Here is a 57,671-nt window from a genome sequence, read left to right on the forward strand (position 1 = left end):
GGATTATTATCCAAAAGGGATGCGTGTGCAGATTGACATTTCGCAATGGCTTTTGGAAGGTTTTTTATTGAAAGAAAAAGACTTCAGGGAACACCTTAAAAATCACGACTGGTCACAATATCAGGATCAGTATGTTGCCGTACATTGCAGTACTGATGCTATTATTCCGGCTTGGGCATTAATATTAGTTTCAGTCCATTTGGCTCCATTTGCCAAAAAAACAGTCAATGGAACGATCGAAGATCTGGATGCCAGTTTGTATGAAGAAATTTTAAGCAAAATCGATTATTCTGTTTACAAAAGTAAACCCGTAATCGTAAAAGGCTGTTCCAGAAAACCGGTACCCATGCGTGCTTATATTTTGGCAACAACCTATTTACAGCCATTTGCCAGAAGCATAATGTACGGAGAGGCCTGTTCTGCGGTACCTTTATACAAAGAATCTAAGAAATAACTTCCTTTATTGCCCAATAAACTCTCGGGCTTTAGCGTTTTTAGTGTTATATTTGTTAATATACTAAACTAAACAACCATGAGAAAGATAGCTTTATTACTCTTTGTTTTAGCGAACTTTACATTTGTTCAGGCTCAAAATACCGAAAAAGAATTAATTCAGAATACCGAAAAAGCGGTAACAAAAATAAACGATACTATTGAAGGCGAAGGCTGGAAAACCAAAGGAAATCTTTCTTTATTATTAAATCAGTCGAGTTTTAATAACTGGATTGCAGGAGGCGAAGACAGTTTCTCAGGGACGTTAGGAATCAACTATGATTTCAATTATAAAAAAGATGACCTTACCTGGGACAACAAACTACTGGCTTCTTATGGTTTATTGCAGACCAAAAATGCAGACTTTGAAAAAAAGACAGACGACCGCTTCGAGTTTAATTCTATAGTAGGTAAAAGGGCTTTCGGGCAATGGTACTACTCTTACTTCGTAAATTTCAGAACACAGTTTACAACCGGCTATATCTACGGTCAGGATGCAAACGGAAAAGAAATCAGGACAGAAAATACTAAATTTATGTCTCCGGGATATTTTACAACCGGTCCCGGTATCTATTGGACAAAAGATGCCAATCTAAAAATCAATTTCGCACCATTAACCTCAAAATTCACTTTTGTAGATAGTGCTTACACTTCAGGAATTGGGTATGTTGACGGTGATTATTTTGGTGTCGATCAGGGCAAAAGCATGCGATACGAATTGGGTTTTTATGCTTCAGTATATTACAAACTGGCGATCATGACCAATGTAACAGCAGAAAATACATTGAATCTTTACTCCAATTATTTAGAAGATCCTCAAAATGTTGATATGGATTACTCGCTAAATATCATTATGAAAGTAAACAAATATCTGTCGGCAAACTTTTCATTCCAGGCTATTTATGATGATAACGCTTTCCGCGGATTCCAAACCAGACAAGTTTTTGGTCTTGGAATTAATTTCGGATTCTAATCAAAATGAGGAGCAGTACAATTGGTTTTATAAGAGCATGATCTCCCGCCATTCGCTATATCTTTACTTGCCATAAAGGAGGCAAGCAAAGGATGCCGCTGCTGTCGGGGCTAATTAAGAAAAATCGGCTTCTTATAAAAAAATTAAAACTGTTTTTGCAATAAAAAGAAAGATTCCCAACCACTCCTAGCCTGAAAACCAAGATTGTTGAGAATCATTTTCTACTTCCAAAAATAAAAACGTCAGCTAAAAAAGATAATCTGATATTAGTCTATAAAACCAAATTTATCTTCAAAAATTTTTCCAATCACCGGAATTGGTTTCTTCTGTTCGTTGGCAGCGTTGATGATGCCGAAAATCCACAAGATAAAAATGGCATAACCAATATAACTTAGGAAATACAATGAAGTCACTGTTGTAATAACCACAGAAAGAATAATGTTTACAGCAAGAGAAACTAAAAAGATTCCGAAGCCTTGTTTCAGATGGTAGGTTACCAAATCGCTTTTTGGTGTTAAATCTTTACTTTTTACAAAAGCTACGATCCAGCCAATAATAGTGACGTAGCTTAAGATAGATAGGGTTTTTCTGTTCATCGTTATAGTTATTTACTGCATCAAAAATAGCTGTAACTACTGTAGGTCAAAACCCCGGCTTTGTTTTCTGCTGTTTCCGGTTGGTATTTAGTTTCTTTAAGCCGGTATTGTGTATTTAGCACTAAATTTCATCTTTCATCAGTTTAAAAAATTGTTCTTTTTTTCCTCTTGAAATAGGTACAAAAGATTTATCATTCATCTGTACCATGCCTTCACGCGAATAACTCACAATACAATTTATGTTTATCAAATGCGACTGATGAATCCTGAAAAAAGCCGGTGGTTCCAGTAGATCTTCATAATTTTTTAAGGGTTTTGAAACCATAATTTTTCTGCCATCCGAAAGGAAAAAAGTCGTGTAAGATCCAGAAGTTTCACATCTTATAATTTGCTCCAGCTTTACTACATACATCGCTTCCTGTGTTGGTAGAATGATTCGGTCAGGGGTTTTAGAAAGATTGATCTGTAATTCGCTCAGCTGTTGTTTTTCCAGAACCCTTTCCTGTAAAATTGCAATACGGTCTATAGCCGTTTTCAGTTCTTCAGGATCTATGGGTTTCAAAAGATAATCAATGGCGCTGTATTTAAAAGCATTGATGGCATGCTGTTCATATGCAGTTGTAAAAATCAGGTGAAACGAATTAAAGGTAATCTGCTGCAGCACATCAAAACCGGTTCCGTCTTTCAGCATGATGTCCATAAAAACCAGATCCGGTTTAAGGCGGTCGATTAGTTTCACAGCTTCGGATACACTTTCGGCGTAAGCGACAACCTGAATTTCATCAGGGGCTGTCATTTCGAGCATTATAGATAAAGCCTCCCTGAGTCGCTGTTCATCTTCAATAATAATAGTTTTATACATTTTATTATAGTATTGGAATATTTAAAATAACGATGCAGCCTGGTCCTTCCTCTTGATCGCGCTCACGGACTTCAAAACCGGCATACGGATTTTCCTTCTGCATTTTGCTTAACCTTTCATCTGTAATTTTGGTCGACAAAGATTCGTGATTGTCTTTTAGTTTTAATGTTCGGGAAGCTGCCAGACCGATTCCGTTATCTTTAATTGTGCAGATCAGGTTTTTTTCATCTGTGTGCTGTGTAAAATTAATGGTGATCAATCCTTTAATTTCTTTTACCTGAGGTTTCAGTCCATGTTCAACTGCATTTTCTATAAAAGGCTGAATCAATAATGGCGGAATAAGAATATCGGTTTCTACTGTTTCATCACATTCAATGAGATATTCAAAACCATTATTGAGGCGCAGTTGCTGGAGCTCGATATAATTTTTCAAAGTACTGATTTCTTCCTCAAGGGAAATGGTTTCTTTGCGCGATTGTTCTAAAACCTGACGCGTGAGTTTGGCAAATTTATTCAGATAGGAAACCGCAGGAAGTGTATCTTTTTGAAGAATCATACTTTGAATATTTCCTAAAGCATTAAAAATAAAATGCGGATCCATCTGAGAACGCAGCAACCTTCTTTCCATTGCAAGTCGGGCCGAGAGGTTCTCTATCGTTTCTTTTTCCATCAGCTGTACTTTAAGTTCGGTATTGGCCTGTTCCTGTTTCAGGAAATCTTCTCGGTTTTGGTAATAACGTTGACGATAATAATACGAACGAAACATAAACACCAGCCCAATCAGTAAAACACCGGCAATTCCGTAGCCTAGAAGTTTATTTTTTTGTACCAGCTCGTTTTCAAGTTCCAGTTGTTTGATGCGTTCCAGCTTTTTAGTAGATTCATATCGTACATCGGCATTTTGCAATACTTTTTGAGCCGATTCATCATATTTTAATTCATTGTATTTGACGTATTCTGCATCATAATTAAAATAAGCTTCAAAATCTTTTCGTTTCGCCGCAACATCTTTGAGGGAATTATAAAAAGTAGCCAAAAGGTAATTATCCGTATATGGAAGGCTTTTTTGGTATTTTATTCCCTCAATAAACAGCAGTTCAGCTTTGGCATAATCGCCTTTTTCGGTAAAATAAAATCCCTGCAGGCCAATGGCACTTCGGTAAATGATTCTGATATTGTATTGTTTGGCTATAGCGGTTGCTTTTTCCAGATTTTTCAAAAACGATTTTTCATCAATAGGTTTCTGTCCTTTCGAATAAAGATCGGCGAGATTGATATACGCAATCCCAATGTTGCTTTTACTTACTATGGAACCCGAATGTTTTTCAGCAAGATTAACCGTTTCCTTAAAAAAACTTACGGCCTTTTGCCATTCAGCGGTGTTTTCAGTTTTCAGATTATCGGTTAGATAACTTCCAAAGGCAAGGCGGGCATGCAGGATACTTTCGGCATCACCGGCTTTGGCGGCATGGTATAAAGCTTCCTGGGCATATTTTTTGACTTTAGTGGGTGATGTCGGAGAAAACAGGTACGAGATATCCGAAGCAATTTTAGAACACTGATCATGTGCTGCTGCTTGTGCAAAAAGCTTATAAGAAGCCAGAAGGTATTGTATGGCCTGTGGTTTTTCGTCAATATAGGATTTCAGCGTTCCCATGGCGAGAAATGCGTAAGCCTTCGGTCGTATCTTATTGGTTTTGTCTGATAAATAATAAGCGCTGTCGGCATAATGCGAAAAATCTTTTAAATGCAGTAGTCTTCTTTGGGTTAAAGCCAGATACGAATAGCAAATAATTTTGTCATCTATACTGTTTTTCTTTTTTGCCTGTTCTAGTGCCAGCTGTTGCATTTTTTTGCAGGAAGCAGTATCAGAGAAACGTTTAGAATATCCATAAGCTGCCAGATTCTCTGTAGCAGAAGCTTTTTGCGCATGGACTGAAATTCCTAAGAACAGAAAAAGCAAAAGGAAAAAAGTGCGTTTTAAATGGACGTTTTTTAAAGGCAAAAATATAAGACTGTAGTGCATAGAAACGATATTATTGAGGGAAAGTACAAATTGTATGATTACTGACCAAACATTTTCAGGCTTAAAAAACGATGTGTAAATCGCGTCCTGAATTGCTGTGAAACCTTTGTTTTACTGATATCTCCATATCCTAACCAAATAAAAATCTAAAGATACCATTTACCAATTCCGAATTGTCATAAGCTTTTCTATATAGTAATCTTGTTATAAATAATTATTTTAAAGAACCTAAATTATGAATAAGAAAAAGTTTACATTAATACTAATTGTTTTTTGTTTTTTGACGGGATTAAGTTATGGACAACAGACAGAAGATAAACGTGTCAAAATCGAAATCACAGTAAAAGATGGCAATAAAACAATTGTTGCTCCGGTTCGGTCTGCTACATTTTCTTTTACAACTTCAACAAATAATGTTACAACTACTGATGGAACTGAAAAAAAAGAGCAGACCAGGAATTATTATTTTTCTATAGATTTTGAGAGGCAGAATGTAGCTTTGTTAAAAGCTTTTATGAGCAATAAAAATGGTCTCGACGGACATATTACAATGATAGATTCTTATGGAAAAATGCCTTCCAGAAAATTAGAATTTACAAAAGCAAACATAGATTCCTTAAGCGATCAATTGACTGCGGATTATACCAGCTCGTATATGTCAATAGTTTGTGCTACATTGATTATTGATGGAGTAAAAGTTGAATAACTATGGAAGCATTACAAAAATTCACAAAAAATGGGAACCAGTATGTCATGAAAAGACAATACGGTTTTGGTCTTATTGTAGTTTTCGGAATGGCAGCATTTGCTTTTGCCGGTGTATTGATCAAAAACACAGCGATGATCTGGATTTTTGGAATTTTGACCGTTTTATGCCTGATTTCGGTTTTTATAAATCACGTGGTAATTGACATGGGTCAAAGAGAAATCCTAATCAAAAACGCATTGATTATTCCGCCGGTCCGGATTCCGCTGAGTGATTTTGTCAATTTTGAAGTAGTAAGAACTACTCAGTATTTCGTTACCATAAATGTTTCGCTGAATCTGTATTATATGAAGAACGGAAAAGAGCAGTGCAGTGGCATAGCGCAGGGATTTACAGCCAGATCGATGCAAAATTTACTTAATGAAATTCAGGAAATCACTAATGCCGATGAACATTCAGGAAAAATATAATATCGAAGAAACATTGAATATCTTTTCTTTATGTCCCAAAAAACCATCGCTTGCTATGTCTAAATGGTTTTTGGCGGGTATCGTTGCAGGTATTTTGATTTTAGTATTTTTTGATCATCGTCTCGATGAAGCAATGCGATGGGCAATTTATATCGTAATGGGTTATTTTGTCCTGCATAGTGTATATGACATACAAATAGGAAGTAAAATACGTTATACTTTTGATGCCAAAGAAAATGCAGTTTTCAGGAGCAGTCCATTGCGGGCTAAAAGAAAAATATTGAAACTCGAACAAATTGTAATTTTTGTACACTCTGAAATGGGAAGCTGGTATTATGCAGTGGGAGCAAAAAAGAGTCAGTTTATAAAAAGTTACATTATCAGTGAAAGCTTTAGTTCCGGCAAAAAAAGCGAATCAAATCAGGAAGCTTATGAACATTTTGTTTTGGCAAAAATTGACAAATTATTGAATTCAGTTACAAATCCTAATCTGTAATACTATGAAACTTAAAATTATTTCACTTTTATTTTTGTTGACAATTTTCTCTTCGTGTAATCTGCTCAATGACAGTCCGGATCAGGTCTTTCAGGTGATTGGTCTGAATGCGAATAAAATTCCCAGAAGTTTTGAACAGGTATTCAAAGAACTGCGTCAACATAAGGCAAACGGAAACTTGCAGGTTCCAACAGCGGATAATAAATCGATGCGTCCGAGCACGTGCGTGGAGTCTGTAAAATACTGGTACGGAAATACATTCAAGGAAGATATAAAAAAAATCAAAAAATTAAAGGTTGAGGAAGAAGCCAAACCTATCGTCACTGCCGCCTTAGATTTATTTCAATATGCTGATGATATTCAAAAAACAGATTTTACAATAATCGCTAAAATGATTGATGAAGGAAAGAGCGACGAAGAAATAGATACTGCAAGCAGAAAACTCGACGATACCAAAGGTGTTTTGCTGGATAAAAAATATGAAAGCGTTATGAAGCTTTTATTGCCTTACGCAGATAAAAATGGTGTTGAATATAAGACGTTTTAATTTTTGATAGCCACAAAAAAATCCCTTTTGATTATTTTAAAAAGGGATTAGTTTTATATACAAATTTCAGAAGATTTTTATTCCTCTTCTTTCTCAATAGCATCTTTATAATCCGGATACAGAAATTTATTATAAGGAAATCTGGTAATATGAATCTGGCGGACTGCTTCGTACACTATTTCTCTAAACTCCTCAAAATTCTCCTTTTGAGTTGCCGAAATAAATAACGCTTTATCCTCACCAACATTACTCATCCAGGTTTGTTTCCATTCCTCAAGCGTGTAATGTTTTCTGGTTTTTTCTGTAATCAAATCATCTTCATCTATCGTCAGATGTTTGTAAGCATCAATTTTATTAAAAACCATAATCGTTGGTTTGTCATTACTTTTGATTTCCAGCAAGGTCTGATTTACAGATTCAATATGATCTTCAAAATCCGGATGCGAAATATCTACAACATGCAACAATAAATCGGCTTCGCGAACTTCATCAAGTGTGCTTTTAAAAGAATCTACCAGTTGTGTTGGCAGTTTCCGAATAAAACCTACGGTATCTGAAAGCAGGAAAGGCAGATTTTTAATCACCACTTTTCTAACTGTTGTATCTAAAGTTGCAAATAATTTATTTTCAACAAAAACATCACTTTTTCCAATCGCATTCATCAAAGTCGATTTTCCCACATTCGTATAACCAACTAAGGCAACACGTACCATTGCACCGCGATTGCTGCGCTGGATGCTCATTTGTTTATCAATTGTTTTGATTTTGTCTTTTAGTAACGAAATACGGTCGCGAACGATACGTCTGTCCGTTTCAATCTCTGTCTCTCCCGGACCACGCATCCCGATACCTCCTTTTTGACGCTCAAGGTGTGTCCATAAACCTGAAAGTCTTGGCAGTAAATATTGGCATTGTGCCAGCTCTACCTGAGTTCTTGCATAGGAAGTTTCGGCTCTTTGCGCAAAAATATCCAGAATCAAATTGGTTCTGTCAAGGATTTTGCAGTCAATAATTCGTGAAATATTTTTTTGCTGTGAAGGCGTTAATTCATCATCAAAAATGACAGTCGATATGGCGTTTTCTTTTACAAAAAGATTGATTTCATCAATTTTTCCGGTACCCACAAAAGTTTTCGGGTTTGGACGTTCCATTTTTTGCGAAAAACGTTTAATTACTTCTCCGCCGGCGGTAAAAGTTAAAAACTCTAATTCGTCCAGATATTCCTGTAGTTTCTCTTCGCTTTGATTTTGAGTCACAATACCAACAATGGCTGTTCTTTCAAAATTTATTACTTCTTTTTCTAACATAGCTTTGAATAAGCTGCAAATTTAATGATTTGTAAATAGAATACTTATAGAATTTAGTTTTTAAGTTCTATTTAAGAAATTGTTATAGTGTGTAAAAAATAAAAACCATTTAGAAATTTACTTTTTCTAAATGGTTTTAAAGTATATCAGAAAATAGGGTTTTTATTCGTAAATAAAAGTTTTCTCCGTTTTTACAATTCCGTTTTCCTCAATTTGAGAACAGGATATCGGGAAATTCAGTTTGTTGTATTTGTACTTCCTGCTTACAGCAACTAAAGCTGTTGAAGTAGGGCTAAAGTTAACTTCGTTATTATAAGATATGGCTTCGAAGCTGAACTCATTTTCATGGTACGAAATCATGGGTACAATGACTTTGTAATTATCACCAAATAAGTTCTGAACGATTAACTGATCTACAGATTTTTTATCATCAAAAGTATATGTTTTAGATATTTTATCTCCCACCAGACCTTTGTGTTTGGATACGTTATCATTCACATACACATATTCAATTTTACCAATAATAGCTTTGTTTCTGTCGCGTGAAGTGCGTCTGACAATAATACCGTTTTCAACAATATATTCGATGTCTTCAAGAACATTCTGATGGTTGGTACTTTTCTTTGTGATAGCTTTTATTCTCGCTCCGTCATAATTAAAAGTTACCGTTTTGGTGATGTAATCATTACCTTCATGATACTTATTTACAAATTTGATAATATTATTATCTGCGTTGTAATAGTAATTGACAACTTCTTTCCAGTCGCTTCCAATTTTATCTTTCACGGTCATATCCAGTAATCCATTTTTGTTATAAAAGAATTTCTGAATCACATCTGAGGTAGTGATGGTCTCTATTTTTCCATCTTTAAAAACAACTGTTTTGTTTACAATTTCACCGTCTTTAGAATTTTGATAATTTGTTTTTACGATGTTAATTTGTTTAAGTTTCACAGGAGCGTCCTGACTGTGCAGCAAACCGGTAGAAACCATTGCAAGAATGGTAAGCAAGTAGATTTTTTTCATAAGAAGTTTTAATTTGGGATGACCAAAATACAAAATTCTATTAAATTTTAACAATCAAAAAACTTAAAAACATACTAATTAGATTTTTATTACAATTAATTACTGTAAATCATAGGTTTATATTGTTTTTTGTAAACTTATTTTTCTCCAAACAATTTCACATCATCAACCATAAATGCACCATTAAGCGTTTTGTCTTTTCCTGATCCGATGTATTTAAATGCAATATTGATATTTCCGGAATAAGCTGATAAATCAATCCCTCCCGAACTAATAAACTGACGAATAGGTGTAGAAAGTGATGCTACTTTTGCATTTAATTTTATCCAGTTGGCTTTGGTTACGTTTGATCCGTCAAAATTAGTTGAGATATAAACTTCTAAAGTGTTCAAAGGCGAATCAACTTTTAAATCGTGTTGTGCACTCCTGAAAGACAATACTGTGTTTTTATAGTCAGTTAAATTAATTTTTGGAGTAACCAGCCAGGCAATATTTTGCGCGGCTGTGGTGCTTGTAGTGTTAAACTCTGCATAACCGTTTCCGGCAGAAACCATAGTCCGCCATAATTTTGACGCTTTTTCTACGATATTGCTCCAACCTGGTAATGCAAAATTGATATTGTTTGTGACCGTTTGAAAATCTTCTGTAAAAAAAGGGACATTACTTTTTCTATCCATTACAACATCTTTTTCTGAACGAACCATTAACTGATAATCGGAGCCATATTTGGTTAAAATTCCACGTACTTTTCCGCTTCCCCCCGGAACTAAATGGGTAGAAAAATCGGCAAAACTACTGGTACGGAAAATAATCTGATTTCCGGATTTGTCTCTTAAACCCCAATTGGTAGAGCCTCCAACGTTATTAGCTTCTTCAAAATAATGACGGCCAATAGCGGCTTCCAAAAACTGCACATCTGATAATTCTATAAGTGTGTTTAGTTTACTGTCGACCAAAGCCTCTTCAATACTAATGGAATTTACTAATTTATCTTCATCAAGAATTGTGCACGAAGCATTTAGTATATTCTTATAATCATTTTGGGAAATTCGTCCCACTGATGCAGCACCTGAATTGCCTTCGTACAAACTTCCAATCCGCATTCCGCCATAAAATAAATCGGTAAACTGATCTTTTAATTTGATGTACACTTTATTTCCGACACGGTAATCAATGTAAGTATTTGTTGCATCCACAGCAACACTGAAGCCTACTGCTGGTTTAGTTTCTGTCGCCAAAGTCTGAAGATACAGGATTTTAAAAAAGTTTCCATTTTCGTCGCTTGAAACTACGTATGCTTCAATCACATCATCGTAAACATATTTTGTTGCGGTAATTGTTGCCGTTTTTAACACATCTTCAACGGTTCTGTTTACTTTTAAATCTGGCTGTGTGCATTCTAATTTTGGAATAGCAACATCTTCATTGCAATTGCAAAAAAGAAATAGAAATAATATTGAGATGAGTTTTTTATAGTTGTTTTTCATTTAAAAAAGTTTTTTAAATTATAAAGTGATTGTGAGGTTTACAAAATAAGTTCTTCCATATCCGTAAAAATACTTCGGTCCAAAAGAAGGGGTTCCGCTGGAAACATCCTGATTCATTTCCCTGAAATTTGAATTTCTGGCCTGTTCAAATCCGCCGGTTTTATACTTAAAATCAAGTACATTATTGATACTGGCAAAAAGTCCGATTGTTGTCTTATAAATTCGCCAGGATTTTCCGCCGGTCATATTTAAGAGCGATACCGGGTTTAATTTTTCCTGTTCAAGCAGCATTTTGGCCCGTTCTTCTGAAGCTTCCGGAAAATTGAAACCGCTGGCCGGATTGATATAAAACCGGGAGGTTCTTGTAATTGGAGAAACATCGATATAGCGGTCTGTGATATAATTAATATTCGCAGAAACCCACCAGAATTTAGGATCATGATACTCTATTCCGAATGAAAATGCCTGCTGTGGTATTCCGGATTGCTTGTAATTTTTGAGCAATGATTCTCCAAAATCAAAAGTTGTTTCTGTATCAGTGATAGCTGCATTCGCATCATTGGTAATCACAACATTTGGGTTGCTGTTATAAGTATAGCTTCCGTAAGCGGCGGAGAAAATACTTTTGAGAGTGGATGAAACCTGATATTCCAGACTTAACTCAGCACCAATATTTTTTTTATCTAAATTAGTCAGGGTCTGACTGACAAAGGCATCCGTATTGTCGTAGCCGGCTCCATCGTCAAAAATCCCTTCGGCATAAAAAAAAGATGTTTTTGTGACGTTTTTTATCAATGCATAATAACCGGAAATACGCATCTTAAGTTTTGGGGAATGATAAACATAATTGAAATCAGCATTGCTTAGAGTTTCATTTTCGATTCCGTTTACAATTGAATTGTTTAGCCTTGAATTAGAAAAAGTATTTCGGAGGGAAGGTGCTTTGGTAAGATGCATTCCATTAAAAAACAACCATTGCTTTCCCGAAATTTTATAAGTTAATCCGCCTTTAAATCCGAAATTTTCAAAATTTATTTTTTGGCTTTTGCCGAATGAATTGATAGGATAAATGCCGTTTTGATATAAACCTTCTCTCTGGTATTTTGAAGTAGAAAAAGAATTCCCCAGGTAAAAATCAACTTTTCTATATACAAACCTGAATTGTGTAAAAGCTTCAGCTGTTGTGGCATAAAAGTTAAAATTGTAGCCATAAGTATCGCCAGCTTTAACCTGCCGATCCGGATTTCTCAAATCAGATTGAGACTGATTTCCTTTGTAAAATGAATCAATATCTTTAAAGTATTCACCACCCAATAAATCCAGAAGATGCTGAAAATTATGTGATTTTAGATTTTTAAAAAGGATGCCTCCGCTAAAAAAAATATTTTCTGAAAGCTGCGTGTTAAAATTTGAATTCAAAGCCAAAGTTTTATCATCGGTTCTGTCTTCATACAGCACAAAGTGACTTTTTGAAGGTTCGTACCCTGTAATGATTCCCTCAGAATTAGTTACAGGTCTTTGGTTGGCTCTGTACATTGAATCCCAATTCATTTGCGAATTTTGTAAAAAAAATGTTTTGCTTATTGCTGCATTTTCATAGTCAGGAGTAAATTCTCCTGAAAATTCTCCATCGTCAGCCGCATAAAGCGAACTGAAATAACTCGGCAACTTTCTGTAATAAGTCGGGTCAGGACTGTCTGAATCTTGAAAATCAATATTGCTATTACCGATTTTTCCAAACTGATACATAATTGCTGATGTGAGGTTAGTACGGTCATTAATTTTAAAATAGTGATTGAACATCACCAACGGCTCATCTACATTTTTTACTCTTGCATTTCGTTTTTCACCGTTTTGATATCCCCAATACGAATTGTATTTCTCCGATTTCAGTTCTGTTACTTCATTTGTATTCGGAGAATTTTTTCCTCGGGAATTTGGGGTGTAAAATCCGGTAAAGTTTAAGGAATGTTTTGAGTTTAATTTTTTTTCGACACTTATAAAAAAAGAGTTTGCATCATAATTTGTTCCTTCAAAATAACCTTCGTCTGCCCAGCGTTTTCCAACCGAAAAAACATAAGCCCAGCCTGATGCTTTCATTCCGGAAGCATAAGTAATCATTGTTCTCCAGTTGTAATTGGTATTGCTTCCCGAGAAAGATATTCGGCTTCCTTTTCTGTAAGCAGATGCCTGTGTAAAAATTTGCTGGGTTCCCAAAATTCCTCCGAAAGTATAATCAGAAGGAGCGGGACCTATTGTAAACTCCTGATTTCTGAGCACATCATTCAGTCCTCCCCAATTATTCCATTGTGGTCTGTCGTCATAAATTTTATTCATTTTCATACCGTTCAGCATCATGGTTGCGTTTTCACTGTCTAATCCGCGGACACTAAATCTGGCTTGCCCCCAATTGAAAGCTGCGGCCTGTAAAAAAGCATCTCTCGAAGATTGTAAAAGGCTTGAAGTCGTCTCTGATAAGCTGTTGTCTTCATTTAAATCACTTTCTAAAAGTGAAATAATAGTAGTCTGGAGATTTTCGATTTGGTCTTCTTCTAATAATAAGATGCCGAGATTTACTTTTTGACCAAAATTAGAATTTACTTTCAGGAGTAAATCTTTGTAGCCCTGACTGTGTATTAAAAGTAATTGCTCACCGGACAAAGCAGAATGCAATTCAAAAGTCCCATCTTTTTGGGTCAGGTGCATCAAAGCAGAATTTTGAATACTAACGATTGCATTTTCTAAAGGATTCTGCGTTTTAGAATCAATAACCAGCCCTGAAAAAATAGTTTCTTTTTGGGCAGAAGCAATTTTAAAAATAAAAAGGAGTATAAGAACGAATGATTTTTTGTGCATGTAAACCGTATTTATTAAAAAAACCCTCTTCTTTTTACAAGAAAAGGGTGTAAATCTTTTTTGACTGAAACTTTTGAATTTCAGAAAATTTCAGTCAAAAAAATCAAATTGAGTTTGGAAATGTATATGTTTGAAAATGTGAGAATTAGTGGTATTAGATTTTCCAAACAATAATGACTTTAAATTAAAAGTGTGAATTATATTACAAAGATAGTGTAAAAAAAGATTTTATTTCTTTTTTCTTGTTAAAAAAATTACAAATCTTGGAAATCATCTGTTTAGTAAATTACTATATGATTTAGTTTATTCTGATACTTTTATTTTAGAAACCATAAAAGCAATCAAAACGCCAAATACTCCGATAAAGGCAAAAGAAAACTGAAGTCCAAAAGTTTCTGCAATATATCCAATAATGGGAGGTCCCATCAGAAATCCAAGAAAGCTTACACTTGAAACAATGGTTAAGGCTTCTCCGGCAGAAACAGTCGGATTTTTACCTGCAAGGCTGTAAACAGTTGGTACGATAGTTGAAACGCCCAGACCAACAATCATAAAAGCAATTGTGCTGGGGATAATGTATGGAAAAAAAACAGCGGTGAAAAGGCCAAGAGAAATCATACAGCCGCTAATTTGCATCACGCGTTTTCGGCCAAATTTATTATTCATGGCATCTCCGATAAAGCGTCCGCTGGCCATCATAATCATAAATGAAGTGTACCCTAAAATTACCAAAGCGCCGGGAGCTTTTACAATATCTTTAAAATAAATACCACTCCAGTCAAACATTACGCCTTCGCTTGCCATACTGCAAAAGCCAATTATACCCAGCCATAATAAAGAAGTATCGGGTTTGGTAAATAATTTTTTGCTTTCTTTTTTGGGTTTAATTTTTTCTTTGGCCTTAACTAAAAATTTAAAATTAAAAACAATCATTACTATCACAACAGCACCTACAATTAAGAAATGCTGATAAGGACTTAAATGAAGTGAGAGCATTCCCAAACCAACTAAAGCACCGGTGAATCCTGCAAAACTCCACATGCCGTGAAAAGAAGACATAATATTTTTTTTAAAAAGTACTTCTGTATAAACACCCTGCGTATTCACAGCGATGTTGGCTAAATTTCCGAATATGCCAAAAGTGAATAATCCCAGGGAAAGCTGAAGTGCACTTGCAGCAAGACCTAAATTGGTCAGACTGAAAATATACATAATTAAAGAGAAAATCAAAATGCGGTGACTTCCAAATTTGGTAACCATTTTGCCCGAGAAAGGCATGATGATTAATTGACCAACCGGTAACGCAAAAAGTACTGAACCTAATTCTCCTTCGCTTAGATGTAATGCGGTTTTAATATCAGGTATTCTGCTGGCCCAGGTTGCAAAACTTAAACCCATACCAAAATAAAACATCCCAACAGCAAAACGAATTCTGTTCAGATAAGAAGCTTTTGCCTCACGATAAACTTTTTTAATTTTCCCTTTGGTCTGGAATAAAGCTAATGGATTGAAATCTATCACAGAAATGCATTTTAAATTTGTATATACAAAGGTATAGAATTCCTATTTTAAACATTGAAAACGATAAATTGTTTATTAAATATACAACGTTATTGTTTATAAATTGTGAATTTAAACCCTTAATACTCCCCGAAAACCTCTTGCCGCATAATAAGACTGAGCACCATTGTGGTAAACGAAAACCGTATTATAACGAAAATCGGCAAAAAGGGCGCCTCCAAGTTTTCTAATTTCTGAAGGGGTTTTTATCCAGCTCGACGTTTTTTCGTCAAATTTACCAAGCTGTAGTAATTCCCGGTATTGTTCTTCATTTAGTAGTTCAATGCCCATAGCAGCAGCCATGTCAATAGCATTATTTTCAGGTTTGTGCTCCTTTCTTGATTCCTGAGCTTCGTAATCAAAACAAACACTTCTTCTTCCTTTAGGGCTTTCTGCAGAACAGTCATAAAAAATGTATTCGTTTGTTTTTTCATCGAAAGAGACAACATCCGGTTCTCCTCCGGTTTTTTCCATTTCATTGAGAGACCACAGCTTCTCAGGATTGGATTCCAGTTTTATTTGAAGTTTTTCCCAATCAGGCTCCTTATGACGATTTTTGTTCTTCTCAAAACGGTTTTTTAGGATTTTAAGCAGCTGCTCACTTTCTTCCGGTAACAATTCTTTTTTGTTTTTCATGACAGATATTTAATTACAAATCAATAATTTTTTTCTGCAGATTACTCGCAATTGCGGCTTCAATAACCTGCATTACTTTTACACCGTCCTGAGCCGTAACCGGTTCTGGTATATTATTGGTAATAGCATCATAAACACCATCAAAGTATTCAAAATAATTGCCCTGAAGGGTTTTGATTTTTTTGCGGATTAGTTTTCCGTCAATTTCAGTATGTAAGATCCCTTCAAAGCCTTCTGATTCTGTTCCCCAGGAATCACGGTTTGGTTTTTTACCAATTTTTAATTCGTCTTCCTGAACATCGCCACGCTGTTTTAGGAAAGAGCCTTTTTTACCGTGAATGGTATAGGAAGGATTGGGTTCCCTCACAAAAAAACCTGCCTTTAATCGTACTCTGAAATCTTCATAAATCAGTAACAAATCAATCCAGTCATCTACTACTGAGTTTTCTCTGGTATAACGAATATCCCCAAAAACTGATTTTGGCAAACCAAACAGACAAACAGCCTGATCAATTAAATGCGGGCCTAAATCTTTTAATATTCCGGCTCCGTCATTGGAGGTTTCTTTATGTGCTTTTGGGCTTAGTACCGGATTGTATCTGTCAAAATGAAATTCGGCTTCAACCAAATCTCCTAAAATGCCGTCTTTAATTACTTTTTGAATCGTTTTAAAATCGCTGTCCCATCTTCTGTTTTGAAAAACAGCCAGTTTCAAGCCTTTTTCTTTGGCAATTTGAGCCAGTTCCTGAGCTTCGGCAACGGTTGTGGTAAATGCTTTTTCAACTACAGCATGTTTTCCTGCCAAAAGCACTTTTTTAGCATATTCAAAATGTGTCCCGACAGGTGTGTTTACAATCACCAAATCGACATCATCGGCTAATAATTCATCAATTGAAGGGTAGCTTTTTACGTTTGGATAATCTTCCTGAATGAGTTTTTTGCTTCTTTCCCAGGAACCTAATAATTCAAAACCGGGGTGAAGATCTAAAAAGGGAGCGTGAAAAACTTTTCCCGACATTCCGTATGATAATAGTGCTGTTTTTATTTTTTGCATTAGTTTTATTTTAGTGTTTTCGATGCTGCTAAATTTAAAGCTTAGCTCTTTCGTATTGTTTTGGCCATTGAATATCATCGTTTAATTCTCTTGCAAAATCCAAAGGCAGGTTCGGGTTTCTTAACGACTCTCTGGCAAATAAAATTAAATCAGCCTGACCGTTATTCAAAATTTCTTCGGCTTGTTTGGCTTCGGTAATTAAACCCACAGCTCCTGTCGCAATATTGGCTTCTTTTTTTACTTTTTCGGTAAAAGGAACTTGATAACCCGGTCCAATCGTAATTTTTTGATGTGAAACCAATCCGCCGGATGAAACATCGATTAAATCTACTCCTTTTTCTTTTAATATTTTCGAAAGTTTGACAGATTCATCAGGATTCCAACCGCCTTCTGCCCAGTCAGTGGCTGAAATCCGAACAAATAAAGGTAAATCCGAAGGCCATTCTGATTGAACTGCTTCCGTAATTTCAAGTGTAAAACGGATTCTGTTTTCAAAACTTCCGCCATATTCATCGGATCTTAAATTCGTTAAAGGCGATAAAAACTGGTGTAATAAATAACCGTGTGCAGCGTGGATTTCGACAACCTGATAGCCGGCTTCAACGGCTCTTTTTGCAGCATTTTTAAAATCAGAAATCACTTTTTGGATTCCGTTTTTATCTAATTCCATAGGAGGATAGACTTCATTTTCATGATAAGGAACGGCACTTGGCGCAACAGTAGTCCAGCCAATATTTGATTCGTCTAATTTTTTATTGCCTAGCCAGGGTTCAGAAACGCTTGCTTTTCGGCCTGCATGTGCCAATTGAATTCCGGGAACGGCATTTTGCGAAACGATAAATTCGTTGATTGTTTTTAGTTTTTCAACGTGTTCCTCTTTCCAGATTCCAAGATCAGCAGGAGAAATTCTTCCCTCGGGTGAAACAGCTGTAGCTTCCTGAATAATCAATCCGGCACCTCCGCTGGCACGGCTTCCCAAATGGACCAGATGCCAGTCGTTTGCAAATCCGTCAACTGAAGAATATTGGCACATTGGCGAAATAACAATCCTGTTTTTTAAAGTGATATTTTTTATAGTAAGCGGAGAAAATAATAATGAAGCCATAGCATGTAACTTTTAATGTATTTTGACTACCAATTGACTGAGATAGCGTTTAAAAAAGTAAAGTTACTGTATCTGCGTAAAAGTAGAAATTCAAATGTTTATTAATTAACAAACATTTAAAACCTTAAGTATTATATTGCACTCTCAAATTAAAATAGAAAACGTTACTTTTGTGCGTTAAATTACGAACTAAAAATACAAAATGGATATAGTTATCAAACTCTCTCAATTTCTATTGAGTTTATCTTTACTTATTATTCTTCACGAATTAGGGCATTTTATTCCTGCTAAATTATTTAAAACAAGGGTCGAAAAATTTTACTTATTTTTTGATGTGAAATTTTCTTTGTTTAAAAAGCAAATAGGCGAAACGGTTTACGGAATCGGATGGCTGCCACTAGGAGGTTATGTGAAAATCTCCGGAATGATAGACGAAAGTATGGATAAAGAGCAAATGGCACTACCTCCACAGCCTTGGGAATTTCGTTCGAAACCTGCATGGCAACGCTTGATTATTATGTTGGGGGGGGTTACAGTAAATTTTATTCTGGCTTTTATTATATATATAGGTATGGCCTTTGCATATGGTGATACTTATATTGCTAACGCTGACTTAAAAGACGGTGTTTGGATTGAAAATCCTTTAATGCTTAAATTGGGATTTAAAACCGGAGATAAATTGATTGCCCTCGATGGGCAGAAAATCGAAAAATTGAATAATGATATTGGGGAGAATATTGTTATGTCAAAAGAAATTCTGATTGAAAGAAACGGGAAACAACAAGTTATTAATATTCCTACTGATGTTATTGATCAATTGTCAAAACATGAAAAGAGTCCGCTTATTATTGCCAGAATGCCTTTTGTTGTCGCTAGTGTTACCGAAGAGTCTCCAAATAAAAATTTAAAAGCAAAAGATTTATTTCTTTCTCTTAATGGCGAAAAAATAAAATATTTTGATGAGGCAAGAGCAATTTTAGAGAAAAATAAGAATAAAACAATCAAGGCTGTCGTTTTACGCGATTTCAAAGAAACACCAATAACTTTGAAAGTTTCTGCTGATGGAAAACTGGGAGTACAGCCTGGTGAATTGGAGATAAAAGAATTAGAAAAGTTAGGTTATTATAAAATTACTACCAGAGAATATAGTTTTGCAGAATCAATTCCGGTTGGACTTCAAAAAGGTAAGGATAAGTTATTCGGTTATGGAAGACAGTTGAAAATGATCTTTAATCCTGAAACAAAAGCATATAAACAGGTAGGTGGTTTTGCAGCGATTTACAACATTTTTCCTAGCTCATGGAGTTGGGAAGTATTCTGGTCAATTACTGCTATTTTGTCAATTATGCTTGGAGTAATGAATTTATTGCCAATTCCTGCCCTTGATGGAGGTCATGTGATGTTTTTATTGTATGAAATAATCAGTGGTAAAAAACCGAGTGATAAATTTCTTGAAAACGCCCAAATGGTTGGTTTCGTTCTACTTATAGCACTGCTTTTGTTTGCCAACGGAAACGATATTTACAAGGCAATTGTCAAGTAGAAAAAATATTTTTTAAAAAGAGTTAAAATATTTTTGAGAAACTAAAAATTCAATTATATTTGCACTCGCTAAAAAGAGCAACAACTTCCTCCTTAGCTCAGTTGGTTAGAGCATCTGACTGTTAATCAGAGGGTCCTTGGTTCGAGCCCAAGAGGGGGAGCAACTTTTTTTAGCAAATATATTGACCTTTAAGGTGATTCCTCCTTAGCTCAGTTGGTTAGAGCATCTGACTGTTAATCAGAGGGTCCTTGGTTCGAGCCCAAGAGGGGGAGCAAAAAAGACTATCAGAAATGATGGTCTTTTTTTTGTTTCGAACCGATTCTATTTTTTAGACATTGCCAGAGCTGTATTTTTACTTTCAAATAATTTAATCATTTCTTCTGCTTTTTCTGGTTGGTTGATTGCTTTTAGAGATTTGGCGCATCGTAAATAAAAAACAGGTTCTGAGTTTTCTTCAATGCTAAATAATTCCAGGTAGCATTTGGCAGCAGCTTCAAAATTATTCTCAAAATAATATTTATCGGCGACTTTTTTAAGCACCTCTGCAGATTTGTATCCTTTGTCTACCACGTTGGCATAGATGTTTAAAACGTCTATACTTACAGATCCTTTACTGTATTCAGGAACTGTAGTCTTAATAATGACTGGCTGGATGATCTGCTTGGTTTCGGTGGTTGTGATTTTCGAAGGTGCTATATTGTTAGTGGCTTTTACATATGCTTTTCGGTATATTGCGGTGACGGTCCTGGTGTTGTTTGGTCCCAGGTCGTAGGTGTTGATCATGTCGAGTTTTGTAACTTCGTATGTTGTGATTCTTTGTTTTCCGGCAGCAAGATTAATTACCTCTTCGACACAGTAAGCTTCTATAACAAGGTCTTCATCAGACTTGTCGTCAAACTTTAATGGTGCTTTTCGAATGTCTACGTTGGTAATTACCTGACTAACCTGACCAAAACAATTCAGTGAAAAAACACCTGCAAGTACTATAAGATGTATTGCGTAAGTTTTCATGATAATTAAAATAAGTTGTGACTGTATTGAAATTATATAATAAAGGTATTTATTATGTTTTGTTTATCTTTTATATTGGCGGTGAAGTGCTTTTAAAGTCGTTTAAGTGCTGATTTTGATCTGTTTGGGATGGCTTTTGAAGTTTTTGATCGAAAGGAAAGTTGTCGAACCATTCAAATAAAACAAGTAAGTGTGTTTTTTACTAAGAAAAATAAAGGTTTACGAAGTATTTAAAAAACAAAAAAGCTGTCAAAAATGACAGCTTTTCCGTTAATGTACCCGGAGCCGGAGTCGAACCGGCACGGTTTCCCACAGGTGTTTGAGACCAGCGCGTCTACCAATTCCGCCATCCGGGCTTAGCAGACGAAAAAACAATCAAAATTTGACTATTTTAACGCAATAGAATAAGCGATAATGTGCTTATTCCTTTAACACGGTGCAAATGTAAAAAATAAAATTAAAAGTTCTACTAAAAATACTCGAAATTTTCCTTTCAGTGTCCAATAAATTTTCTAAATTTGCACCTCGTTAAAACGAAGCACGCACAACTAACTACATCCGAGACAGATACAGGGATTTGGCTGAAAAAATAAATTTAGCCGGACTCTATAGAAAACCGAGGAATAAAACAACAAATTATAATGTCGCACCTAGAACCAGAAGCTAAAATTTTTGCTTGTTCACAAAGTGTTTATCTTGCAGAAAAAATTGCAAAAGAGTACGGAATTCCGTTAGGAAAAGTAACGATGTCAACGTATAGCGATGGAGAATTCCAGCCGTCTTACGAAGAATCAATAAGAGGATTACGCGTTTTTATCGTGTGTTCAACTTTCCCAACAGCCGATAATTTGATGGAATTGTTGTTAATGATTGATGCTGCAAAACGTGCATCGGCAAGACATATTACAGCTGTAATGCCTTATTTTGGCTGGGCAAGACAGGATAGAAAAGACAAGCCAAGAGTTCCGATTGGAGCAAAATTAGTAGCCAATCTGTTAAGTGCTGCAGGAGCAACAAGAGTAATGACAATGGATTTGCACGCAGATCAAATCCAGGGATTTTTCGAAAAGCCGGTAGATCATTTATTTGCTTCTACGATCTTTTTACCATATGTAGAAAGTTTAGGTCTTGAGAATTTAACGATTGCATCTCCGGATATGGGAGGTTCAAAAAGAGCATATGCGTATTCTAAGTTTTTACAATCAGATGTAGTAATCTGTTACAAACAAAGAAAAGCGGCCAACGTTATCGATACTATGGAATTGATTGGTGAAGTAAAAGGACGTAACGTAATCCTGGTAGATGACATGATTGATACAGGTGGGACTTTAGCTAAAGCTGCAGATTTAATGATCGAAAAAGGAGCGTTAAGCGTAAGAGCAATTTGTACACACCCTATATTATCAGGTGGTGCGTACGAGAAAATTGAAAACTCGAAACTAACAGAATTAATCGTAACCGATTCTATTCCGTTAAAGAGAGAATCAAATAAAATCAGAGTAGTGAGCTGTGCACCTCTTTTTGCCGAAGTTATGCACATGGTTCACCACAATAATTCCATAAGTGGAAAGTTTATAATGTAGTCATTGCGTAACGAAGCAATTTCACTACAATAAAATTTTGAATATTTTTTTAATAACTATATTTTTTTACAATGAAATCGATTACAATTAAAGGATCAGAAAGAGAAAGCGTGGGCAAAGTGTCAACTAAAGCCTTACGTAATGCTGGAGCGGTTCCTTGCGTGTTATACGGAGGAAATCAGGCAGTACACTTCTCAGCAGAAGCTGCGGCTTTCAAAAACTTGGTTTACACTCCAAATGCGCACACAGTTGTGATTGAGCTTGGAAAAGGAAAATCATTTAATGCAATTTTGCAGGATATTCAGGTTCACCCTGTAACTGACAAAATTTTACACATTGACTTCTTTCAATTATTTGATGAGAAAGAAATCACAATGGAAGTTCCTGTAAAAATCGTTGGTACATCTAAAGGTGTTCTTGCAGGAGGTGTTTTACGTTTGAACCAACGTAAATTAAAAGTTAAAGCTTTACCAGCAAATCTTCCTGATTTTGTTGAAGCTGATATTACTCCACTTGAAATGGGTAACAAATTATATGTTACTAAAGTTGGAAAACCAGAATACAAAATTATGCACCCGGACAACACGGTTGTAGCTCAGGTAAGAATTTCTCGTGCTGCTATGAAAGCTGCTCAGGAAGCTGCAAAAGCTGCAAAAGCTCCTGCAAAAGGAAAGAAAAAATAATTTTTTTTACTCTATACAAAAAGCATCAATCGAAAGGTTGGTGCTTTTTTTTGCTTTCAACCTTTTTTGTCAGGCTGAGCGAAGTCGAAGCCCCTTAAAACAATTATCTAATTGGCACATTTCCAAATTATCTAATTTTTTTTAGAAGCAGAAAACTTTCTTTTTCATATGACCAGACGTTCCTGCCATTCGCTAAATCTTTTCCCGGCTAAAGAAGCCGGAAAAAGGATATCGCTGCTGTCAGGGCTAGCAGGAGATTTAGTTTTTATAAGATTAAAACACGGAGTTCCCTGATATTTAAAGAAATCTTTTTCTTTGTTTAAAGACCTTGTAGAATTTTTAGGATTAAAAAAATCTGCGGAAACCCTTTTTATAGCCAACTTTGCATAAAACCTTCTCGGGCTCTTGGTTAAATAAGCCATGCAAAAATCAATTATCTAATTTTCAAATTATCTAATTGACACATTTCCTAATTCCCTAATTAACCTTACTTTTGCAAACATGATAAAATGGATAAACAACCTGTTTTCATCAACACAAAAAGAAGAGAACACAAAAGATTACATGAAACCGGAGGTTCATGAACATCAAAAAAACAATATAAAAAGCGTGAGTAAAAAATATTTAATCGTCGGATTAGGAAATATTGGTGCCGAATACGTAAACACAAGACATAACATTGGATTTAAAGTTTTGGACTTTTTAGCCAGAAAGGAAAGCCTTTCGTTTGAAACTGTAAAATTAGGTGCGTTGGCAGAATATAAGTTTAAAGGAAGGACTTTTTTACTACTTAAGCCAAACACCTACATGAACCTGAGTGGGAAAGCTGTGAAATACTGGATGGATAAAGAAAATATTCCGCTGGAAAATATTCTCGTAATCACAGACGATTTAAATCTGTCTTTCGGTACCATCCGAATAAAACCAAAAGGGAGCGACGGAGGTCATAACGGACTTAAAAATATCAATCTGGTTCTGAACACGCAGCAATATACCCGTTTCAGGTTTGGTATCAGTGATCAGTTCAAAAAAGGGCAGCAAGTTGATTATGTTTTAGGAGACTGGGATGAAGAAGAAAAAGCAAAATTACCGGAAAGGTTAGAAGCCGCTTCAGAAATTATTAAATCTTTCGGAACTGCAGGATTAGAAAATACCATGACAACTTTTAACGGAAAGTAAAGATTTACAGTAATTTTAGTGTAAAAACAACAATTATCAAATAACTAAATTCAATTATAACGAAATAGTATTTTCTATTCCAAAGTTAAATGTCTAAATTTGGATAAATTATTATAAATCATAAAATCATATATCATGGCTTTTGAATTACCACAATTACCTTATGCTTATGACGCATTAGAACCGCATATTGATGCGCGTACAATGGAAATCCACCATACAAAACATCATAATGCGTATACAACAAACCTAAATGCTGCCATTGCAGGAACAGATTTAGAAGGAAAAACAATCGAAAATATCTTAATTAATTTAGATAAGTCAAACGCTGCAGTTCGTAACAATGGCGGAGGTTTCTATAACCACAATTTATTCTGGACTGTAATGTCTCCAAACGGTGGAGGATTGCCAACAGGTGATTTGTTAGCTGCAATCGAAGCTTCTTTTGGAACTTTCGAAGAATTTAAGGCAAAATTTGCTAAAGCAGGAGCAACACAATTTGGTTCAGGATGGGCTTGGTTGACAGTTCAAAAAGGTGGAAAATTAGAAGTTGTGGGTACTCCAAATCAGGATAATCCATTAATGCCAGAAGTTGCTGGTAACGGTGGAACCCCAATCTTAGGAATGGATGTTTGGGAGCATGCTTACTACTTAAACTACCAAAACAGAAGACCGGATTATATTGAAGCTTTCTTCAGTGTAATTAACTGGACAGAAGTTGCTAGAAGATTTGCTTTAGAAAAATAAGATTCTTCTAAAATATAAAAATCCGATTAGTTCTTATGAATTAATCGGATTTTTTGTTTTATCATTTTGTGAATAAATTGCTATGCCAAATAATTTTTTGATTGATTCAATAAAAAAATCTGACTTAGCTAAAAGTATCTTTACAATTTTATATTCTTACAATAAAAAAGGCGGAATTTCTTCCGCCTTTTTTGCCCCAAATTTACCATATACTTAACCTACTTAATTTTATGGTGGGTTAAATGTACGATGCTGGATTATTTATTTCAAATATTTCTGATTAAATGCAATAATATCCGATTAACGGATTTGGTTTTTAGAAATTAAGTTTACTCCAATAAAAAAGGTGAGATTTCTCCCACCTTTTTTGCCCCAAATCTACCATAAACTTAACCTACTAATGTTATGGTTCTCCAAAGATATATTAGCATTGCATTTTTCCCAAAAATATAGGATGAAATGCAAAAAAATCCGATGAAATGCATTTTTTAACTTTTTTTTTAGTATGCTCTTGCGTTTTTTCCTTCATAAAAGTTAATAAAAGCTCTGTTTACAACACGATTTCCACCTGGTGTTGGATAGTCTCCGGTGAAATACCAGTCGCCAAGATTTTTCGGACATGCAATATGTAAATCTTCTACTTTTTGGAAGATAATTTTTACTTCAGCATTGATTTCAGGTGAGCTTAGCATCTCAGCAATTCTGTCTGAAATTTCTTCAGGTGTAAATTGGTCATAAATTGCAGTTACGTAATTTACAACATCAGTATCTGCATAATTTTCCTGAGCTTTGCATTTTGCATATACCTCGTCAACGATATGATATAAATTTCTTTCTTTCAGTAAATCTAAAGCAGCTCTGAAAGCAACAAGACCTTCTAGTTTTGCCATATCAATTCCATAACAATCCGGGTAACGAATTTGAGGTGCCGAAGAAACAATAACGATACGTTTTGGTTTTAAACGATCCATCATTTTTATGATACTCATTTTCAGTGTAGTACCACGAACAATACTATCGTCAATAATTACCAGATTATCTTCCGGCTTAATTACTCCGTATGTAACATCATAAACGTGAGCTACTAAATCGTCACGGCTGCTGTCTTCTGTAATAAAGGTTCTGAGTTTAGCATCCTTAATAGCAACTTTCTCAGTACGGATTTTTACTGATAAAAGTTCCTGAAGTGTTTCAGCAGTCAACGTATTACGGTTTTCTAATATATAATTGTTCTTTCTCTGATTTAAGAAGTCCTGAGCGGCTTCGACTAAACCGTAAAAAGAGGTTTCTGCCGTGTTCGGGATATAAGAGAAAACGGTGTTATCTGTATCGCTGTCAATGGATTCAAGAACAGCAGGTAAAATTAATTTTCCTAAATTTTTACGTTCCTGATAAATTTCAGCATCACTTCCTCTTGAGAAATAGATTCTTTCAAATGAACAGGCTTTTTTAACGGTTGGCTCCAGGATCTGATTCATGGTAACCTTTCCGCTTTTCTTTATAATTAATGCATTTCCTGGTTCAATTTCTTTAACGCTTTCAAAAGGAACATTAAATACAGTCTGGATAACAGGTCTTTCTGAAGCTACAACAACAACTTCATCATCCTGATAGAAATATGCCGGACGAATACCTGCGGGGTCTCTAAAAACAAATGCATCTCCGTGGCCTAATAAACCTGCCATAGCATAACCACCGTCTAAATTCTTTGCAGAACGGGTTAATATTTTGGCAAGATCTAAACGTTCTGCAATAACTGGCGAAGCTTCTCTTTTGGAGTATCCTTCTGCTTTACAATCCTGATACAGCTGCATTACTTCTTTATCTAAAAAGTGACCAATTTTTTCCATTACAGTAACGGTGTCTGCCATTTCTTTTGGATGTTGGCCAAGTTCTACCAAATTTTGAAAAAGTTCTTTAACATTCGTCATATTAAAGTTTCCTGCCAAAATCAGATTACGATGCATCCAGTTGCTCTGACGTAAAAATGGGTGAACGCTTTCGATGCTGTTTTTTCCGAAAGTTCCGTATCGAACGTGTCCTAAAAATAATTCTCCAACATAAGGAATACTGGTTTTTAGTTCTTTGATATTGTCGCCCAGATCAGGATTTGCTTTTAGTTCCTCACTGATACGCTCATTGATTTGCTTAAAAACATCCTGAATTGGCTGCGAATGGTTTGAACGAACCCTGCTGATATATCTTTCGCCTGGTTCTACATCCAGTTTGATACTGGCAAAACCTGCACCATCCTGACCACGGTTATGCTGTTTTTCCATCATTAAATACATCTTCTGAATTCCGTAAAAAGCAGTTCCGTATTTTTCTTTGTAATATTCAAGCGGTTTAAGAAGTCTGACTAAGGCTATACCACATTCGTGTTTTAAAGCGTCGCTCATTGTGTTTTGTATTTGTGTTGTTGTAAGTTGTGTGTATTAACGTAATAAAAAAGCCCCGTTTTATCGAGGCTCTTAGGCATTATATTTCTATGTCAAACTGAGTCAACGACTTAAATTGCTGTAATCGAATCGCTACTTCGGTTTTGCTTAATGTTTCCATCCTCTCAGTTCCAAATTTCTCTACGCAGAACGAAGCTAAATTTGAACCGTAAATAATTGCATTTTTCATGTTTCCAAATGAAATGTTTTCGCTTTGCGCAATAAATCCTGAAAATCCGCCTGCGAAAGTATCTCCCGCTCCTGTTGGATCAAAAACTTCTTCTAACGGTAAAGCCGGAGCAAAAAATACTTCTCTGTTGTGGAATAAAAGCGCGCCGTGTTCTCCTTTTTTGATCACCACGTATTTTGGCCCCATTTCCTGTATTTTCGCAGCTGCTTTTACTAAAGAATATTCACCGGAAAGCTGTCTTGCTTCTTCGTCATTGATTGTGATAACATCTACACGTTTGATAACGTCCAGTAATTCAGGAAGAGCGCAGTCCATCCAGAAGTTCATGGTGTCTAAAACCACTAATTTTGGTTTTTTCTCCATTTGATCCAAAACACTGCTTTGTACTAACGGATGTAAGTTTCCTAACATTACCACATCAGCATCTTTAAAGTTTTGAGGAACTTTTGGCTGAAAATCAGCTAAAACATTTAACTCAGTTACTAAAGTGTCTCTTGAATTCAGATCGTTGTGGTATAAACCGCTCCAGAAAAAGGTTTTTCCTCCTTTTACAATTTCGATACCTGAGATATCAATATTTTTTGAAGTCAGTAAATCTAAATGTTTTTGAGGAAAATCGTCGCCAACTACAGAAACTATGGCCGATTGCAGGTTAAAAAAGGATGCTGATAAACCAATGTATGTTGCAGCACCACCTAATATTTTATCTGTTTTTCCGAAAGGAGTTTCAATCGCGTCGAAAGCAACCGTTCCAACAATCAATAATTTATTCATTTTATGAATTTCGAATTAAGGTGCAAAGATACTTCATAAGTTACAATATTGCAACGGTTTGCAATCTCAAAATTTTCATAAAAAAATGACAACGATTTCGAAGTAAAAATGTTGTAAATGAATTGATTAAAATTGTTTTTCCGGGAAGCTTATAATAGGTTTTCTGAATTTAATAAGCAACTAATATTTTGTAAATGTTTTTAGTTAGATTTGTTTATATATGAATTAACTATGAAGAATGTTTTACTTTTATTGCTGTTTTACTTTTTGTTTTCCTGCGAAAAAAAAGAGCCTGCTTTTTCTGAAGAAATGATTGAAATGTTATCAGAACGAGGAGAGTTAAAAAATAATAGGGAAGCATTACCACCACCTCCAATATCATTTTCAGATGTATATCTTTTGACAAATAATGATGAAGTTGTTGTACTAAATGAAAATGAATTGTTTTTCTTTTACAAAAAAGATTATTCTACAAAGTTTAAATCTTTTAAAGAATTTTTAAATGCTGTTTTGAATAATGGGTTTGTTGTAGAAAAAAAAATGTTTAAACACCCAAATTATCCCAGACGATTTAAATTAAATTCAAAAATCAAAAAAGAATATTCATCTTTAGGATTTAATGCTTTTTTAAAGAACTATTCTAAATCATCTCGCAGAAAAGGAGTTATGGAGCTTAATAAATCAATTATAAAATCAGAAGAATATCTCACAATAACTTATTTGCTCTATAAAAATAGATATGACATAAGCACAGATTGTTATCTGGGGAAAGATTATATTAGAAAAAGAAAAGATGCTTTTAAATAATTTACACCTGATACTTCTTATCAAAATAATTCTTCAAAATCCCAACCTGAACCAAAATCATAAAAGGAACAATCAAAATAGCATACAAAATGTTTTTAGAAAAATGAATTCCTGAAAATGCTGTTGAAATCTTATCAGAATATAATTTTCCAACTTCGTCAATTTTAAAACTGCTTTCTGAAACTGAAAAAAGAGAAATATAAAGCACTAAGCAGGCTAAAGCAATTCCAATGGAAATCCATACCGGTTTTGAAATCAATGGTTTGTATGCTTTGTATTTTTTCTCTTCCAAAGTTAGAACTTCCGCCATTATTTTAGAAGTAAAATCTATTGATGGTGACTGCAGTTTTTCTTCAGCCATCATTTTTTCAATAAGTTGTTCGATATCTTTATTATTCCCTCTCATAACATTGTATTGTTTCTGGCTCTAACTGCTGTCTCAAAATTACGGCTAATTTCTGTCGGCTTCTAAATAATTTTACCTTAACATTATTAGCATTAATATTCATGATTTTTCCAATTTCTTCTAAACTCTGATCTTCAAAATAAAATAAGGTCAGCAGGAAATTTTCTTCACCCGGTAACAAATTTAAACAATTTTGGATAGTCTGCTTTCGTTCCTTGTCTTCTAAAGCACTCAAAGCATTGTCCATAGTTTTAATCAGATGAGATGAAAAATCATCAATTGAAATATTGTTTTCTTCTTTTTCGTTTTTCTTTAAACGGTCTAAACACGTATTGTAAGCAATTTTATAAATCCAGGTCGAAAATTTTGAATCGCCTTTAAATTTGCTCAAAGAATTATATATTTTAATGAAAGTATCCTGCGCAACTTCTTCTGCTTCTTCTCTGTTTTTAACCATTTTCAGGCCCAGCGTAAAAATCATATCTTTATAACGATCGACGAGCACGGCAAAAGAATTGGTCTCGCCCTGCAGAATTTTATCGATATAATGTTGATCCGGAATTGCACTCATATTATATAGGACGACAGAGTATCAATTTAGGTTACAGAAAATTCCAAATTTTTAAATTCCAAATTCCAATTCTTTAGAAACTTTCAAATATTGAATTCCAATCTAAAAAAATCCAAATCTCAATATTTATATATAGCAAAGTAGAGTAAAAACTTTGTCAAAGCTTTTGGGTAAACTAATTTAAAATCAAAATTAATTGATTATCAGTTAGTTTTGGAATTTTAAATTTGAAAAATTCATTTTTCTGAAAAAAGTTGTAACCTAAATTTGAAAAGAATCGTCCTAATGGAATATCAATCAATTAAAAATATAAAATTATGAATGCAGAAATTTTAATCCCAATCACTTTTTTCCTGATGATTTTCGGAATCGTATACCTTATATATTCTACACGAAACAGGGAACGTTTGGCACTTATTGAAAAAGGTGTGGATGCCAGTATTTTTTTAGAGGGAAAAGCGAAAGGTGTCCCGACATGGAAAATATTTGTAGTAAATCTGGCTTTCTTATTAATAGGAGGCGGTCTCGGAATATTTATTGCCTTATTGATTACAACTTATACCTCTTTAGAAGATGATGCTGTTTATCCTTCGATTATTTTTATAATGTCCGGAGTTGGTTTATTAGTTGGGTTTGGAACTGCCAAGGATTTAGATAAAGAGCAGTAAGGATTTTAAGTTAGTGTAAAAACGTATCGGGATGATTTTCGATACGTTTTTTATTTATATTAGTTTAGAATCGGTAGTTTCATAAAAGGAATCTACAGAAAGTTTAGGCTGCATGGATGCCATAACAGCCAGTTGATCACAGCGTTCGTTTTGCGGATGGTTATTATGGCCTTTGATCCATTTAAAATCGACCTGATGTTTACGGTACACAATTAAAAATCGTTTCCAGAGATCTGCATTTTTTCTTCCGGCAAAACCTTTTTTCTCCCAGCCTAAAACCCATTTTTTTTCAACAGAATCCACAACATATTTAGAATCCGAAATTACAAGGACTTTCATGTTTGGTTTTTTGAGTTTTTCTAAACCAACAATTACAGCCAGAAGTTCCATCCTGTTGTTTGTAGTAAGGCGAAAGCCTTCGTAAAATTCTTTTTTATGTGGTGTCCCGACCAATTCCATCACGACGCCGTAGCCGCCATTACCGGGATTTCCCTTTGCGGCACCATCTGTATATATATGTACTTCGTGACTCATTTTTTAGATCTCTTAGAGTTTAGGAATTTTTAGATTTCTTAGATCTAAATAATTTATTGTTCTAATAATGTCTGGATAATTTCCGGAAAATGTTTTTGTTCTAATTCATGAATCTTTTCAGCAACAGTTTCAGGCGTATCCGTATCGGTTAAAGCAACATTGGCCTGAAAGATAATAGCACCTTCATCGTAATGTTCGTTTACATAATGAATCGAAATTCCGGTTTCTTTTTCCTTATTATTTACAATAGCCCTGTGTATGTGCATTCCGTACATTCCTTTGCCTCCGTAATTAGGTAAAAGTGCCGGATGTATATTGATTATTTTATGAGGATACTTTTCAATTATGTTTTCAGGGAATTTCAGTAAGAAACCAGCCAGAACAATTAAATCCGGGTCGATTTCCTGTATCTTTTGTAAGATATTTTGTTCTAAAAGTTCGTTTTTTGCGAAGATTTCAACAGGGATTTGATGATTTTTTGCCCTTTCAATAACTTTTGCATTTGCATTATTTGTAAAGACAGAAACAACTCTTGCGATTTCGGTTTTTTTAAAGTGAGTAATAATATTTTCTGCGTTACTTCCTGAACCTGAGGCAAAAACGATAATTTTTTTCATAATCAAATTTATTTTGAGAATGCAAAAAACGGAATAAAAAATCAAAATAAATAGTATTGAAAGACCTTTCTTGAAATTAATTTTATAAATTAGTAACACATTTATTAACTAAATAGTTGTTTTAAAATAAAGTTTTTTATTTTTGCCAACAAATTAAATTCTAAAATTAAAGATTATGTCAGACATTGCATCAAGAGTAAAAGCGATTATCGTAGACAAGTTAGGTGTTGACGAAAACGAGGTTGTAACAGAAGCAAGCTTCACTAATGATTTAGGAGCTGACTCATTAGACACTGTTGAGCTTATTATGGAATTCGAAAAAGAATTTGATATTCAGATTCCAGACGATCAAGCAGAAAACATTGCTACTGTTGGTCAAGCTATTTCTTATATCGAGGAAGCTAAAAAATAATAATATCACACCCGATTCTGATTTAATTTAGAATTCGGGTGTTATTATTTAAAAAAATTAAATTTCGATTGATTTTCAATCCAAAAGATATATTTATATTGTAATGCCCATGGCTCTTAAGTAACAATTCAGTTAAGAAAGCGTGGGTTTTATTTGTTTAAAGATACAAAATACATATTTATGGCATTAAAGCGAGTTGTTGTAACAGGATTAGGTGCTCTTACTCCTATCGGGAATAATATCCAGGAGTATTGGGATGCACTTATTAATGGAGTTAGCGGTGCTGCCCCAATAACGTATTACGATACAGAGAAACACAAAACTAAGTTTGCCTGTGAAGTAAAAAACTTCAATATTGAGGATTATATGGACCGTAAAGAATCTCGTAGATTAGATAAATTTGCTCAGTATGCAATTGCTGCGAGTGATGAAGCTATTAAAGATGCGGGACTAACAGACGCAAATATCGACAAACAAAGAGTTGGGGTTATCTGGGGAGCAGGAATTGGAGGTTTAGAAACTTTTCAGGACGAAGTAATGTACTATGCAAAAGGTGACGGAACTCCAAAGTTCAATCCTTTTTTTATTCCTAAAATGATTGCTGATATTGCACCGGCGCATATTTCGATGCGTAACGGTTATATGGGGCCTAATTATACTACAGTTTCAGCTTGTGCATCTTCTGCAAATGCTTTAATTGATGCTTTCAACTATATTCGTTTAGGAATGTGTGATGTTATTGTATCAGGTGGTTCTGAAGCAGCAGTTACGATTGCAGGTATGGGAGGTTTTAGTTCTATGCACGCTCTGTCAACAAGAAATGAAAGCCCGGAAACTGCCTCAAGACCTTTTGATGCAACCCGAGATGGTTTTGTTTTAGGTGAAGGTGCCGGAGCTTTAGTTCTTGAAGATTATGAACATGCAAAAGCCAGAGGAGCAAAAATTTATTGCGAAATTGGCGGAGGCGGAATGTCATCTGACGCTTACCATTTAACAGCTCCACACCCGGAAGGAATTGGAGTCATTGCAGTAATGAAAAATACGTTAAGAGATGCGGGAATGAATCCTGAAGATGTTGATCATATCAACACTCACGGAACTTCTACTCCTCTTGGAGATGTTGCTGAGTTAAAAGCAATCAGTGCTGTTTTTGGAGATCATGCAAAAACAATCAACATCAACTCAACAAAATCAATGACAGGACATTTACTTGGTGCTGCAGGAGCTATTGAAGCTATTGCTTCTATTTTAGCTATGCAAAACGGTATTGTTCCTCCAACAATAAATCATACTGTGGTGGATGAAAATATTGATCCGTCATTAAATCTTACTTTAAATAAACCTCAAAAAAGAGAAGTAAATGTTGCTATGAGCAATACTTTTGGATTTGGAGGTCATAATGCTTGTGTATTGTTTAAAAAATTAGTTGACTAATTTTCTGTATATGAATATTATCAAAAAAATATTTTCAAAATCCCGTTCTCAAGAAGACGGGATTTTTTTTGACACTATTCAGAAAATTCTTGGTTTTCAGCCGGTTTCGCTGGAATTTTACAGGAAAGCATTTACACACCGATCTTCTAATAAGTTAGATGTATCAGGTAATCCAATTAATTATGAGCGACTGGAATTTTTAGGGGATGCTATGTTAAGCTCCGTCATTGCGGCACATTTATACAACAAAGCGCCCAACGGGGACGAAGGTTATTTAACTAAAATGCGCTCTAAAATTGTGAGTAGGGAACATTTGAACGAATTGGGCAAAGATTTAAATTTAGTACGGTTTGTTGAGAGTAAAGTTCCCGTTCAGCATTTTGGTGAAAATATTCATGGAAATATTTTCGAAGCGCTTATAGGAGCAATTTATTTAGATCGCGGGTATTCGTTTTGTGAAAAATTTATTCAGAACAGAGTTATTATACCTTATGTTGATATTGCCCGACTTGAAGGAAAGGTAATTAGTTATAAAAGTTTGGTTATTGAATGGTGTCAGAAAGAAAAGAAAATCTTTCATTATGATATTTTTGAAGACAACGGAATTGATGGACAGCGTTTGTTTGGGGTTAAATTGAGTATTGACGACAAAATAATTGCCAGGGCAAGAGCAACTTCAAAAAAGAAGGCAGAAGAGAAGGCATCACAACGCGCTTATTTCGCATTTCAGGAAAAAATGGATAAGAAATAATACAAAAAGTAGTGTAATATTCTTAATGCTATAACGTTTTCGTTTATAAATTAACAAAAACATCCTGTTCTTAACTATTTAAGCTACGATAGAAATAGTATATTTACAGCTTGATATTTCATGACATGGCTATTCATAGATTGGATTTAGACGAATTTGACGAAATTGATTATTATTTAATGGCAATCCACACTTCCTTAGAAGATTACAGATTAGCCTATTTTATCAATAAAAAACTTCCTATAAACTTAAGTAAGAGCAAAAATGAGATTCATGCTCAGACTAAGGAAGGAGAGACAAATTTTTCCAGATTCTACTACTATGATACCGACAAAGCCATTTCATGGAATTTGATTCAGAATAAAAATGAAATCATTTCAGTGAGAGCAAATGATTTTCAGAATTTGTTTTCCAATGAAAATAGTGAGGTTTCAACAACAATTCATTTACTTCCTGAATTCAAAAAAGTAGATTTTTTCCTGAAAATAGATAATAGTGGTGAGACTATAAATTTTTCAGAAATACAGCAAAAGCTAAATACAATTGAGAGTATCGCAGCTATTTATGCTGTAGATATCAATAAAATAAAATCAAAAAACAATTTAATTTTTTAAAAAAAATGCTTACAAACAAAAAAACCAAAATTGTAGCCACACTTGGACCTGCATGTGGAACGAGAGAGATCATAAAAGACATGATCGATGCAGGTGTAAATGTATTTAGAATTAATTTTTCGCATGCTGATTACGAAGGTGTAAAAGAAAAAATAAATATTATTAGAGGACTAAACGAAGAATTTGGATATACTACTGCAATTCTTGGAGATTTACAGGGACCAAAACTTAGAGTTGGTGTAATGGAAGAAGGGACAGTTGTTAACGATGGTGATACTCTTACTTTTACAACAGCTGAAGATATTGTAGGGAATTCTAAGAGAGCGTTTATGAAATACCAGAATTTCCCAAATGACGTGAATCCCGGAGAACGTATTTTGCTGGATGATGGTAAGCTTATTTTTGAAATTGTTTCAACAGATAAAAAAACAGAAGTTGTTGCTAAGGTAATTCAGGGAGGAGAATTAAAATCTAAAAAAGGGGTTAATCTACCGAATACTAAAATTTCCTTACCGGCTTTAACTGAAAAAGATATTGCTGATGCGATTTTTGCTATTGAACAAAAAGTAGACTGGATAGCACTTTCATTTGTTAAAACACCTCGTGACTTACAAGATTTACAGGAATTAATAGCGAAGCATTCTGAATATAAGATTCCAATAATTGCTAAAATTGAAATGCCTGAAGCTCTTGAAAATATGGATAAAATTGTTGCTTATTGCGATGGTTTAATGGTGGCTCGTGGAGATTTAGGAGTTGAACTTCCTGCTCATGAAGTACCATTAGTTCAAAAAGATTTAATTCGCAGGGCAAAAACTGCAAGAATTCCGGTTATCGTTGCTACACAAATGATGGAAACAATGATTACAAGTTTAACTCCAACAAGAGCTGAAGTAAATGACGTTGCAAACTCAGTAATGGACGGAGCTGATGCTGTAATGTTGTCTGGAGAAACTGCTACAGGAAATTATCCGGTACAGGTAATCCAGAGAATGACACAAATTTGTGAGGCTGTTGAAAATTCTCCGCTAATTCATGTACCTCAAAACACACCTCAAATTAAAACAAAACGTTTCATTACTAAAACAATTTGTCAACAAGCGGCTGTAATGGCTAACACAATTCAGGCAAAAGCAATTTGTACATTGACTAATAGCGGCTATACTGCTTTCCAAATTTCTGCCTGGAGACCATCATCGGCACATATCTTAGTATTTACTTCAAACAAAAGGATTTTAACACAATTAAATTTATTATGGGGAGTTAAATCATTCTTCTATGATAATGAAAACAGTACTGATGATACAGTAACTGATGTTAATCAAATTGCAGTAGAAAAAGGTTATGCTGTAAAAGGTGATTATTTGATTAATCTTGCAGCTATGCCAATTAAAGATAAAGGAATGGTTAATACCATGAGAGTTTCTGAAATAGAATAGTTTTGTAAATACATATTTGAAAATCCATCCGAGTTATCGGGTGGATTTTTTGTTTCATCTGTATTTTAAAATATTAAGTAGTTAAATAAAAATTCCCGATAATTCTAATTACCGGGAATTTGGATTATGATTCAGAAGCATTTATCTTTTCCAGTATGGCTTAATAATTTGGTTGTTTTTATGAATTAAAATTAAGAATAGAATTGTTCCGAGTGCACAGAAAATAATAGCCTGAATGGATCCTTCTGGTCCAAATTCACCGCCGGTAATAATTTCAGGGCCTTGTATTTTGGATTCAAATAAGCTGTTTGTTTTTTCGTTTCCGGATGTGATGGCACCATAAATTCCCGATTGTGTAAAGTTCCATGCAAAGTGTAAAGCAATTGGAAGCCATAAATTACGACTGTAAATAAAAGAAGCTCCAAATAAAAATCCTGCTGTAATTATGCATATTGTTGACAGTAAGGTACAGTGAGGATTTGCCAGATGAAAAATGCCGAACAGGACCGATGAGACAGTGAGAGCAAAAAAGCTCCCAAGTTTTTCTTCCAAAATTCTGAATATAATTCCGCGTACCAATATTTCTTCAATAATAGCTACTGTAAACATGATCGCAAAAGGAATCATAATAAAGGAAACAGGATTGATATTGGCAATGCTATAATAACCATTTATATACATTACTAAAATAGTAAGCGATTGTAAAATGAAACTTATTAAGATACCGAGAGATATATTTTTGATAATTCCTTTTGTCGCAAATTCCGTTATGATTCTTTTGTCATATTTTTTAAAAAACAAAATATAGCTGAAAATGCAGGCTGATGAAACTAAAAGTCCTTTGAGAAGGTTTCTGTAGTCTTTATCCAGAGGAGTTAATGCAAGTAATTTTGAGGTAATTTGCTGTCCAATTATAACAACTGCCATAAAAACAAGCAAAGCAAGTGTTATCTTGGTTACCGGCGATTTAAATATTTTTTGTTTTGTAGTAAGGGTTTTCATTCAGATTTGGTTTAAATATTAATTTGAAGCAAATGTAGATTGCAGCAAAGCCAAAAAATAGAATGAAATTTGCCTTCTTATAATTTTTGAAATTGTCTGGGTAAAAAACCAGTTTGATTCTTGAAAGTTCTGATAAAATGGCTTTGATCAGCAAAACCGCATTCGAGACTAATTTCGGTTAAATTGCTATGACAGGACTGAATAAGAGAAATGGATCGGTCTATTTTAATGCGGCGCATGTATTCACCCAATGTACAGCCAAAATATTTCGGAAAATGTTTGGATATTGTAATAGGATTAAGGTGTAAAACCTGTGCCAAATCTTTCAGATTCGGGTTTTGGTTCCAGCAGTCATTTAATAATTCATTTAAGCTTTTTACCCAATACGGTCCCTTTTCAAATCGTTCTAAATGATTATGCGTTTGAAATAATTGAGAAAAAAGCATCGTTATGTTGTCGCTTGAAAAAGTATCTGCAGTAAGGGTTTCTTTAAAAATTTTCAGAATTAAAAATTTTGTAAGTGCAGTATTTTTAATAGACTTTTCGATTATCGCTTCATTAATATGAAGTTCTTTTAAAATGTTTTCTTCGATTTCGATATTGATGTTTTTTGAAGGAAAAAGCGTATTTTGATTTAAATGCAGTTCGTCACTATGATAAAATAGTAATGAACCTGCACCAACTGTTTCACTAAAGTTCTTTCTTTTTTCTGTTGTTCCTCCTTTCAGAAAAAGCGTAATGTGAGCATTATTGTGCGAATGCCAGCCTTCGTAAACCTTATTTTGATATTCAGTTTCGACAACTGCAATGCCTTGATTATTATTGAAAATGTTTTTGGTATTGCCTAAATATTTTTCTTTTTCGAGTTCGTACATTCGTCGATGGTTGATGTATTTTAAGCATTAAAAATACTATTTATTAAGAAAATAAAATATTTAATAAAGTATTCTTTCAAATATCGATTGCTTTTGCAGTATTTGTAGGTTTTGGATGCTTAATAAAAACATTGTATAAATATTAACTCAAAAATAATAGTTTTTTTACTTATTATTTAATTGATTTGTAACAAAAATAAAATAAGAGTTACTAATTAGGCAACTATTAAATCATTTGATTATGTATAAAATTACAATGAAGTCAATTTTTGCTGCGTCTGTTTTTTTGGCAGGTGTCAGTGGGGGTTTCGCACAAGACATTTTAGTCAATTCACTAAAGTTAAATGCAAGTGATAAAAGCAAGGAAAACTTTAAATTTACTGAAGTAATTAATTTAGGGACTACTTCAGTAAAATTGCAGGGTTCTTCAGGAACTTGCTGGAGTTATTCTACCAATTCATTTTTAGAATCTGAAATGATCCGTTTAGGAAAACAGCCGGTTGAATTATCCCAGATTTTTTCTGCAAGGAATGTATATGTTGAAAAAGGAAAAAATTATGTACGTATGCATGGTGCAGTAACTTTGGGTGACGGAGGTTCTTTGCACGATGTAATTAACATGTATAAAAAATATGGAACTTTACCCAGAGAAGTCTACACTGGACTTAACTACGGAACAGATAAAAATAAATTTGCAGAAATGGCGGCTCTTATTGAAGGAGTTTTGACAGCCGTTGTTAAAAATCCAAATGGTGAATTAACCCCAAACTGGGAAAAAGCATATGCTTCTGTTATAGACTCTTATTTAGGGAAAGTTCCGGATAATTTTACTTTTAAAGGAAAAAGTTATACACCACAAAGTTTTGCAAAAGAAGTAGTGGGAATTAATCCTGATGACTATGTAGAAATGTCATCATTTACGAGTGCCCCGTATTATCAAAAAACATTATTAGCAGTGCCGGATAACTGGTCATTTGATCAGGTTTATAATGTAAAAGTAAACGATATGACTGATGTTATAGATAATGCTTTGAAGAAAGGTTACACTGTGGCCTGGGCGACAGACGTAAGCGAAAAAAGTTTCAGTTGGAAAAATGGTGTTGCATATGTTGCTACAAAAAAATATGATGATATGACAGCTGAAGAAAAGGCCGACATGTTCAACGGACCAAAAGCAGAGCCTGAAATTACTCCTGAAATGCGTCAGGCTGCTTTTGATAACTATCAGACTACAGACGATCATGGAATGCATATTATTGGCCTTGCAAAAGATCAGACGGGGAAAGAATATTATATCGTAAAAAATTCTTGGGGAGAAACAAATGACTATAAAGGTTTCTTGTTTGTGACTAAAAATTTCGTAAAATATAAAACAACCGCCTTAATGGTTAATAAAGGCGGAATTCCATCAGAGATTGCAAAAAAACTAGGAGTTTAATTTTATAAAATTTTAATTATCCTGACAGGACTTATAAGCAATATGTTTTTGAGATTTGTCGGGATTTTTGTTGTTATTTTGGCAATATATATTAGATTAATAAGTTAATTTGTAAAACAGGTCATGTCTATATTTTTTGTAACAGAAATAAATTAATTGAAAAATGAGAACATTTGTTATAGGTGACATTCATGGAGGCTTACTTGCATTAGAGCAGGTCATGAAAAGAGCTGAAGTTACTGAAAAAGATACTCTAATATTTCTTGGAGATTACGTTGACGGATGGAGTCAGTCTCCTCAGGTAATTGATTATTTGATAGGTCTTCAGAGTAAGCAAAACTGCATTTGTATCAGAGGAAATCACGACGAGCTATTATTAGAATGGCTTAAAAATGCAAAAAATAATGAACTTTGGTACCAACATGGCGGAGAAGCTACAGTTTTGGCTTATGAAAAATTAAATAAAGGTGAGAAACAAGTACATATTGATTTTTTAGAGTCATTGGAGGATTATCATCTGGATGAACAAAACCGTTTATTTGTTCATGCCGGTTTTACAAACTTAAATGGCGTTGGTTATGAATACTTTCCAAAATTATTTTACTGGGACAGGACTTTGTGGGAAACAGCACTATCCTTAGATCAGGGTATAAAAAAAGACGATTTGTATTATCCGAAAAGGTTTACATTGTACAATGAAATTTTTATTGGTCATACACCAGTCAGCCGTATTGGAGAAACTGTTCCTGTGAACAAAGCCTGTGTTTGGAATATTGATACCGGAGCTGCCTTTAAGGGGCCTTTGACAATAATGAATGTTGACACAAAAGAGTTTTGGCAAAGTGAGCCTTTAAATGAATTGTATTCTAATGAAAGAGGAAGAAATTAAGTTCCAATATTCTATTTTTATATTTTAAAAAATTAAAGATTTATGAAAAATATTATGATACTATTATTCGTGGCATCCATTGGGATTGTGCAGGCACAGCAGGCTTTTAAAGGGAAAGGAGATACTAAAATTAATATTGGGGCCAACATACAGGATGGTGGGTCAGGCATTCAGGGTTCAGTTGATTTTGGTTTGGCGGAAAATTTTTCTTATGGTTTTGTTGCTTCTTATTTGTTGGGAGTGAATGAATTTTCAGGTTTTTATAATGGTGGAACAACGCAGTATACTAATGAAAAGCCTGATTTTAAGGATCGCTTCGATGCCAAATTCAGAATTAATGCCAATATAGGAAACGTCTTAAATGTTGACGAAAAGCTGGATGTTTATCCAGGTTTAAGTTTAGGTTTGAAAAATTTTGGTGGTCATGTGGGAGGGCGTTATTTTTTTACTGATGGATTTGGAGTATTTACTGAATTAGGATTTCCAATTGCAAAATATAGTGATGATAATGATCTGTTCGATGATTTAAATAATCAGGTCACTTTTAGTTTAGGCGCTTCTTTTAATTTGTAAAGAAGAGATATACAAGTAAAATTTTTTAAAGAGCGATGATTTGAATCTTCAAATTGTCGCTTTTTTTTATTTTTTAAAATTAAAATAATTTATGTTTTCTCTTTTTAAAATAAAACAATTAAGAGAGAATAATTTATTTGAAAATTTTTGAATTTGGATATTCCTAAATAAGAATATTCTGTTGTTTTGGTTGTAGTCATTCTGAAAATTCCGTTATCTGTTTTTATGAATTTATTTTTTCTTATAAACGCAATGTTTATAAGGGTTTTTGTTAGTTTTAAACTATAACGTTATAGTTGTATTATTGATTTATTTTGGGAATATTTTTTTCATTATGTGTATTTTTAATAGATATTTTTTTGTGATTAGAAAAAAATATCTATTTTAGTGTAATCGATTACATTTTTCGATGGCTTAAAACTATCTATTCACTTAAACCACTATTTATGAAAAGAATTTTACTTTACATGGCTTTGCTATTAGTTTTTCTACAACTTCAAGCGCAAACCATTACAAAATCCTCAGGATGGCTTGAATCAGCTTTTGTAGAATGGTCACCTGTAGCGGGAGCCGACAGTTATAATGTTTATTATACTGGTGGAGGAGAAACAAACAAAAAAATTGACGAGCAGCTGATTCGTAGTTATGGAACCTATTTTCGGGCAGATGTGCCTGGTATAGCAGCAGGAAGCTATGCCTTAACAGTAAAGCCGGTTACGGCAAGCGTAGAAGGGACTGGAACAACAATATCTGGTCTGACTGTTATTGCTCATGACCGTAATGGTTTCGCTTTTGATGGCGGTCGTGTTCCGGGGGGATATAAGACTGATGGTACACCTAAGACAGGAGCTGTGATTTTGTATATTACTCAAAATACTAAGAATACTATTGCTTTTAATATTGTCACCAGTAGTAAAGGAGCTGTTACAAATTATGTTGGACTCCAGAATATTTTGTATGGTATTAAAAAAGGATATGATACCCGACCATTTATTATTCGTTTGATTGGTAATATTACTGATATGAGCGTAATGGAAGGTGGCGATATTACTATTGAAAATGCAAATAATGCAAGTAGCTATCTTACATTAGAAGGTGTAGGAAATGATGCTGTGGTAAACGGAATGGGGGTTCGCCTTAAATCAGCATCGAATATTGAGATTAGTAATCTTGGCTTTATGAACTGCAATAGTACAGCCGGTGATAATATAGGTATGCAGCAGGATAATGACCATATTTGGGTTCATAATAATGATTTGTTTTATGGAAATGCAGGTAGTGATGCGGATCAAATAAAAGGTGATGGAGCATTAGATAATAAAAACTCAACTTATATCACATTATCTTATAATCATTTTTGGGATAGTGGAAAAGCAAGCCTCCTGGGACTGAGTGAAGGAACAACCACTGGATTGTATATTACTTACCATCACAACTGGTTTGATCATTCAGATTCTCGCCATCCACGTGTTCGTTACTACTCTGCCCATATTTACAACAATTATTACGATGGTAATGCTAAATATGGAGCGGGCTCAACTTCGGGATCTTCCTTATTTATTGAGGGTAATTATTTCCGCAACAGCAAAAATCCAATGATGACTTCCATGCAGGGTACTGATATATGGAGTAGTAGCAAGCAGGCAAATGATGCGGCAAATCAGGGTACGTTTTCAGGAGAGGCCGGAGGAACTATTAAAGCTTTCAATAATACATTTGATGCCGATATTGCCACAAATAGCATGCGTTTTGTAGCTTATGGCGATACCAATCCTTTATATAATATTGCAGGAAAAATTAGCTCAACATCTGATTTTGATGCTTATTTGGCTACAAGCAGGGATGAAGTTGTTCCGGCTACGGTAACTTCAAAATCGGGAGGAAATACATATAATAATTTTGATACCAATGCAGCCTTATATGTCAAAAATCTGACAATAGATTCTCCTGCTGATGCTAAAACGAAGGTTGTTCAATATGCAGGCCGTGTTTCGGGAGGGGATTTGAAATGGGCATTTAATAATTCTGTTGATGATACTTCATACCTGGTAATTTCGGCATTGAAGACTTCGCTTACAAATTATGTTTCAAAAATGGTTGCTGTTCAGGGCGAAACAGTAGCTCCAGGAAATCAAACCTTAGCAGCAACAACAAACAACAATAATCAAACAGTATCTAGTGGTACTGCAATTAGCAATATTGTATTCACTTGGGGTGGAGATGCTTCAGACGCATCTGTAACAGGATTGCCAAATGGAATCACTGCTACAAAAAATACTGCTGCTAAAACGTTAACTCTTTCAGGAATACCTACTGAAACTATGGAGTATACAGTTTCGACTACAGGAAGTGCAGGGACTTCTGCTTCAGATTCCGGAACAATTACAATGCTGCCTCCAAGCAGCCAGGTTCTTACTTCAACTAGTAATAATAATAGTCAGACAATAACTTTGGGTGCAGCTATTGCTCCGATTGTTTTAACATGGAGCGGGGATGCGCTAGATGCGGAAGCAGGTACTTTGCCTGCTGGGCTTAATGTTGTAAAAGATGTAATAGCAAAAACAATTACAATTTCTGGTACGCCAACTGCTACAGGTTCAGTAACGTTTACGGTAATGACTTCGGGTAATGTAGGAACTCCGGTTGCTGTATCGGGAACAATTACTGTTAATGCAGTTTCTGTTGGTGATCAAATACATAATTTTACCGCTACATATACTTTAGTGAATAATTTTTATACTATTACAGGAAATCTATCTGATAGTAAAGGAACTGTTTCTTATAATGGATTGACATTAACTAAAGGTTTAAAAATAGAATCATCAGCCGGTGTTGTTAGCTATACTACGACTCAAGAGAGTACTTTGACCTTAGTTTTTGCAGAAGCGGGTGCAAGGATTAAAATTGATGGTATATCCAGAACAGCTTCTTCAGGAATTATTTCCTTAACCCTTGCTGCAGGAAATCATACACTAAGCAGGGATTCTGGAACTACAACATTGTACTATGTCAAGACTTCATATCCGACATTGGGTTTAGAAGATAATGTTCAGGCTCTAAAACTAGCAGTATATCCTAATCCTGTTTCGGATCAATTGTATTTATCTTCAGAAGGGCAAAAAGTAAATGGTATTATGATTTATAATATGTTTGGTGCGTTGGTGAAAAATGTTTCAAATGAGGCTGATGCTTTGGATGTAAGCGATCTTGCTACGGGGAATTATGTAGTAAGGGTAACTACAGATCAGGGTACTTTTACAAAGAAAATTATTAAAAAATAATTAGTATTGAAAATTCTTAAAGGGCTTCCAATTGGGGGCCTTTTTTTATTATTTGCTATTACCGATTGTAATACAATAATGAAATTTTTAAACTTATTTAATTAATTAATTTTGAATTATAATTTTTTTCTTACACATTTAGGATTATTTAACATATTCAAATGTATAAAAACAAAAATGATTATTTAAGTTATTTTATGTTAATTCTAATTTTGAAAATGTATCTAAACCTTAGCAAAATAAGGAACTTTAAAAAAGGTGTAATTTATTACATTTTGTGCAACAAATTACATTTTAATTGTTTAAAGAATTAAATTATTGATTAATGTGTTTTTTTAATATCAAATTTTTATGAATAATATAATTTTATTTATTTTTACGTAATCGATTACACTTAATTTTAATTCGATAAAAAAATAAAAACCACTTAATAATAACTATCAATTAACCAAACCACAAATGAGAAAAAAACTATTTTTTTTGGCCGTTTTGTTTGTATCAATGCAAACATGGTCGCAGCAAATTAATGAATCAGCCGGCTGGCTGGAATCAGTGTTTGTAAAATGGCAGCCTGTCAGTAATGCCCAAACTTACAATGTTTATTATACGGGAAACGGTTTTACAGATAAAAAAATTGACAATCAGTTAATCCGTAGCTATGGTTCTTACTATCGTGCTGATATTCCAGGGCTAAAAGCAGGCGCTTATATTGTAAAAATTAAACCGGTTATTTCTGGTGTTGAAGGAACTGGTACAACAACCGGAACTTTAACCGTTTTGGCGCATGATCGTAACGGATTTGCCTTTGATGGGGGTAGGATTCCGGGAGGGTACAAAGCTGATGGAACTCCGAAAGACAACGCCGTGATTCTTTATATTACAAAGAATACCAAAAACACTATTTCAATGGATATTACCGGAGCCAGCTCCAATCCGTGTGTAGGACTTCAAAATATTTTGTATGCTATTAAAAAAGGAAAAGATACACGTCCGTTTATCATTCGACTACTTGGTAATATTACGGATATGTCTGTTATGGAAGGCGGGGATATCGTAATTGAAAATGCTAACAATGCTTCAAGTTATCTTACACTGGAAGGTATTGGAAATGATGCTGTTGCTAATGGTTGGGGGGTTCGCCTAAAATCAGCATCAAATATTGAAATCAGCAATATCGGGTTTATGAACTGTAACAGTACAGCCGGTGATAATGTTGGGATGCAGCAAAATAACGATCACGTATGGGTTCATAACTGTGATATGTTCTATGGAGATGCAGGAAGCGATGCAGACCAGATCAAAGGAGATGGTGCATTGGATAATAAATCTTCAACATATATTACATTGTCGTATAATCACTTTTGGGATAGCGGTAAAGCCAGTCTTTTAGGTTTGAGTGAAGGAACGACAACTGGTTTGTATATTACATATCACCATAACTGGTTTGATCATTCTGATTCCCGTCACCCTCGTGTTCGTTATTATTCTGCACATATTTATAACAACTACTATGATGGAAATTCAAAATACGGAGCCGGATCTACATTAGGTTCTTCTTTATTCATAGAAGGAAATGTTTTCAGAAATTGTAAATATCCGATGCTTACTTCTAAACAGGGTACAGATATTTTTTATGATTCTGAAGGTACTTTTTCTGGTGAAGCAGGAGGAACTATCAAAGCTTTTAATAACTTTATGACTGGTCAGACACGTTATATTCCGTATAACACAACAAATTACCCTGTTGAGTTTGATGCTATTGAAGCTACAACAAGAGGAGAAGTTATCAGCAGCAGTATTAAATCAAAACTGGGTGGCAATAGTTACAATAACTTTGATACCAATGCTGCATTGTATGTTAAAAATCTGGTTATCGATCAGCCGGCAGTCGCACAAACTAAGGTAACGCAATATTCCGGTCGTGTTTCGGGAGGAGATTTAAAATGGACTTTTGACAATGCTGTAGATGATGCATCTTCGACTGTAATTACAGCATTAAAATCGGCTCTAACAAATTATACGGGAACATTGGTTTCAGTACAGGGTGAAACAAATGTTGTAAGCAATCAGACTCTTTCTTCAACAAACAATAACAATCAGACTGTAACAAGTGGAACTGCAATTAGTTCAATCGTTTTTACCTGGGGTGGAGGTGCAACAGATGCTACAGTAACAGGATTACCGGTATCAGGAATTACTTTTGTAAAAAATACCACGGCGAAAACTATTACGATTACAGGAACCCCAACAGCAACAGTTTCTTATTCTATTGCTACTACAGGAACAGGAACAGCAGCCACAGGATCGGGAACCATTACAGTTACATCAGCAAGTGCTCAAACCCTTACTTCAACTGCCAATAATAATCAAAGTGTGACAACTGGTACAGCTATTAGTACAATTGTTTTTACCTGGGGCGGAAGTGCAACAGATGCTACAGTAACAGGGTTACCGGCATCAGGAATTACTTTTGTAAAAAATACAACAGCAAAAACTATTACGATTACAGGAACGCCTACAGCAACTGTTTCTTATTCGATTGCTACAGCGGGAACAGGAACAGTAGCTACAGGATCCGGAACAATTACAGTTACAGGTAATTCAGCCGGAAACCAGATTCATAATTTTACAGCTTCAGGAAAAACGAGTACATTTTACGCCATTACCGGAAATATGAATTCGACTGCAGGTTCTGTAACCTATGCCGGACTAACATTGACAGCCCGTTTAAAAATTGAGTCCAGTACATCTATTGCATACACGACAACTGCTGCTTCGACACTAACATTGGTATTCGATTCTAATTTTACTGGAACAATAAAAGTAAATAATGTGTCTTATACTGCCGTTGCAGGAGTTGTTACGGTATCACTTCCTGCAGGGAATAATACAATAACAAAAGGTTCTGTTGCAAATCTGTATTACATCAGGACCTCTTATAATACTACAGCACGTATGTCGGCAAACAGTTTAGTTGAAGAAGAAGCGGCTTCTGCAAAACTGACCTTATATCCAAATCCTGTTTTAAGTGAACTGAATATTGATTCTGATAAAGCAATTCAAAAAGTAGAAGTGTATAATTTAACAGGAGCATTGGTAAATGCACAACAAGGAAATAATAATAGTATTGACATGAGTAATCTTGCCAATGGAAGCTATTTGGTAAAAGTTTATACTGAAACGAACGTCACTGCAAAAATTATAATTAAAAAATAATAAACCAGCTAACTAACCATTATTCAAAGCAAAAGGCTTCCTAAATTTTGGAAGCCTTTTGTGTATTTAATTATTTTACAAATCAAATTTAATTCCTTGTGCCAAAGGCAAACTCGTAGTATAGTTAATCGTATTGGTCTGACGTCTCATATAGATTTTCCATGCATCTGAACCTGACTCCCTGCCTCCTCCGGTTTCTTTCTCACCGCCAAAAGCGCCTCCAATTTCAGCCCCTGAAGTTCCTATATTAACATTTGCAATACCGCAATCAGAACCTACAACAGATAAAAACCTTTCTGCTTCACGCAAGTTATTTGTCATAATGGCTGATGATAACCCTTGTGCAACGCCATTTTGGTAATCAATTGCATTATCTACATCACCGTAATATTTTATCAGATATAAAACCGGAGCAAACGTTTCGTGCTGCACGATTTCGAATACATTTTCTGCTTCGGCAATAGCAGGTTTTACATAACACCCGCTTTCATAACCCTCGCCGGAGAGTACGCCGCCTTCCACTAAAATTGTTCCTCCTTCCGCAACAACTCTGTTTAAAGCTTTTGCATACATTTCTACAGCATGAATATCAATTAGCGGCCCAACATGATTGTTTTCGTCAAGTGGATTTCCTATTCGTAACTGTTTGTAAGCAGCAACCAGAGCTTCTTTTACTTTATCATAAATACTTTCATGAATAATCAATCTTCGGGTTGAGGTACAGCGTTGTCCGGCAGTTCCAACGGCACCAAAAACAGCACCGATGACGGTCATCTTAATATCCGCATCAGGAGTTACAATAATAGCATTGTTTCCACCTAATTCCAATAACGATTTGCCTAAACGTCCGGCAACTGCCTGAGCTACTATTTTTCCCATTCGGGTAGACCCGGTGGCAGAAATTAAAGGAATTCGGGTATCGGCAGTCATTAATTCGCCAATAGTAAAATCACCATTTACAAGACATGAAATTCCTTCAGGTAAATTATTTTCTTTAATAACCTGGGCGATTATATTTTGACAGGCAATTCCGCAAAGAGGTGTTTTTTCCGAAGGTTTCCAGACACATACATCGCCACAAATCCATGCTAAAGCGGTGTTCCAGGACCAGACCGCAACCGGAAAATTAAAGGCAGAAATGATCCCGACAATCCCTAACGAATGATACTGTTCGTACATGCGATGTCCGGGTCTTTCAGAGTGCATCGTTAAACCGTGCAACTGGCGTGACAAACCAACTGCAAAATCACAGATATCAATCATTTCCTGCACTTCTCCGTAGCCTTCCTGTAGTGATTTACCCATCTCATAAGAAACTAATTTTCCAAGGGCTTCCTTATTTTGACGTAATTTTTCTCCAAACTGACGCACAATTTCTCCGCGTTGAGGTGCAGGAATTAAACGAAATGTTTTAAAAGCTTCTGTCGCAAACTGCATTACTCTTTCATAATCTTCAACTGTAGACATTTTTACGGATGCAATCAATTTTCCGTCAACCGGAGAATAGCTGTCTAAAATTTCTCCTGATGAAAAACTTTCTATTCCCGTAGATGTTCCTTCATTTATAAATTTGATGCCCAGTTTTTCCAGAGCTTCATTTATTCCAAATTGAGATGCTATTGTTGTCATTTTAACTTTTTAGGTTTAAATTGTGATATTTTAATGTAAAGATATTGTTTTAAGATTTAATTTTTATTATCTATAAAAATCAAATCATTTTCTTTTTATAATTATTATCAAAAGAATGAACAAAAGAAAACTTAACAGAGATAGACCGTAAATTATTTTGTCCTTAGTTTTTAATTTTTCTTCAAAAGAATTTTTCACCAAGTCAATCTGATATTGAATGTGGTTTTGAAATTTTATTATCCTTATTTCTCCCTTGTTCTTAATGTAATTTTTATGCAGTTTTTCTAAAGTTACAAACTCTTTTTCATCTACATTGCTTAATAAATTAGTTCGGGAACAAATGGAACAATTAAGAGTGTAATTATTACTTTTAGCATAAATTAAATATTCTTCACCAATTAAAAAAGGAAAATCACAAGAACCACCATCTGTAAACAAAATAGTTCTGTTTTTTCTTTCTTCAAAAATTTCTTCTTTGTAAGATTTGTTTATTGTGATAGTGAAAGAATATAGTTTTTCTCCATAATTTCCATACAATAAGCTGTCAACTTTAATAATTTTTGCTGTAAAAATTTCGCTGGCAAGTTCCCAATTCTTTTCAATTGATGGCTTTTCAGAACAGTCACATGAATAACTATTTGGAATTACTAAACTTAAAAGTAAGAATAGGAATAATTTTTTCATTAGGCAGTAATTTTTTTTTAATTGAAAAGTAAATTTAGATTATTAAACAGGATTTTCAGGAATCAGCATAAATTAATTGCCTGCAATTGATGAAATTTGTAATAACAAATGTTTCATTATGAAAACTATAAAATTGCTTTTAGCTTGTTTGATTTCATTGAGTTCATTATCCCAAAAAGTTCATAAAGCAGCTTTTCAGGTTGTTCCTTTAGGAGTCAGGGGCGGAATTGACGAAAAAAACCTGTCAGCCTATTTAGTAGCACCTATGAACACCAAAGATTATATCTGTCTGGATGCCGGAACCATTAATGCCGGAATCGAAAAAGCCGTTGAAAATAAAGTATTCAGAGTTTCAGCAAGTGAGGTGCTGCGAAAATACATTAAGGGATATTTGATTTCACATGCACATTTAGATCATGTTTCGGGTTTAATCATCAATTCTCCTGCAGATTCTTCAAAAACAGTTTATGCTACCAGTAATTGTATGGAGATGATGCAAAACCATTATTTTAATGACAAAACGTGGGCAAATTTTGGAGATCAGGGAGTGGGTTTTCCATTGAAAAAATATCATTTTCAGACTTTGAATGTTAATGATGAAACGCCAATTACAAATACTGAAATGACAGTAAAAGCTTTTTCCTTAAGCCATGTCAATCCTTATGAAAGCACAGCTTTTTTAATTAGAAATAATGATAACTATGTTTTATATCTGGGAGATACAGGTCCGGATGCAGTAGAGAAAAGCAATAATTTACAGGAGTTGTGGACAGCAATTGCTCCAATAATACAAAGTAAACAATTAAAAGGCATTTTTATAGAAGTTTCATTCCCAAATGAGCAGCCGGATCAGTTTTTATTTGGGCATCTGACTCCAAAATATTTGATGGATGAACTTCATAAATTAGAAGAATTAATTGGTGAAAATTCTTTGAACGGATTTAAAATAGTAATTACGCATTTGAAACCGCCTTCCAACAATATTGTGAAAATTAAAGAACAGTTGAGAAAACAAAATGGTTTGGGACTTAAACTTATTTTTCCTGAGCAAGGGAAAAGTTTTGAATTGTAATTTTTAGAATTTATTATATTTTCGTTTTTTTAAACTCTTAAAGGTAAATCCACATGAAACAAATTAGTTTTTATATTCCTGATTTAAATGAAAATTCAGGTAGATATGTAGACAAAGCCTTAACCTCGGGAAAGAGTTTGTTCAGGGGAGAATTTCATGAAAAATGTACACATTATTTTAATACACTATTTTTTCCGTCAAAATCTTATTTGGTATCATCCTGTACTGATGCTATTTGTATGGCTCTGATAATTCTCGAATTGCAGCAACAAGATGAAGTAATTATTTCGTCATATACTTTTGTAACCGTTGCAAACGCAATTAAAAACAGGGGTTGCCATATAAAACTTGCTGATACAATTGCAAATAGTCCTTATATGGATTTGCAATCTGTTAAAAAGTTGATAACCCCAAGGACAAGAGTTGTAATAGATATGTATTATGGCGGAATTGTGTCTGAAGAAAATGTAAAGATTCGTAAATTCTGCCAGGAGAATAATCTTTTTTATATTGCAGACGCTGCACATTTGATTATTTCTGAAGAAACAGTACAGACTATTATCGAAATTGCAGATATAACGGTTTTTTCTTTTCATGAGACAAAAGTCTTAAATTGTGGTCAGGGAGGTTTAATGGTCTTAAACAGCAGTTTGATAAATCATAGTGCTGATGAAGTTTACAATCACGGAACAGATAAAGACTTAGTGAAAATAACCCAAAAAAAGTTTTATGAGTGGACTAATGAAGGGCTTGAATTTAATCTTAACGAAATTTCATGCGCTTTGCTATGGGGTCAGATTGAGGGTTCAAAAAAAACAGTGGACAATCTTAAAAAAAATGTTTCAAAATATAATGACCGTTTAAAAGTATTAAAAGATAAAGGGAAAATTCAAAACTGGACAGAATTAAATCAAACATCATTTTGTCCTACTATCATGTATTTGGTGTTAGATTCAGCTGAGAACTGCACCAGCCTGAAAGAACATTTGGCCCACAAAAAAATAGATACCAGGCAACATTATTATCCATTGCATCAATCACAGTATTATCGCAATAAATCAGGGAAACAAGATAGCTGTAATAATGCTTCACATTTATATGACCGGTTGCTCAGACTGCCTCTTTTTAGTTTACTTTCAGAAGACGATGTGATAACCATTTGTAATACTATTTTAACATTTTATGAAGCAAAAAATTCAGCTTTGGTTTAATGATTTAGACCCCACTGCCAAATATTTTGGTGATGAACCGCCAATTATCAATGTTGACAATTATCCGGAAGTGATTGATATTAAAAAAAATCTTGGAATTCTATATGATGAATTAAAACAGTTTCTTCTGGTTAATGAAATGGATCCCTATTTTAATACTTCATTAGTAAATAATGAAAAAGACTGGAAAACTATTGGACTAAAAGTATGGGGAATTCCACTACGCAAAAAAGCGAAAAAGTTTCCCCTGACGAATGCTCTTTTAAAACAACATACAAGTATTTTAACTTTTTCATTTAATAAACTAGAACCTCATAGTGTCATAAAACCACATTCAGGAGATTGTAATGGAACGATAAGAATTCACATTGGTTTGGATGTTCCGGAAGCCCTTCCAATGTGTGGGTTTAAGGTAAAAGGAGTTGAACAGCCGTGGGAAAATGGAGAAGCTTTTGGTTTTATTGATGCTTTTGAACACGAATCCTGGAACAGGACCAGCTCTCCAAGATATATTATCTTACTTGATATAATAAGACCCGAATTGAAAAAGTGGAAAAACTATATTTGTTTCAGGGTTTTAATGAGTCTGCTGCTTCAAAAAATTGTGTATGTTTTTCCTTTTTTGTTAAAGAGCCCGGACTGGTTTAAGAAAAGTATTTTTGTGTTGCTGGGATTGCCAAAATATATTCTCTCAATTTTTAGTAGTGAGAAATAATTTTAAAATCCGCTCCCAAATCGATATTTTCTTCTTTCAGTATTGTTTGAATGAAGTGATCAGTTTCAGTTTTTTCGAAATGAAATTCTATAGTGTCAGTAATTTTTAATGCTTTTGGAAATTTTGAAAAGGCATTAAAAAAGTCATTTTTTTTCAATGAATATATACTGTAAACCGGATGTTCTTCTTTTAATACATAACCTATCGATTTATTGAAATTGATTGCATTATCATTATTATTTAAAACCCTGACAATGTTTTCCCTGAGGTTGAAATTAAATCCGCAAGTGGTAAATAAAAGAGAGATTAATATAGGATAACCGGTTCCGTAAATTGTACTGTCTATTAGAAATATACCGCTGTTGTAACTGATTTTTTGCTGCCAGTCGATGTTGTCAGAATAAATAAGGCCAATCGGTTTGTGTTCGATTTTGCATATAAAAAATAATTTATTTTTGCTGACAACATCTTCAAACCATTTCTCCTGCTCATCAGAAGTAATATGCTCCCGATAAATCATTTTGTTCTGAATTGTTTCAAGATTTCTCCAATTCCGGATCTGTTCTATATGATGATGCTTGATGCTTTCAAGTTCAATGTTTTTATATCGTATAATCATCTTAAAATGTTTGCTTCAGGTATTTCAAATAGTCTTTGATTTTATATCTCGATTTCTTCAACAACGATTTTCTGTGTAGCATATCAAAATATCCAATAGAGGGAGAAAGTTTTGCTAATTTTTTATCTATAAGTTTATTTGAAATGCCGGAATCAATTAACTTTTCATTTATTACCTGTGTCCAGATTCTAAAAGATGATTTTGATTTATTTGAATTTCGAAGGAGTTTCCGGACTACTTTCCTCCAAATATCTTCCTGAATTTTTATAAATCGGGCATAGACCAAATCTTTTTCTGATGTTATGAGATAATCTTGCATTTTTCGGATCATTTCAGGATTGTGCTGGCCGTCATCATCCATAGTAACTATAAATTTGCCTTTAGCCATTGTACAACCGTGATAAGTAGCCTGATGCTGACCATAATTTTGATCTAATTTAAGTATTTTAACATACTCAAATTCTTTCTCCAGATCGTATAGAATCATTTTTTCATCTAAACTGTTGTCATCGTCGACCAGAATTATCTCGTATGAAATCTCATCCAATGAAAGTTTCAACTCAGCTAATACAGTTTTTAAAACTGAAGATGACTTGTAGCATGGTATGATGACAGAAATTTCCAATTTACAAAGTGCCTAAATGCAAGCCTCCATCAAGAACAATATTATTTCCTGTCATCCAGCGCGACTGGTCGCTAAGCAGAAAAGCACATAAATTGGCAACATCTTTTGGATAACCAACTCCCAAAGGATATTTATCCAAATGTTTGTTCATGGTATCTTCAGAGATATTGTCAACTGCTTCATCAAATAAAGGAGTTTTTACCATTCCCGGAGAAATGGAATTTGCCCTTATTCTTTTATTTGAAAATTCTAACGCCACATTTCTCACATAAGCCTCTAAAGCAGCTTTAGAAGAACTGTAAAGTGTGCCTCCTAAATGAGGGAACTGACTTGAAATTGAGGAAATAAAAACCAATGAACCATTGTCTTTTATTTTTCTTTGTTTTAAAAGTAAACTGACAATTATCGCTGTAGCATAAAAATTAGTATGCATCATAGAATCGATTTTTTTCCAATTGATGAAAGATGCAGGGAAAGGTTCTATTTTACCTGAAGAGATCACTACTCCATCCACAGCAATAATTTTACCCGTCAGGTCTGCAACTGCTTTTTCGTCTGTTAAATCCAGGGAAAAAAAATCAAATGTAGAATTCGCAGATAATGAAAAACACTTTTTTTGTGTCTCTTTAAGGTTTTCAATATTCCTTCCTAATAAAATTAGACTGGCGCCATCTTCAGCCAGACGATAAGCCGTTTCTCTTCCAATACCGGATGATGCTCCTGTTATTAAAAAAGTTTTATTTCGGAAGTCGTAAGTTTTCATGACTATAATTCAATTAAATCAAGTATTTCCACATTATGGGTTTGCAAAATTACATTTGCCCATGACAAACCAACGCCAAATCCGCTAAATAATAACGTTTTATTTTGGTATGAACGCTGTTTTAAATTTACTACAAGAGTTAAAGGTATTGAGGCAGAACTCGTATTGCCAAAATTCTCAAGCGAGTAAGGAACTTTTTCTTTTTCGACTTTGCATTTGATACGAATGGTTTCGTTCATAATCTTGTTTGCCTGATGCATGATCCAGTAATCAATATTTTCAAAACTCATATTGCTGTCTGCCAAAAGATTTTTTATAGAAGCAGGAACCTGATTTACAGAAAAATAAAAGACTTCTTCTCCATTGAGTTTTAAATTAAGTTTATTTCTCGTTATTCCTGCAGAAATTTCTTCATCTGCTAATTGGTCCGTGCTAAAAGGTTCTCTGCAATGTCCACCGGCAATCATAATGTTTTCTGCTCCGCTTCCATCGCTTCCTAATTCAAATTTCCAGCTTTGCTGGTTTTCTTTCCATTCAATTGCAGTTGCAGAACCGGCATCACCAAAAAGTGGATAAGTACTTTTATCTTTTGGATTTAAACAAAATGATGAAATATCACCGGCCAGTAAAAGTCCTTTTTTAATTTGACCATTCGTCATAAAGGAAGCCATAATCGAAAGCCCGTAAGCATATCCTGAACATCCTAAAGGTACATCAAAACAAATGCATGATTTTGATAATCCAAGTCTTTCCTGTAAAAGGATAGAGGTAGAGGGGATGATATAGTCCCTTGATTGAGAGATGAATATCAGTATTTCAATTTCTTCCTTCTTCCAGTTCAGCTTTTTGATAAGTTTTTCTGCAGCTTCAAAACACAAATCAGAGCACAAATGATTTACAGATTTTCTTCTTTTGCTGACGCCGGTTGTTTTAATAAACAAATCCCGTTCTTTCTCCGAAGGAAATTCATACGATTCATTATACTCTTCATTAGAAGGTACGGCAACTGCAATTCCGCTTAATTCTAAGTTTTTGAAAGAAATTAAAGCCATTTATATGAAACTATATAACTCTTTAATAGAATTGCAATTTTTTAACTGATCTACTTTTACAGAAGTATCAAACTCTGTTTCCATGAGAGCCATAATTAATAATGCATTCATAGAATTCCAGCCATCCAGATCTTTTATGTTTGTTTCAGGAGTGATTTTATCCAGTTCAATTCCTTCAATGTTTTCAGCTAGCACCTTCATTAAATCTTCAATTGTGGGCTTCATTTCTATTTTTATTAAATTTATTGTATTAAATTAAGCTTTCATTTTGACAAATATAGTATTAAGTAGCATAAAAAATTATTCTATAATCTAACTTTTATAAATTCGACAGGATCAAATGAAGTTAGTAGAAACAAATTGGATTAATGAGTAAAAATAATTTTAGTTTTACAGCCTGAAAATAATTTTTAGCATAATGAAGAACATTGTTTCATTTAAATACAATTTTGTATTCATAATTTTAATTGTAACTACAATACTGTATTTTAATTCGTTGTCTAATAATTTTAATATTGACGATCGCTTATATTATACGGACGAGCTGATCAACAAAGATATAAGTGAAGCCATAAAAATTATTTTTACAGAGCCTTCATTCACTCAGGCTGACGGACTCAGACATGAATACAGACCTGTTTCTAAATTATTATTTTATCTGGAAGTAAAAATATTTGGTATAAATCCCTTTGTTTCGCATACCATAAGTTTACTTTTTTTCCAAAGTTTTCTGCTGTTGCTATGGTATTTTATAAAAAGGGTTGTTCAGTCTAAAGATTCTTTTTTAGCTGAAGCCTCCATATTGCTTTTGGCAGTGCATCCTTTGTCGACAGAAATTGTGTGCAGCAGTAAGGCCAGAGAGGAATTGTATGTCGTTCTTTTTGGTTTAATAGCTGTAATTTCGTTGTTTAAACATCTGCGAACAAAAAAGAAAGCTTATTTGGTTTCCTTGTTTCTCTGTTTTGTTCTGGCAATTTTGTCCAAGAAAACGGGTATTTTGTTATTAATTACTCTTCCGCTACTTTTTTATATGTGGTCAGAAGAATTCAAAATCAAAAACGCAATAGTCTTTGCCGGGCTGCTATTTCTTGCGGGGTATTTTACGATATTTATTCATGATAAATTAGAATCCGGCGACCGCATACTGCTTTTTGCTGAAAACCCGCTTATTGCTGAAAATGTTACTTTGGCAGAAAGAACCAAAACCGGTTTTCATGTCATTGGAAAGTATATTACAACTATTTTATATCCGGGCCATTTGTCCTCTTATTACGGCTATCCGCTGTTTGATATAGTTAAAAATGTTACCTGTCATTTTTTTATTGGCTTGCTGTTTTTTATTATTGGAATTCCTGCTGGAATTTATCTGTTTCTTAAAAGAAAAAAATTTGGCTTTTTTCTGTTGGCCAGTTTAATTATCCTTTTTA

The 57,671-nt window shown here is 34.3% G+C and carries 55 protein-coding genes and 3 tRNA genes (2 of these 58 cut by a window edge); 29 read left to right on the forward strand and 29 right to left on the reverse strand.

The genetic code is table 11. The features are described from left to right. Both GXM16_RS00255 and GXM16_RS00260 read left to right on the forward strand, forming a co-directional pair. Window positions 1-454: the 3' portion of a DUF2480 family protein gene (locus GXM16_RS00255; RefSeq protein WP_163391591.1), read on the forward strand. 56 nt of this gene lie to the left of the window's left edge; the window shows 454 of its 510 coding nt (coding positions 57-510); its start codon lies off the left edge, out of view; its stop codon occupies window positions 452-454. 78 nt (window positions 455-532) lie between these two features. After that, the gene (locus GXM16_RS00260; RefSeq protein WP_163391593.1) at window positions 533-1,465 is read left to right on the forward strand and encodes a DUF3078 domain-containing protein; all 933 of its coding nucleotides are present in this window, start codon (window positions 533-535) and stop codon (window positions 1,463-1,465) included. A 266-nt stretch (window positions 1,466-1,731) separates the two neighbouring features. On the opposite strand, the gene GXM16_RS00265 is transcribed toward GXM16_RS00260, so the two are convergent. From GXM16_RS00265 to GXM16_RS00275, 3 genes are all read right to left on the reverse strand, one after another. Then, window positions 1,732-2,061: a DUF4870 domain-containing protein gene (locus GXM16_RS00265; protein WP_163391595.1), complete on the reverse strand. Its 330-nt coding sequence runs from the start codon at window positions 2,059-2,061 to the stop codon at window positions 1,732-1,734. A 121-nt stretch (window positions 2,062-2,182) separates the two neighbouring features. Beyond that, complete coding sequence (locus GXM16_RS00270) at window positions 2,183-2,923, reverse strand: LytR/AlgR family response regulator transcription factor (protein ID WP_163391597.1); 741 nt, start codon at window positions 2,921-2,923, stop codon at window positions 2,183-2,185. 4 nt (window positions 2,924-2,927) lie between these two features. Then, window positions 2,928-4,949, reverse strand: a complete 2,022-nt coding sequence (locus GXM16_RS00275) for a sensor histidine kinase (protein ID WP_163391599.1) — start codon at window positions 4,947-4,949, stop codon at window positions 2,928-2,930. Window positions 4,950-5,184: 235 nt separating this feature from the next. Between GXM16_RS00275 and GXM16_RS00280 the strand changes: the two genes are divergently transcribed. From GXM16_RS00280 to GXM16_RS00295, 4 genes are read left to right on the forward strand one after another with little or no spacing between them, the layout of a single operon-like run. Then, window positions 5,185-5,655 (forward strand): hypothetical protein, encoded by a 471-nt coding sequence (locus GXM16_RS00280; RefSeq protein ID WP_163391601.1) that lies wholly within the window; start codon window positions 5,185-5,187, stop codon window positions 5,653-5,655. Window positions 5,656-5,657: 2 nt separating this feature from the next. Next, window positions 5,658-6,125, forward strand: coding sequence for a hypothetical protein (locus GXM16_RS00285; protein WP_163391603.1), 468 nt, complete (start codon window positions 5,658-5,660; stop codon window positions 6,123-6,125). Continuing rightward, window positions 6,076-6,621: a hypothetical protein gene (locus GXM16_RS00290; RefSeq protein ID WP_163391605.1), complete on the forward strand. Its 546-nt coding sequence runs from the start codon at window positions 6,076-6,078 to the stop codon at window positions 6,619-6,621. The genes GXM16_RS00285 and GXM16_RS00290 overlap by 50 nt, the downstream gene beginning before the upstream one ends. A gap of 4 nt (window positions 6,622-6,625) precedes the next feature. Beyond that, the gene (locus GXM16_RS00295) at window positions 6,626-7,168 is read left to right on the forward strand and encodes a hypothetical protein (RefSeq protein WP_163391607.1); all 543 of its coding nucleotides are present in this window, start codon (window positions 6,626-6,628) and stop codon (window positions 7,166-7,168) included. Window positions 7,169-7,245: 77 nt separating this feature from the next. On the opposite strand, the gene hflX is transcribed toward GXM16_RS00295, so the two are convergent. The 8 genes from hflX to namA form a co-directional block, all read right to left on the reverse strand. Continuing rightward, window positions 7,246-8,475 (reverse strand): GTPase HflX, encoded by a 1,230-nt coding sequence (gene hflX, locus GXM16_RS00300; protein ID WP_163391609.1) that lies wholly within the window; start codon window positions 8,473-8,475, stop codon window positions 7,246-7,248. Window positions 8,476-8,637: 162 nt separating this feature from the next. Continuing rightward, window positions 8,638-9,501 carry a hypothetical protein gene (locus GXM16_RS00305; RefSeq protein WP_188726527.1) on the reverse strand — a complete coding sequence of 288 codons (864 nt, stop codon included), beginning with the start codon at window positions 9,499-9,501 and terminating at the stop codon, window positions 8,638-8,640. A gap of 137 nt (window positions 9,502-9,638) precedes the next feature. Beyond that, window positions 9,639-10,988 (reverse strand): DUF5689 domain-containing protein, encoded by a 1,350-nt coding sequence (locus GXM16_RS00310; protein ID WP_163391611.1) that lies wholly within the window; start codon window positions 10,986-10,988, stop codon window positions 9,639-9,641. A gap of 18 nt (window positions 10,989-11,006) precedes the next feature. Next, the gene (locus GXM16_RS00315) at window positions 11,007-13,844 is read right to left on the reverse strand and encodes a carboxypeptidase-like regulatory domain-containing protein (RefSeq protein WP_163391613.1); all 2,838 of its coding nucleotides are present in this window, start codon (window positions 13,842-13,844) and stop codon (window positions 11,007-11,009) included. A gap of 303 nt (window positions 13,845-14,147) precedes the next feature. Continuing rightward, on the reverse strand, window positions 14,148-15,365 hold the full coding sequence (locus GXM16_RS00320) for an MFS transporter (protein WP_163391615.1): 1,218 nt from the start codon (window positions 15,363-15,365) through the stop codon (window positions 14,148-14,150). A gap of 111 nt (window positions 15,366-15,476) precedes the next feature. Then, on the reverse strand, window positions 15,477-16,040 hold the full coding sequence (locus GXM16_RS00325) for a DUF4256 domain-containing protein (protein WP_163391617.1): 564 nt from the start codon (window positions 16,038-16,040) through the stop codon (window positions 15,477-15,479). A gap of 13 nt (window positions 16,041-16,053) precedes the next feature. After that, entirely contained in the window at window positions 16,054-17,094 is a 1,041-nt protein-coding gene (locus GXM16_RS00330; RefSeq protein ID WP_163391619.1) for a Gfo/Idh/MocA family oxidoreductase, read from the reverse strand. Window positions 17,095-17,128: 34 nt separating this feature from the next. After that, window positions 17,129-18,199: an NADPH dehydrogenase NamA gene (namA, locus tag GXM16_RS00335; RefSeq protein ID WP_163391621.1), complete on the reverse strand. Its 1,071-nt coding sequence runs from the start codon at window positions 18,197-18,199 to the stop codon at window positions 17,129-17,131. A gap of 202 nt (window positions 18,200-18,401) precedes the next feature. Here namA and rseP point away from each other — a divergent pair, with 202 nt between their 5' ends. The 3 genes from rseP to GXM16_RS00350 all read left to right on the forward strand — a co-directional run bounded on the left by rseP (window position 18,402) and on the right by GXM16_RS00350 (window position 20,014). Then, a complete protein-coding gene (gene rseP / locus GXM16_RS00340) occupies window positions 18,402-19,742 on the forward strand; it encodes an RIP metalloprotease RseP (RefSeq protein ID WP_163391623.1) in 1,341 nt (446 codons plus the stop codon). Window positions 19,743-19,828: 86 nt separating this feature from the next. Next, window positions 19,829-19,902: transfer RNA gene (locus GXM16_RS00345), tRNA-Asn, on the forward strand. A 38-nt stretch (window positions 19,903-19,940) separates the two neighbouring features. After that, window positions 19,941-20,014 (forward strand) — tRNA-Asn (locus GXM16_RS00350). A 49-nt stretch (window positions 20,015-20,063) separates the two neighbouring features. On the opposite strand, the gene GXM16_RS00355 is transcribed toward GXM16_RS00350, so the two are convergent. Together GXM16_RS00355 and GXM16_RS00360 are read right to left on the reverse strand one after the other, a co-directional pair. Further along, complete coding sequence (locus tag GXM16_RS00355) at window positions 20,064-20,753, reverse strand: hypothetical protein (protein WP_163391624.1); 690 nt, start codon at window positions 20,751-20,753, stop codon at window positions 20,064-20,066. Window positions 20,754-21,029: 276 nt separating this feature from the next. Continuing rightward, window positions 21,030-21,109 (reverse strand) — tRNA-Leu (locus GXM16_RS00360). 285 nt (window positions 21,110-21,394) lie between these two features. Between GXM16_RS00360 and GXM16_RS00365 the strand changes: the two genes are divergently transcribed. Both GXM16_RS00365 and GXM16_RS00370 read left to right on the forward strand, forming a co-directional pair. Beyond that, window positions 21,395-22,336 (forward strand): ribose-phosphate pyrophosphokinase, encoded by a 942-nt coding sequence (locus tag GXM16_RS00365; protein WP_163391626.1) that lies wholly within the window; start codon window positions 21,395-21,397, stop codon window positions 22,334-22,336. 71 nt (window positions 22,337-22,407) lie between these two features. Continuing rightward, window positions 22,408-23,019 carry a 50S ribosomal protein L25/general stress protein Ctc gene (locus GXM16_RS00370; RefSeq protein WP_163391628.1) on the forward strand — a complete coding sequence of 204 codons (612 nt, stop codon included), beginning with the start codon at window positions 22,408-22,410 and terminating at the stop codon, window positions 23,017-23,019. 164 nt (window positions 23,020-23,183) lie between these two features. Here the strand turns inward: GXM16_RS00370 and GXM16_RS00375 are convergent, their stop codons facing one another. Beyond that, window positions 23,184-23,441, reverse strand: coding sequence for a hypothetical protein (locus GXM16_RS00375; protein WP_163391630.1), 258 nt, complete (start codon window positions 23,439-23,441; stop codon window positions 23,184-23,186). A 79-nt stretch (window positions 23,442-23,520) separates the two neighbouring features. On the opposite strand from GXM16_RS00375, the gene pth reads away from it, so the two are divergent. Both pth and GXM16_RS00385 read left to right on the forward strand, forming a co-directional pair. Further along, complete coding sequence (gene pth / locus GXM16_RS00380; RefSeq protein WP_163391632.1) at window positions 23,521-24,198, forward strand: aminoacyl-tRNA hydrolase; 678 nt, start codon at window positions 23,521-23,523, stop codon at window positions 24,196-24,198. A gap of 135 nt (window positions 24,199-24,333) precedes the next feature. Beyond that, window positions 24,334-24,945 (forward strand): superoxide dismutase, encoded by a 612-nt coding sequence (locus GXM16_RS00385; RefSeq protein ID WP_025571021.1) that lies wholly within the window; start codon window positions 24,334-24,336, stop codon window positions 24,943-24,945. Between the two features lie 500 nt (window positions 24,946-25,445). Here GXM16_RS00385 and GXM16_RS00390 read toward each other — a convergent pair whose 3' ends face one another. Next, on the reverse strand, window positions 25,446-27,344 hold the full coding sequence (locus GXM16_RS00390) for an amidophosphoribosyltransferase (RefSeq protein ID WP_163391634.1): 1,899 nt from the start codon (window positions 27,342-27,344) through the stop codon (window positions 25,446-25,448). 79 nt (window positions 27,345-27,423) lie between these two features. Next, complete coding sequence (locus GXM16_RS00395) at window positions 27,424-28,347, reverse strand: PfkB family carbohydrate kinase (RefSeq protein WP_163391636.1); 924 nt, start codon at window positions 28,345-28,347, stop codon at window positions 27,424-27,426. 231 nt (window positions 28,348-28,578) lie between these two features. Between GXM16_RS00395 and GXM16_RS00400 the strand changes: the two genes are divergently transcribed. Further along, window positions 28,579-29,154, forward strand: a complete 576-nt coding sequence (locus GXM16_RS00400; protein WP_163391638.1) for a hypothetical protein — start codon at window positions 28,579-28,581, stop codon at window positions 29,152-29,154. A gap of 1 nt (window position 29,155) precedes the next feature. On the opposite strand, the gene GXM16_RS00405 is transcribed toward GXM16_RS00400, so the two are convergent. Further along, window positions 29,156-29,560: a hypothetical protein gene (locus GXM16_RS00405; protein WP_163391640.1), complete on the reverse strand. Its 405-nt coding sequence runs from the start codon at window positions 29,558-29,560 to the stop codon at window positions 29,156-29,158. Further along, window positions 29,547-30,131, reverse strand: coding sequence for an RNA polymerase sigma factor (locus GXM16_RS00410; RefSeq protein WP_163391642.1), 585 nt, complete (start codon window positions 30,129-30,131; stop codon window positions 29,547-29,549). The genes GXM16_RS00405 and GXM16_RS00410 overlap by 14 nt, the downstream gene beginning before the upstream one ends. A gap of 317 nt (window positions 30,132-30,448) precedes the next feature. On the opposite strand from GXM16_RS00410, the gene GXM16_RS00415 reads away from it, so the two are divergent. Next, window positions 30,449-30,799 (forward strand): DUF6249 domain-containing protein, encoded by a 351-nt coding sequence (locus GXM16_RS00415; protein ID WP_163391644.1) that lies wholly within the window; start codon window positions 30,449-30,451, stop codon window positions 30,797-30,799. A 54-nt stretch (window positions 30,800-30,853) separates the two neighbouring features. On the opposite strand, the gene rnhA is transcribed toward GXM16_RS00415, so the two are convergent. Beyond that, the gene (gene rnhA / locus GXM16_RS00420; protein WP_163391646.1) at window positions 30,854-31,333 is read right to left on the reverse strand and encodes a ribonuclease HI; all 480 of its coding nucleotides are present in this window, start codon (window positions 31,331-31,333) and stop codon (window positions 30,854-30,856) included. Window positions 31,334-31,386: 53 nt separating this feature from the next. Beyond that, window positions 31,387-31,950, reverse strand: a complete 564-nt coding sequence (gene purN, locus GXM16_RS00425) for a phosphoribosylglycinamide formyltransferase (RefSeq protein ID WP_163391648.1) — start codon at window positions 31,948-31,950, stop codon at window positions 31,387-31,389. 175 nt (window positions 31,951-32,125) lie between these two features. On the opposite strand from purN, the gene GXM16_RS00430 reads away from it, so the two are divergent. The 5 genes from GXM16_RS00430 (at window position 32,126) to pyk (ending at window position 36,600) form a co-directional block, all read left to right on the forward strand. Next, window positions 32,126-32,362, forward strand: coding sequence for an acyl carrier protein (locus GXM16_RS00430; protein ID WP_007137004.1), 237 nt, complete (start codon window positions 32,126-32,128; stop codon window positions 32,360-32,362). 180 nt (window positions 32,363-32,542) lie between these two features. Further along, a complete protein-coding gene (gene fabF, locus GXM16_RS00435) occupies window positions 32,543-33,796 on the forward strand; it encodes a beta-ketoacyl-ACP synthase II (protein WP_163391650.1) in 1,254 nt (417 codons plus the stop codon). Between the two features lie 10 nt (window positions 33,797-33,806). Next, window positions 33,807-34,547, forward strand: a complete 741-nt coding sequence (gene rnc / locus GXM16_RS00440) for a ribonuclease III (protein WP_163391652.1) — start codon at window positions 33,807-33,809, stop codon at window positions 34,545-34,547. Between the two features lie 125 nt (window positions 34,548-34,672). Further along, window positions 34,673-35,161, forward strand: a complete 489-nt coding sequence (locus GXM16_RS00445; protein WP_163391654.1) for an IPExxxVDY family protein — start codon at window positions 34,673-34,675, stop codon at window positions 35,159-35,161. A gap of 5 nt (window positions 35,162-35,166) precedes the next feature. Then, on the forward strand, window positions 35,167-36,600 hold the full coding sequence (pyk, locus tag GXM16_RS00450) for a pyruvate kinase (protein ID WP_163391656.1): 1,434 nt from the start codon (window positions 35,167-35,169) through the stop codon (window positions 36,598-36,600). 141 nt (window positions 36,601-36,741) lie between these two features. Here pyk and GXM16_RS00455 read toward each other — a convergent pair whose 3' ends face one another. Further along, entirely contained in the window at window positions 36,742-37,602 is an 861-nt protein-coding gene (locus GXM16_RS00455) for a CPBP family intramembrane glutamic endopeptidase (RefSeq protein ID WP_163391658.1), read from the reverse strand. Between the two features lie 77 nt (window positions 37,603-37,679). Next, on the reverse strand, window positions 37,680-38,477 hold the full coding sequence (locus tag GXM16_RS00460; protein ID WP_163391659.1) for a helix-turn-helix transcriptional regulator: 798 nt from the start codon (window positions 38,475-38,477) through the stop codon (window positions 37,680-37,682). Window positions 38,478-38,718: 241 nt separating this feature from the next. Between GXM16_RS00460 and GXM16_RS00465 the strand changes: the two genes are divergently transcribed. From GXM16_RS00465 to GXM16_RS00485, 5 genes are all read left to right on the forward strand, one after another. Then, window positions 38,719-39,915, forward strand: a complete 1,197-nt coding sequence (locus tag GXM16_RS00465; protein WP_163391660.1) for a C1 family peptidase — start codon at window positions 38,719-38,721, stop codon at window positions 39,913-39,915. A 163-nt stretch (window positions 39,916-40,078) separates the two neighbouring features. After that, window positions 40,079-40,804, forward strand: a complete 726-nt coding sequence (locus GXM16_RS00470; RefSeq protein ID WP_163391661.1) for a metallophosphoesterase family protein — start codon at window positions 40,079-40,081, stop codon at window positions 40,802-40,804. 42 nt (window positions 40,805-40,846) lie between these two features. Next, entirely contained in the window at window positions 40,847-41,377 is a 531-nt protein-coding gene (locus GXM16_RS00475) for a DUF6646 family protein (protein ID WP_163391662.1), read from the forward strand. Window positions 41,378-41,823: 446 nt separating this feature from the next. Continuing rightward, window positions 41,824-44,658 carry a pectate lyase family protein gene (locus GXM16_RS00480; protein WP_163391664.1) on the forward strand — a complete coding sequence of 945 codons (2,835 nt, stop codon included), beginning with the start codon at window positions 41,824-41,826 and terminating at the stop codon, window positions 44,656-44,658. 459 nt (window positions 44,659-45,117) lie between these two features. Then, window positions 45,118-47,874 (forward strand): pectate lyase family protein, encoded by a 2,757-nt coding sequence (locus GXM16_RS00485; RefSeq protein ID WP_163391666.1) that lies wholly within the window; start codon window positions 45,118-45,120, stop codon window positions 47,872-47,874. 75 nt (window positions 47,875-47,949) lie between these two features. On the opposite strand, the gene amaB is transcribed toward GXM16_RS00485, so the two are convergent. Together amaB and GXM16_RS00495 are read right to left on the reverse strand one after the other, a co-directional pair. Beyond that, entirely contained in the window at window positions 47,950-49,503 is a 1,554-nt protein-coding gene (gene amaB, locus GXM16_RS00490) for an L-piperidine-6-carboxylate dehydrogenase (protein ID WP_163391668.1), read from the reverse strand. Window positions 49,504-49,587: 84 nt separating this feature from the next. Further along, the gene (locus GXM16_RS00495; protein ID WP_163391670.1) at window positions 49,588-50,187 is read right to left on the reverse strand and encodes a hypothetical protein; all 600 of its coding nucleotides are present in this window, start codon (window positions 50,185-50,187) and stop codon (window positions 49,588-49,590) included. Between the two features lie 118 nt (window positions 50,188-50,305). Between GXM16_RS00495 and GXM16_RS00500 the strand changes: the two genes are divergently transcribed. Genes GXM16_RS00500 through GXM16_RS00510 form a run of 3 tightly spaced genes read left to right on the forward strand, consistent with a single transcriptional unit; the run spans window position 50,306 to window position 53,185 of the window. Further along, window positions 50,306-51,259: an MBL fold metallo-hydrolase gene (locus tag GXM16_RS00500; protein ID WP_163391672.1), complete on the forward strand. Its 954-nt coding sequence runs from the start codon at window positions 50,306-50,308 to the stop codon at window positions 51,257-51,259. Between the two features lie 53 nt (window positions 51,260-51,312). Continuing rightward, window positions 51,313-52,470, forward strand: a complete 1,158-nt coding sequence (locus GXM16_RS00505; protein WP_163391674.1) for an aminotransferase class I/II-fold pyridoxal phosphate-dependent enzyme — start codon at window positions 51,313-51,315, stop codon at window positions 52,468-52,470. Continuing rightward, window positions 52,442-53,185, forward strand: a complete 744-nt coding sequence (locus tag GXM16_RS00510; protein WP_163391676.1) for an aspartyl/asparaginyl beta-hydroxylase domain-containing protein — start codon at window positions 52,442-52,444, stop codon at window positions 53,183-53,185. The genes GXM16_RS00505 and GXM16_RS00510 overlap by 29 nt, the downstream gene beginning before the upstream one ends. Here GXM16_RS00510 and GXM16_RS00515 read toward each other — a convergent pair. Genes GXM16_RS00515 through GXM16_RS00535 form a run of 5 tightly spaced genes read right to left on the reverse strand, consistent with a single transcriptional unit; the run spans window position 53,169 to window position 56,469 of the window. Next, window positions 53,169-53,804, reverse strand: coding sequence for a GNAT family N-acetyltransferase (locus tag GXM16_RS00515; protein ID WP_163391678.1), 636 nt, complete (start codon window positions 53,802-53,804; stop codon window positions 53,169-53,171). The two genes, GXM16_RS00510 and GXM16_RS00515, sit on opposite strands and share 17 nt — an antisense overlap. Window position 53,805: 1 nt before the next feature. Beyond that, window positions 53,806-54,429 (reverse strand): glycosyltransferase family 2 protein, encoded by a 624-nt coding sequence (locus GXM16_RS00520; RefSeq protein ID WP_163391680.1) that lies wholly within the window; start codon window positions 54,427-54,429, stop codon window positions 53,806-53,808. A gap of 1 nt (window position 54,430) precedes the next feature. Then, window positions 54,431-55,192: an SDR family NAD(P)-dependent oxidoreductase gene (locus GXM16_RS00525; protein ID WP_163391682.1), complete on the reverse strand. Its 762-nt coding sequence runs from the start codon at window positions 55,190-55,192 to the stop codon at window positions 54,431-54,433. A gap of 2 nt (window positions 55,193-55,194) precedes the next feature. After that, entirely contained in the window at window positions 55,195-56,244 is a 1,050-nt protein-coding gene (locus GXM16_RS00530) for a 3-oxoacyl-ACP synthase III family protein (RefSeq protein ID WP_163391684.1), read from the reverse strand. Further along, on the reverse strand, window positions 56,245-56,469 hold the full coding sequence (locus GXM16_RS00535; RefSeq protein ID WP_163391686.1) for an acyl carrier protein: 225 nt from the start codon (window positions 56,467-56,469) through the stop codon (window positions 56,245-56,247). A 193-nt stretch (window positions 56,470-56,662) separates the two neighbouring features. Between GXM16_RS00535 and GXM16_RS00540 the strand changes: the two genes are divergently transcribed. Further along, on the forward strand, window positions 56,663-57,671 hold the 5' portion of the coding sequence (locus tag GXM16_RS00540; protein WP_163391688.1) for a glycosyltransferase family 39 protein. 893 nt of this gene lie beyond the right edge of the window; 1,009 of the gene's 1,902 nt are visible here — the first part of the coding sequence; the start codon lies at window positions 56,663-56,665; its stop codon lies off the right edge, out of view.

This window comes from Flavobacterium limi, assembly GCF_010645075.1.
Lineage (GTDB): Bacteria > Bacteroidota > Bacteroidia > Flavobacteriales > Flavobacteriaceae > Flavobacterium > Flavobacterium limi.

Coding starts and splice junctions, on each gene's coding strand:
- amaB (WP_163391668.1), bottom strand. CDS start 49,503: ATGACAACAATAGCATCTCAATTTGGAATAAATGAAGCTCTGGAAAAA.
- GXM16_RS00500 (WP_163391672.1), top strand. CDS start 50,306: ATGAAAACTATAAAATTGCTTTTAGCTTGTTTGATTTCATTGAGTTCA.
- namA (WP_163391621.1), bottom strand. CDS start 18,199: ATGGCTTCATTATTATTTTCTCCGCTTACTATAAAAAATATCACTTTA.
- hflX (WP_163391609.1), bottom strand. CDS start 8,475: ATGTTAGAAAAAGAAGTAATAAATTTTGAAAGAACAGCCATTGTTGGT.
- GXM16_RS00265 (WP_163391595.1), bottom strand. CDS start 2,061: ATGAACAGAAAAACCCTATCTATCTTAAGCTACGTCACTATTATTGGC.
- GXM16_RS00405 (WP_163391640.1), bottom strand. CDS start 29,560: ATGAGAGGGAATAATAAAGATATCGAACAACTTATTGAAAAAATGATG.
- GXM16_RS00410 (WP_163391642.1), bottom strand. CDS start 30,131: ATGAGTGCAATTCCGGATCAACATTATATCGATAAAATTCTGCAGGGC.
- GXM16_RS00455 (WP_163391658.1), bottom strand. CDS start 37,602: ATGAAAACCCTTACTACAAAACAAAAAATATTTAAATCGCCGGTAACC.
- GXM16_RS00495 (WP_163391670.1), bottom strand. CDS start 50,187: ATGAAAAAATTATTCCTATTCTTACTTTTAAGTTTAGTAATTCCAAAT.
- GXM16_RS00480 (WP_163391664.1), top strand. CDS start 41,824: ATGAAAAGAATTTTACTTTACATGGCTTTGCTATTAGTTTTTCTACAA.
- fabF (WP_163391650.1), top strand. CDS start 32,543: ATGGCATTAAAGCGAGTTGTTGTAACAGGATTAGGTGCTCTTACTCCT.
- GXM16_RS00295 (WP_163391607.1), top strand. CDS start 6,626: ATGAAACTTAAAATTATTTCACTTTTATTTTTGTTGACAATTTTCTCT.
- GXM16_RS00280 (WP_163391601.1), top strand. CDS start 5,185: ATGAATAAGAAAAAGTTTACATTAATACTAATTGTTTTTTGTTTTTTG.
- GXM16_RS00485 (WP_163391666.1), top strand. CDS start 45,118: ATGAGAAAAAAACTATTTTTTTTGGCCGTTTTGTTTGTATCAATGCAA.
- pth (WP_163391632.1), top strand. CDS start 23,521: ATGATAAAATGGATAAACAACCTGTTTTCATCAACACAAAAAGAAGAG.
- GXM16_RS00505 (WP_163391674.1), top strand. CDS start 51,313: ATGAAACAAATTAGTTTTTATATTCCTGATTTAAATGAAAATTCAGGT.
- GXM16_RS00395 (WP_163391636.1), bottom strand. CDS start 28,347: ATGAATAAATTATTGATTGTTGGAACGGTTGCTTTCGACGCGATTGAA.
- GXM16_RS00355 (WP_163391624.1), bottom strand. CDS start 20,753: ATGAAAACTTACGCAATACATCTTATAGTACTTGCAGGTGTTTTTTCA.
- GXM16_RS00445 (WP_163391654.1), top strand. CDS start 34,673: ATGGCTATTCATAGATTGGATTTAGACGAATTTGACGAAATTGATTAT.
- GXM16_RS00465 (WP_163391660.1), top strand. CDS start 38,719: ATGTATAAAATTACAATGAAGTCAATTTTTGCTGCGTCTGTTTTTTTG.
- rnhA (WP_163391646.1), bottom strand. CDS start 31,333: ATGAGTCACGAAGTACATATATATACAGATGGTGCCGCAAAGGGAAAT.
- pyk (WP_163391656.1), top strand. CDS start 35,167: ATGCTTACAAACAAAAAAACCAAAATTGTAGCCACACTTGGACCTGCA.
- GXM16_RS00470 (WP_163391661.1), top strand. CDS start 40,079: ATGAGAACATTTGTTATAGGTGACATTCATGGAGGCTTACTTGCATTA.
- GXM16_RS00525 (WP_163391682.1), bottom strand. CDS start 55,192: ATGAAAACTTACGACTTCCGAAATAAAACTTTTTTAATAACAGGAGCA.
- GXM16_RS00305 (WP_188726527.1), bottom strand. CDS start 9,501: ATGAAAAAAATCTACTTGCTTACCATTCTTGCAATGGTTTCTACCGGT.
- GXM16_RS00375 (WP_163391630.1), bottom strand. CDS start 23,441: ATGGCTTATTTAACCAAGAGCCCGAGAAGGTTTTATGCAAAGTTGGCT.
- GXM16_RS00325 (WP_163391617.1), bottom strand. CDS start 16,040: ATGAAAAACAAAAAAGAATTGTTACCGGAAGAAAGTGAGCAGCTGCTT.
- GXM16_RS00270 (WP_163391597.1), bottom strand. CDS start 2,923: ATGTATAAAACTATTATTATTGAAGATGAACAGCGACTCAGGGAGGCT.
- purN (WP_163391648.1), bottom strand. CDS start 31,950: ATGAAAAAAATTATCGTTTTTGCCTCAGGTTCAGGAAGTAACGCAGAA.
- GXM16_RS00330 (WP_163391619.1), bottom strand. CDS start 17,094: ATGCAAAAAATAAAAACAGCACTATTATCATACGGAATGTCGGGAAAA.
- GXM16_RS00515 (WP_163391678.1), bottom strand. CDS start 53,804: ATGATTATACGATATAAAAACATTGAACTTGAAAGCATCAAGCATCAT.
- GXM16_RS00385 (WP_025571021.1), top strand. CDS start 24,334: ATGGCTTTTGAATTACCACAATTACCTTATGCTTATGACGCATTAGAA.
- GXM16_RS00260 (WP_163391593.1), top strand. CDS start 533: ATGAGAAAGATAGCTTTATTACTCTTTGTTTTAGCGAACTTTACATTT.
- GXM16_RS00290 (WP_163391605.1), top strand. CDS start 6,076: ATGAAATTCAGGAAATCACTAATGCCGATGAACATTCAGGAAAAATAT.
- GXM16_RS00285 (WP_163391603.1), top strand. CDS start 5,658: ATGGAAGCATTACAAAAATTCACAAAAAATGGGAACCAGTATGTCATG.
- GXM16_RS00315 (WP_163391613.1), bottom strand. CDS start 13,844: ATGCACAAAAAATCATTCGTTCTTATACTCCTTTTTATTTTTAAAATT.
- rseP (WP_163391623.1), top strand. CDS start 18,402: ATGGATATAGTTATCAAACTCTCTCAATTTCTATTGAGTTTATCTTTA.
- GXM16_RS00535 (WP_163391686.1), bottom strand. CDS start 56,469: ATGAAGCCCACAATTGAAGATTTAATGAAGGTGCTAGCTGAAAACATT.
- GXM16_RS00390 (WP_163391634.1), bottom strand. CDS start 27,344: ATGAGCGACGCTTTAAAACACGAATGTGGTATAGCCTTAGTCAGACTT.
- rnc (WP_163391652.1), top strand. CDS start 33,807: ATGAATATTATCAAAAAAATATTTTCAAAATCCCGTTCTCAAGAAGAC.
- GXM16_RS00275 (WP_163391599.1), bottom strand. CDS start 4,949: ATGCACTACAGTCTTATATTTTTGCCTTTAAAAAACGTCCATTTAAAA.
- GXM16_RS00365 (WP_163391626.1), top strand. CDS start 21,395: ATGTCGCACCTAGAACCAGAAGCTAAAATTTTTGCTTGTTCACAAAGT.
- GXM16_RS00530 (WP_163391684.1), bottom strand. CDS start 56,244: ATGGCTTTAATTTCTTTCAAAAACTTAGAATTAAGCGGAATTGCAGTT.
- GXM16_RS00415 (WP_163391644.1), top strand. CDS start 30,449: ATGAATGCAGAAATTTTAATCCCAATCACTTTTTTCCTGATGATTTTC.
- GXM16_RS00310 (WP_163391611.1), bottom strand. CDS start 10,988: ATGAAAAACAACTATAAAAAACTCATCTCAATATTATTTCTATTTCTT.
- GXM16_RS00510 (WP_163391676.1), top strand. CDS start 52,442: ATGAAGCAAAAAATTCAGCTTTGGTTTAATGATTTAGACCCCACTGCC.
- GXM16_RS00475 (WP_163391662.1), top strand. CDS start 40,847: ATGAAAAATATTATGATACTATTATTCGTGGCATCCATTGGGATTGTG.
- GXM16_RS00430 (WP_007137004.1), top strand. CDS start 32,126: ATGTCAGACATTGCATCAAGAGTAAAAGCGATTATCGTAGACAAGTTA.
- GXM16_RS00370 (WP_163391628.1), top strand. CDS start 22,408: ATGAAATCGATTACAATTAAAGGATCAGAAAGAGAAAGCGTGGGCAAA.
- GXM16_RS00460 (WP_163391659.1), bottom strand. CDS start 38,477: ATGTACGAACTCGAAAAAGAAAAATATTTAGGCAATACCAAAAACATT.
- GXM16_RS00400 (WP_163391638.1), top strand. CDS start 28,579: ATGAAGAATGTTTTACTTTTATTGCTGTTTTACTTTTTGTTTTCCTGC.